General features: G+C 59.6%; 48 protein-coding genes. 27 read left to right on the forward strand and 21 right to left on the reverse strand.

Annotation, left to right across the window (positions count from 1 at the left end; genetic code table 11):
* From AC6FTP_RS06765 to AC6FTP_RS06785, 5 genes are all read left to right on the forward strand, one after another.
* Nucleotides 1-316 (forward strand): alpha/beta hydrolase (locus tag AC6FTP_RS06765; RefSeq protein ID WP_497206146.1); only part of this gene is annotated, 316 nt, incomplete at its 5' end.
* Between the two features lie 70 nt (nucleotides 317-386).
* Nucleotides 387-5,477 carry a DUF1800 family protein gene (locus AC6FTP_RS06770; RefSeq protein ID WP_497206147.1) on the forward strand — a complete coding sequence of 1,697 codons (5,091 nt, stop codon included), beginning with the start codon at nucleotides 387-389 and terminating at the stop codon, nucleotides 5,475-5,477.
* An 11-nt stretch (nucleotides 5,478-5,488) separates the two neighbouring features.
* Nucleotides 5,489-6,952 carry a DUF1501 domain-containing protein gene (locus AC6FTP_RS06775; RefSeq protein WP_497206148.1) on the forward strand — a complete coding sequence of 488 codons (1,464 nt, stop codon included), beginning with the start codon at nucleotides 5,489-5,491 and terminating at the stop codon, nucleotides 6,950-6,952.
* Between the two features lie 6 nt (nucleotides 6,953-6,958).
* Nucleotides 6,959-7,669: a zinc metallopeptidase gene (locus AC6FTP_RS06780; RefSeq protein ID WP_497206149.1), complete on the forward strand. Its 711-nt coding sequence runs from the start codon at nucleotides 6,959-6,961 to the stop codon at nucleotides 7,667-7,669.
* 99 nt (nucleotides 7,670-7,768) lie between these two features.
* On the forward strand, nucleotides 7,769-8,779 hold the full coding sequence (locus AC6FTP_RS06785) for a dihydroxyacetone kinase subunit DhaK (RefSeq protein WP_497206150.1): 1,011 nt from the start codon (nucleotides 7,769-7,771) through the stop codon (nucleotides 8,777-8,779).
* Nucleotides 8,780-10,293: 1,514 nt separating this feature from the next.
* Here AC6FTP_RS06785 and AC6FTP_RS06790 read toward each other — a convergent pair.
* Nucleotides 10,294-10,641 carry a VOC family protein gene (locus AC6FTP_RS06790; RefSeq protein ID WP_497206151.1) on the reverse strand — a complete coding sequence of 116 codons (348 nt, stop codon included), beginning with the start codon at nucleotides 10,639-10,641 and terminating at the stop codon, nucleotides 10,294-10,296.
* Nucleotides 10,642-10,650: 9 nt separating this feature from the next.
* A complete protein-coding gene (locus AC6FTP_RS06795; protein WP_497206152.1) occupies nucleotides 10,651-11,160 on the reverse strand; it encodes a hypothetical protein in 510 nt (169 codons plus the stop codon).
* Between the two features lie 100 nt (nucleotides 11,161-11,260).
* Here AC6FTP_RS06795 and AC6FTP_RS06800 point away from each other — a divergent pair, with 100 nt between their 5' ends.
* Together AC6FTP_RS06800 and AC6FTP_RS06805 are read left to right on the forward strand one after the other, a co-directional pair.
* Nucleotides 11,261-12,070, forward strand: a complete 810-nt coding sequence (locus AC6FTP_RS06800; protein ID WP_497206153.1) for an MBL fold metallo-hydrolase — start codon at nucleotides 11,261-11,263, stop codon at nucleotides 12,068-12,070.
* A gap of 104 nt (nucleotides 12,071-12,174) precedes the next feature.
* Nucleotides 12,175-13,092: a class I SAM-dependent methyltransferase gene (locus tag AC6FTP_RS06805; protein WP_497206154.1), complete on the forward strand. Its 918-nt coding sequence runs from the start codon at nucleotides 12,175-12,177 to the stop codon at nucleotides 13,090-13,092.
* An 18-nt stretch (nucleotides 13,093-13,110) separates the two neighbouring features.
* On the opposite strand, the gene AC6FTP_RS06810 is transcribed toward AC6FTP_RS06805, so the two are convergent.
* Nucleotides 13,111-14,865 carry a DUF6600 domain-containing protein gene (locus AC6FTP_RS06810; RefSeq protein ID WP_497206155.1) on the reverse strand — a complete coding sequence of 585 codons (1,755 nt, stop codon included), beginning with the start codon at nucleotides 14,863-14,865 and terminating at the stop codon, nucleotides 13,111-13,113.
* Nucleotides 14,866-15,013: 148 nt separating this feature from the next.
* Between AC6FTP_RS06810 and AC6FTP_RS06815 the strand changes: the two genes are divergently transcribed.
* Nucleotides 15,014-15,808, forward strand: a complete 795-nt coding sequence (locus AC6FTP_RS06815; protein ID WP_497206156.1) for a phthiotriol/phenolphthiotriol dimycocerosates methyltransferase — start codon at nucleotides 15,014-15,016, stop codon at nucleotides 15,806-15,808.
* A gap of 41 nt (nucleotides 15,809-15,849) precedes the next feature.
* The gene (locus tag AC6FTP_RS06820) at nucleotides 15,850-16,080 is read left to right on the forward strand and encodes a hypothetical protein (protein ID WP_497206157.1); all 231 of its coding nucleotides are present in this window, start codon (nucleotides 15,850-15,852) and stop codon (nucleotides 16,078-16,080) included.
* A 9-nt stretch (nucleotides 16,081-16,089) separates the two neighbouring features.
* Here AC6FTP_RS06820 and AC6FTP_RS06825 read toward each other — a convergent pair whose 3' ends face one another.
* Both AC6FTP_RS06825 and AC6FTP_RS06830 read right to left on the reverse strand, forming a co-directional pair.
* Nucleotides 16,090-17,088: an SAM-dependent methyltransferase gene (locus AC6FTP_RS06825; RefSeq protein ID WP_497206158.1), complete on the reverse strand. Its 999-nt coding sequence runs from the start codon at nucleotides 17,086-17,088 to the stop codon at nucleotides 16,090-16,092.
* A gap of 88 nt (nucleotides 17,089-17,176) precedes the next feature.
* A complete protein-coding gene (locus tag AC6FTP_RS06830) occupies nucleotides 17,177-17,494 on the reverse strand; it encodes a YMGG-like glycine zipper-containing protein (protein ID WP_497206159.1) in 318 nt (105 codons plus the stop codon).
* A gap of 135 nt (nucleotides 17,495-17,629) precedes the next feature.
* On the opposite strand from AC6FTP_RS06830, the gene AC6FTP_RS06835 reads away from it, so the two are divergent.
* Together AC6FTP_RS06835 and AC6FTP_RS06840 are read left to right on the forward strand one after the other, a co-directional pair.
* On the forward strand, nucleotides 17,630-18,355 hold the full coding sequence (locus tag AC6FTP_RS06835) for a LamG domain-containing protein (RefSeq protein WP_497206160.1): 726 nt from the start codon (nucleotides 17,630-17,632) through the stop codon (nucleotides 18,353-18,355).
* 659 nt (nucleotides 18,356-19,014) lie between these two features.
* The gene (locus AC6FTP_RS06840) at nucleotides 19,015-19,437 is read left to right on the forward strand and encodes a hypothetical protein (RefSeq protein WP_497206161.1); all 423 of its coding nucleotides are present in this window, start codon (nucleotides 19,015-19,017) and stop codon (nucleotides 19,435-19,437) included.
* On the opposite strand, the gene AC6FTP_RS06845 is transcribed toward AC6FTP_RS06840, so the two are convergent.
* The gene (locus AC6FTP_RS06845; protein WP_497206162.1) at nucleotides 19,431-19,655 is read right to left on the reverse strand and encodes a hypothetical protein; all 225 of its coding nucleotides are present in this window, start codon (nucleotides 19,653-19,655) and stop codon (nucleotides 19,431-19,433) included. The genes AC6FTP_RS06840 and AC6FTP_RS06845 overlap by 7 nt on opposite strands.
* Before the next feature lie 32 nt (nucleotides 19,656-19,687).
* Here AC6FTP_RS06845 and AC6FTP_RS06850 point away from each other — a divergent pair, with 32 nt between their 5' ends.
* Nucleotides 19,688-20,572: a carbohydrate kinase family protein gene (locus tag AC6FTP_RS06850; RefSeq protein ID WP_497206193.1), complete on the forward strand. Its 885-nt coding sequence runs from the start codon at nucleotides 19,688-19,690 to the stop codon at nucleotides 20,570-20,572.
* Here the strand turns inward: AC6FTP_RS06850 and AC6FTP_RS06855 are convergent.
* The 4 genes from AC6FTP_RS06855 to AC6FTP_RS06870 all read right to left on the reverse strand — a co-directional run bounded on the left by AC6FTP_RS06855 (nucleotide 20,558) and on the right by AC6FTP_RS06870 (nucleotide 23,538).
* Complete coding sequence (locus tag AC6FTP_RS06855) at nucleotides 20,558-21,391, reverse strand: SPFH domain-containing protein (protein WP_497206163.1); 834 nt, start codon at nucleotides 21,389-21,391, stop codon at nucleotides 20,558-20,560. The two genes, AC6FTP_RS06850 and AC6FTP_RS06855, sit on opposite strands and share 15 nt — an antisense overlap.
* 19 nt (nucleotides 21,392-21,410) lie before the next feature.
* Nucleotides 21,411-22,271 (reverse strand): hypothetical protein, encoded by an 861-nt coding sequence (locus AC6FTP_RS06860; protein ID WP_497206164.1) that lies wholly within the window; start codon nucleotides 22,269-22,271, stop codon nucleotides 21,411-21,413.
* A 23-nt stretch (nucleotides 22,272-22,294) separates the two neighbouring features.
* Nucleotides 22,295-22,645 carry a hypothetical protein gene (locus tag AC6FTP_RS06865; RefSeq protein ID WP_497206165.1) on the reverse strand — a complete coding sequence of 117 codons (351 nt, stop codon included), beginning with the start codon at nucleotides 22,643-22,645 and terminating at the stop codon, nucleotides 22,295-22,297.
* A gap of 116 nt (nucleotides 22,646-22,761) precedes the next feature.
* The gene (locus AC6FTP_RS06870) at nucleotides 22,762-23,538 is read right to left on the reverse strand and encodes an NIPSNAP family protein (RefSeq protein WP_497206166.1); all 777 of its coding nucleotides are present in this window, start codon (nucleotides 23,536-23,538) and stop codon (nucleotides 22,762-22,764) included.
* 138 nt (nucleotides 23,539-23,676) lie between these two features.
* On the opposite strand from AC6FTP_RS06870, the gene AC6FTP_RS06875 reads away from it, so the two are divergent.
* Nucleotides 23,677-25,065 (forward strand): O-antigen ligase family protein, encoded by a 1,389-nt coding sequence (locus AC6FTP_RS06875; protein ID WP_497206167.1) that lies wholly within the window; start codon nucleotides 23,677-23,679, stop codon nucleotides 25,063-25,065.
* Nucleotides 25,066-25,074: 9 nt separating this feature from the next.
* Entirely contained in the window at nucleotides 25,075-26,937 is a 1,863-nt protein-coding gene (locus tag AC6FTP_RS06880) for a SulP family inorganic anion transporter (RefSeq protein WP_497206168.1), read from the forward strand.
* Between the two features lies 1 nt (nucleotide 26,938).
* On the opposite strand, the gene AC6FTP_RS06885 is transcribed toward AC6FTP_RS06880, so the two are convergent.
* Nucleotides 26,939-27,640, reverse strand: a complete 702-nt coding sequence (locus AC6FTP_RS06885; RefSeq protein ID WP_497206169.1) for a metallophosphoesterase — start codon at nucleotides 27,638-27,640, stop codon at nucleotides 26,939-26,941.
* Nucleotides 27,641-28,061: 421 nt separating this feature from the next.
* Here AC6FTP_RS06885 and AC6FTP_RS06890 point away from each other — a divergent pair, with 421 nt between their 5' ends.
* The 3 genes from AC6FTP_RS06890 (at nucleotide 28,062) to AC6FTP_RS06900 (ending at nucleotide 31,355) form a co-directional block, all read left to right on the forward strand.
* Entirely contained in the window at nucleotides 28,062-28,265 is a 204-nt protein-coding gene (locus AC6FTP_RS06890; RefSeq protein WP_497206170.1) for a hypothetical protein, read from the forward strand.
* A gap of 60 nt (nucleotides 28,266-28,325) precedes the next feature.
* A complete protein-coding gene (gene murA, locus AC6FTP_RS06895; protein ID WP_497206171.1) occupies nucleotides 28,326-29,591 on the forward strand; it encodes a UDP-N-acetylglucosamine 1-carboxyvinyltransferase in 1,266 nt (421 codons plus the stop codon).
* A gap of 471 nt (nucleotides 29,592-30,062) precedes the next feature.
* The gene (locus AC6FTP_RS06900; RefSeq protein WP_497206172.1) at nucleotides 30,063-31,355 is read left to right on the forward strand and encodes a DUF1501 domain-containing protein; all 1,293 of its coding nucleotides are present in this window, start codon (nucleotides 30,063-30,065) and stop codon (nucleotides 31,353-31,355) included.
* 159 nt (nucleotides 31,356-31,514) lie between these two features.
* On the opposite strand, the gene AC6FTP_RS06905 is transcribed toward AC6FTP_RS06900, so the two are convergent.
* Nucleotides 31,515-32,957, reverse strand: coding sequence for a DUF1501 domain-containing protein (locus AC6FTP_RS06905; RefSeq protein ID WP_497206173.1), 1,443 nt, complete (start codon nucleotides 32,955-32,957; stop codon nucleotides 31,515-31,517).
* 157 nt (nucleotides 32,958-33,114) lie between these two features.
* Here AC6FTP_RS06905 and AC6FTP_RS06910 point away from each other — a divergent pair, with 157 nt between their 5' ends.
* The 3 genes from AC6FTP_RS06910 (at nucleotide 33,115) to AC6FTP_RS06920 (ending at nucleotide 37,959) form a co-directional block, all read left to right on the forward strand.
* Nucleotides 33,115-33,933 carry an outer membrane lipoprotein-sorting protein gene (locus AC6FTP_RS06910; protein WP_497206174.1) on the forward strand — a complete coding sequence of 273 codons (819 nt, stop codon included), beginning with the start codon at nucleotides 33,115-33,117 and terminating at the stop codon, nucleotides 33,931-33,933.
* A 34-nt stretch (nucleotides 33,934-33,967) separates the two neighbouring features.
* On the forward strand, nucleotides 33,968-36,706 hold the full coding sequence (locus AC6FTP_RS06915; protein WP_497206175.1) for an MMPL family transporter: 2,739 nt from the start codon (nucleotides 33,968-33,970) through the stop codon (nucleotides 36,704-36,706).
* Nucleotides 36,707-36,783: 77 nt separating this feature from the next.
* Nucleotides 36,784-37,959, forward strand: a complete 1,176-nt coding sequence (locus AC6FTP_RS06920) for a serine hydrolase domain-containing protein (protein WP_497206176.1) — start codon at nucleotides 36,784-36,786, stop codon at nucleotides 37,957-37,959.
* A gap of 54 nt (nucleotides 37,960-38,013) precedes the next feature.
* Here AC6FTP_RS06920 and AC6FTP_RS06925 read toward each other — a convergent pair whose 3' ends face one another.
* The 3 genes from AC6FTP_RS06925 to AC6FTP_RS06935 all read right to left on the reverse strand — a co-directional run bounded on the left by AC6FTP_RS06925 (nucleotide 38,014) and on the right by AC6FTP_RS06935 (nucleotide 40,186).
* The gene (locus AC6FTP_RS06925) at nucleotides 38,014-38,316 is read right to left on the reverse strand and encodes a hypothetical protein (protein ID WP_497206177.1); all 303 of its coding nucleotides are present in this window, start codon (nucleotides 38,314-38,316) and stop codon (nucleotides 38,014-38,016) included.
* Between the two features lie 100 nt (nucleotides 38,317-38,416).
* Nucleotides 38,417-39,133: a peptidylprolyl isomerase gene (locus AC6FTP_RS06930; protein WP_497206178.1), complete on the reverse strand. Its 717-nt coding sequence runs from the start codon at nucleotides 39,131-39,133 to the stop codon at nucleotides 38,417-38,419.
* Between the two features lie 3 nt (nucleotides 39,134-39,136).
* The gene (locus AC6FTP_RS06935; protein ID WP_497206179.1) at nucleotides 39,137-40,186 is read right to left on the reverse strand and encodes an aminopeptidase; all 1,050 of its coding nucleotides are present in this window, start codon (nucleotides 40,184-40,186) and stop codon (nucleotides 39,137-39,139) included.
* 85 nt (nucleotides 40,187-40,271) lie between these two features.
* Here AC6FTP_RS06935 and uxaC point away from each other — a divergent pair, with 85 nt between their 5' ends.
* A complete protein-coding gene (gene uxaC / locus AC6FTP_RS06940; protein WP_497206180.1) occupies nucleotides 40,272-41,684 on the forward strand; it encodes a glucuronate isomerase in 1,413 nt (470 codons plus the stop codon).
* A gap of 18 nt (nucleotides 41,685-41,702) precedes the next feature.
* A complete protein-coding gene (locus AC6FTP_RS06945) occupies nucleotides 41,703-43,208 on the forward strand; it encodes a sugar ABC transporter ATP-binding protein (protein ID WP_497206181.1) in 1,506 nt (501 codons plus the stop codon).
* Nucleotides 43,209-43,268: 60 nt separating this feature from the next.
* Here the strand turns inward: AC6FTP_RS06945 and mscL are convergent, their stop codons facing one another.
* From mscL to AC6FTP_RS06960, 3 genes are read right to left on the reverse strand one after another with little or no spacing between them, the layout of a single operon-like run.
* Nucleotides 43,269-43,715, reverse strand: coding sequence for a large conductance mechanosensitive channel protein MscL (mscL, locus tag AC6FTP_RS06950; RefSeq protein ID WP_497206182.1), 447 nt, complete (start codon nucleotides 43,713-43,715; stop codon nucleotides 43,269-43,271).
* 12 nt (nucleotides 43,716-43,727) lie between these two features.
* The gene (locus AC6FTP_RS06955) at nucleotides 43,728-44,618 is read right to left on the reverse strand and encodes a nitrilase-related carbon-nitrogen hydrolase (RefSeq protein ID WP_497206183.1); all 891 of its coding nucleotides are present in this window, start codon (nucleotides 44,616-44,618) and stop codon (nucleotides 43,728-43,730) included.
* Between the two features lie 7 nt (nucleotides 44,619-44,625).
* Complete coding sequence (locus tag AC6FTP_RS06960) at nucleotides 44,626-45,225, reverse strand: GNAT family N-acetyltransferase (RefSeq protein ID WP_497206184.1); 600 nt, start codon at nucleotides 45,223-45,225, stop codon at nucleotides 44,626-44,628.
* Nucleotides 45,226-45,523: 298 nt separating this feature from the next.
* Here AC6FTP_RS06960 and AC6FTP_RS06965 point away from each other — a divergent pair, with 298 nt between their 5' ends.
* Both AC6FTP_RS06965 and AC6FTP_RS06970 read left to right on the forward strand, forming a co-directional pair.
* Complete coding sequence (locus AC6FTP_RS06965) at nucleotides 45,524-46,165, forward strand: response regulator (RefSeq protein WP_497206185.1); 642 nt, start codon at nucleotides 45,524-45,526, stop codon at nucleotides 46,163-46,165.
* Nucleotides 46,166-46,606: 441 nt separating this feature from the next.
* Nucleotides 46,607-47,458, forward strand: a complete 852-nt coding sequence (locus tag AC6FTP_RS06970; RefSeq protein WP_497206186.1) for a hypothetical protein — start codon at nucleotides 46,607-46,609, stop codon at nucleotides 47,456-47,458.
* Between the two features lie 12 nt (nucleotides 47,459-47,470).
* Here AC6FTP_RS06970 and AC6FTP_RS06975 read toward each other — a convergent pair whose 3' ends face one another.
* The 3 genes from AC6FTP_RS06975 to AC6FTP_RS06985 form a co-directional block, all read right to left on the reverse strand.
* Entirely contained in the window at nucleotides 47,471-49,645 is a 2,175-nt protein-coding gene (locus AC6FTP_RS06975; RefSeq protein WP_497206187.1) for an alpha/beta hydrolase family protein, read from the reverse strand.
* Between the two features lie 159 nt (nucleotides 49,646-49,804).
* Nucleotides 49,805-50,515, reverse strand: a complete 711-nt coding sequence (locus AC6FTP_RS06980) for a carboxylesterase family protein (protein WP_497206188.1) — start codon at nucleotides 50,513-50,515, stop codon at nucleotides 49,805-49,807.
* A 42-nt stretch (nucleotides 50,516-50,557) separates the two neighbouring features.
* Nucleotides 50,558-52,927 (reverse strand): hypothetical protein, encoded by a 2,370-nt coding sequence (locus AC6FTP_RS06985; RefSeq protein WP_497206189.1) that lies wholly within the window; start codon nucleotides 52,925-52,927, stop codon nucleotides 50,558-50,560.
* 186 nt (nucleotides 52,928-53,113) lie between these two features.
* Between AC6FTP_RS06985 and der the strand changes: the two genes are divergently transcribed.
* The 3 genes from der to AC6FTP_RS07000 all read left to right on the forward strand — a co-directional run.
* The gene (gene der, locus AC6FTP_RS06990) at nucleotides 53,114-54,532 is read left to right on the forward strand and encodes a ribosome biogenesis GTPase Der (RefSeq protein ID WP_497206190.1); all 1,419 of its coding nucleotides are present in this window, start codon (nucleotides 53,114-53,116) and stop codon (nucleotides 54,530-54,532) included.
* 84 nt (nucleotides 54,533-54,616) lie between these two features.
* Entirely contained in the window at nucleotides 54,617-55,954 is a 1,338-nt protein-coding gene (locus AC6FTP_RS06995) for an NRAMP family divalent metal transporter (protein WP_497206191.1), read from the forward strand.
* 75 nt (nucleotides 55,955-56,029) lie between these two features.
* Nucleotides 56,030-56,586 (forward strand): zinc ribbon domain-containing protein (locus AC6FTP_RS07000; RefSeq protein ID WP_497206192.1); only part of this gene is annotated, 557 nt, incomplete at its 3' end.

Raw genomic sequence — 56,586 nt, forward strand, 5'->3', positions numbered from 1 at the left:
TTTTCCTGATCCAGGCATGGCCAAGGAGGCCAACCTCATCCGTGCCATCGACAAGGGGCTGCCGCCCATGCTCATCATGCACGGAACGGGAGACCGCGTGGTGCCCTTTGCTGGCAGCTACGAGTTTGCCCGCAAGAGTGCCAAGAAGAAGAACATGTGCCGCTTCATCGAGTTCGAAGGCCAGGGGCATGGTTTCTTCAATTTCAATCTCTCCTTCGAAATGTACGAGGCAACCCTCATGGCCATGGACGAGTTCTTCGTCGAGCTTGGCTTCATTGAGGCTGATCCAGATGCCGGGCTTGGGAAGTTTGATTGAGTTTGAAGGTTTGTGTGGCGCTCATTGCGCAAGATACATTCGACCGTTAAATTGAGATATAGCCCTTTCTATGCGCCTCACTCCTGATCGCTTCCTTTTGCTCCTGTTCGGGTGCGTTTTCCTGACAGCTACCGCTTGGGCGGACTTCACCACCGTCTGGTCGCTTGGAACTTGGAACGGTGATCCTCAGGAATTTGGTGACGATAACGGACCGACATCGGCTCCGGGCAGTGCGACGGCGAGGGATAATGACTACTACTTCGCAGGGACGTATCCTTCACCCATTGGCGTGGTGGCGGCGGCGGAGCCTTGGGCGAACTTCGAGAACGGACTGGACACTTGGACCACGACGAAGCGCATCCATTTCAATCTGACCGCCGGGCAGGTAACGAGCACCGCGCGGATGCGGCTGAATCTGCATCACTGCTGGGGTGGATGGTGGCATCCGACGACGGGCGCATACATGGAAGGCTACGGCACACACACCTTTGAGGTGCGCTGGCGCACTGGTCTTAACCTGACTACCACGACTCTACTGGCTACGCGGACAGTCACCAAACAAGGCACGGCGGTGATCGAGGTGAACGCTGGTAGTTTCACGCCCGTGGCAGGTGAAAACGTGCTGGAGATCAGTCGCTCGATCCCGCTTTCATCCCCGAACGGCGCGGTGAGTTTTGATGCGCTGACGCTGGAACTGGACCCAACGGCGCTTGTGGATGCGGATGCTGACGGCCTTCCGCGCTGGTGGGAGCAGGATCATGGACTCAATGATACGCTCCTGGCAGATGCAGCTCAGGACACGGATTTGGATGGCCTGACAAACGCGCAGGAATATACCCGCCAAACCAAGCCGCGCGATGCGGACAGCGATGATGACGGTCTCAAAGATGGCCTGGAGACGGGCACGAACCCACTACTCACGGATACGGATGGTGACACCATCAATGATGGCGATGAAGCGGCTCTCTTGTCGAATCCGAATCTGGCTGACACTGATGGCGATGGCGCAGGAGATGCCTGGGAACTGCGCACGGCCTATCTTCCCGCTTCGTCTGCGAGCACGCCTCCAAGTTTCGCGACAGCCATTGGCATCAAATTTGTTTCCGATGCAAATCCTCTCAACACCCTCTTGCCCCAGGCCGTGACGGGCTTGTTTCCCCAGCGGAATTGGAACTGCACCTGGCCGCTGACTGGCTGGCGGAACGGCGCGGGAAGCACGACGGACATCGATGTCCCTCTGGTGGATGGCATCGTGAACAGTGCGGGAGTCACTGTGCCGGTCACGCTGGCATGGACTTCTGATGGTGGTGCCTGGGCCAGTGGTAATGGTGAAACATCCACGGGCCGTCTGCTGGATGGCTACCTGAGTGCGACGTCCGCGATTCCAGCGAGTGTGACGCTCTCCAGGATCCCTTATGCGACCTACGATGTGGTGGTCTATGCTGGCTCGTCCTATGACGGAGCCCATGCGCGGATTCGACTGAATGACAACTCCGGCGCGGATCGGCATTTCGTCAGCGCCAGCACTCGTCCGCAGCAAGATCTGATCGACCCGACGATCTCAGATTCCGCCAAGCCCTGGCGTGGCAATGCCATCCACTTCCGTGCCGTCACCGGCAGTACGCTCAATGTCAAAATGCTGACTGACGGCTGGCATTCCGGCGGCATACATGCCATCCAGATCGTGGACATGAGTGTCGATGGGGATGGCGATGGAATGCCAACCGCCTGGGAGTTTGCCCACCAGCTCAGAGCTGAATTGAATGATGCCTCGCTGGATGCGGACGGCGATGGATTGAACAACGGTGCTGAATACACGAAGCGCACCCATCCACGTCTCGCCGATACAGATGGGGACGGTTTGAATGACAATGTGGAGACTGGCACGAGCACTTATTTGAGCGCGACTGATACAGGCACGAATGCGCTCGTCGCTGACACGGATGGCGATGGACTCAGCGACGGCGCGGAGATGGCGGTGAAGCCGCTGTTCACTTTCCCAACCATCGCCGACAGTGATGGCGACGGGCGCTCGGATGCAGAGGAGGTGGCTCGTGGCACAAACCCGAGAGGCTCGAATGTGGAAAATGCACGGATGCCAGTGATTCAGGCCGTGGGCTCGCACAGCTTCGACTGGAACATCAGCGACATTCAAGTCATCTGGGACCACGAACGAGGTCAGCTCGAAGAGGGAGCTTGGAGGTCAAATGATCTCTTCACCATCTCGCTGCAAAACTCGGCGGACACCTCCGGCTCGGATGCCATGTATCTCGCACTGACGCAGCGCGGCGGACGATTGACGTGGTATTTCCATACGAACCCGAACGGTGCTTTCAGCAGTCCTGATGACGACAACGCTAGCTACTGGGACAGTGATTGGGACTATCCGCCTTCGGTCGATCTGGCACCGCTGCTCGGCTTCAGTGGGCATGGCACCGTGGACATCTCGGATCGCTTCCGGCTGCGTGTGCAAGGGGCTTGTCTCACGGGAGCTCAGACGGAGTGGAATGTGACCTTCAGCATCACGAATCAGGACACGAGTCAGACCGTCTTCACCCGCACTTACACGGACTGCAAGGCGCATGACTTGATCCAGGATGGCAATGCGCTCTGGCATGATCGCAGCAGCCCGCCGGTGGAGGATCGCTTCCATCTCTGGCAGCATGATGGCGTTCAGGTTTTCTTCCAGTCCACAGTCATCGAAACCACGGCGGCTTACATCGCCTGGCGTGATCATGATGAAGACGGAATGCCGAGCGCTTGGGAGACGACCCATGGCCTGAACATCAACTCCGCTGCCGACGCTGCTCTGGACAACGACAGCGATGGCCTCTCCAACCTTCGCGAGTATCTCACAGGTACGAATCCCAATGATGCGGACAGTGATGATGATCTGGCCAAAGACGGCGTGGAAGTGCAGGCGGGCAGCGATCCACTGCTCGCCAGCAGCAAGCCGCCTCTGCATCACGGCACGCCTGCCGGAGTCGTTGGGGAGGATTTAAATGGCAATGGCATGGCTGATGCCTGGGAGCAGTGGGCGGGCAGTTTTAATCTCAGCTCTCTGCTGGATGTGGATGGTGATGGTATGAGCAATAGCGATGAATCCGAAGCGGGCACCGATCCCTTTGATCCAACTTCGCGTCTCTGGGTGGACACGCAGCGTGCGGGCAATGACCTCACCGTCCGCTGGCCGTTGCTGCGTTATAAACAACACCGCATCTGGCAGAGCACGAATCTCAGTTCGTGGTCCACGGTGTCTGGGAATCCTGTTGCCGTGGGCGAGGAGTATCAGCAGACACTCGCGGGTGTGTTCGGAGGAGCGCCGATCTTTTATCAGGCCAGCGTCTTGAATCAGGACACGGACAATGACGGTGTGAGTGACTGGACCGAAGCGAACGTACTCGGCTCCAGCACGACCAGTGGCAGCAGCATGCGCAGTGATGTGCCGGTGGATGCGAATCATGATAGCAACACTGAAGGCACGATGAGCGGAGATTACGCCACGCTCGTGGAGCAGTTCCAGGGTGCTTCGGGCACAAGCGGCTTCCCCGGCGGTGGAGCTGGCACAAACGTGTCCCGCGTGCAGGCCTCACGCTTCCTCATGCAGGCAGCATTCGGCCCGATGCTGGAGGACATCCAGCGCGTGCAGCAGCTTGGTTACGATGCCTGGATCACGGAGCAGATCGCCAAACCGAGCACGCTGCACTCGACCTACATCAAGGGTATTTATGAGGACATCTTCAGCCAGCGCCAGAAGCGGGATTACAGCTTTGGCGGGACGGACGAGGACCCTTTCCTCTTTGGCAACAACATGATGACCGCGTTTGCCCGTGCGGCCATCCAGGGGGAGGACCAGCTCCGTCAGCGCGTCGCTTTTGCGCTCAGCCAGATCCTCGTCACCTCACGCCGAGACTCGAACATCGAGAACCGTGTCCTCGGCATGGCGGACTACTATGACATCTTCGTGCGCCGGGCCTTTGGCAATTATCACGACATCCTGACGGAGGTCACCATGCATCCCGTCATGGGCCGCTACCTCAGCCATGTGGGTAACCAAAAGGCCGATCCGAGCATCAACCGCTACCCGGATGAAAACTACGCGCGTGAGATCATGCAGCTCTTCACCATCGGGCTTTGGAAGCTGAACCCCGATGGCACGCGCCAGCTCGATGGCCTCGGCCAGCCGATCCCGACCTACACGAATCCAGACATCACCCAGCTCGCGCGAGTCATGACCGGGTTCTGGTTCGGTGGTCAAACTTGGGGCAGTGGCGGCTGGACGGAGCAGGACTACACCACGCCCATGTTCGTTCATGCAGATCGGCATGACTTCGGTTCCAAAACTCTGCCCGGTGGATATGTCATCCCAGCTCGCCCGGCCACGGCGGAGAATGCTCGGCGCGACATCGAGGATGTCGTGACCTTCCTTTTCAATCACCCGAACACGGGCGTCTTCATCAGCAAGCAGTTGATCCAGTTCCTCGTCACCGACAACCCAAGCCCAGCCTACATCCAGCGTATCGGTGGCGTCTTTGCAGACAATGGCAGTGGTGTCCGTGGTGATCTCGGTGCTGTCGTGAGAGCGATCCTGCTCGATGAAGAAGCCCGTGATCCGCGCTTCACCGAAGCCACGGCGCATGGTCGTCTGAAAGAGCCCGTCATTCGTGCGATGGCCCTTGGTCGTGCCTTTGGCATGAAGCAGGTGCCGAACTTATTATGGTGGGATTGGAATGACTTCTTCAACGCCAGTCGCCAGGAGCCGACCTATGCGCCGAGCGTCTTCAATTACTACCGCCCCGACTACAAAGCCCCCGGCTTGCTGACGCAAAACAACCTCGCCGCGCCCGTCTTTCAGATCACGGACAGCTACAGCGCCATCTCCTATCCGAACCGACTCTGGGACATGATCGAGAACGGATTCCACCTCTGGGACACCTATCGCTATCCCATCGATCTCGCCCGCGAGAAAGATCTCGCCTCGACTCCCGAACGTCTTGTCGATCATCTCAACCTGCTTTTCTGCGCGGGCAAAATGCGCCCCAGCACGCGCACGCTGATTTTGGACACACTCGCCCAGATTCCTGCGGATCAAACCGCCGCCCGTGCCCGTGTCGCCGCCTACCTCGCCCTCGTCGCACCGGAGGGTGCAGTGATGAAATAAACGAAACTGATATGAACTCCTCCACTCGTCGTCGTTTCCTCGGCCAGAGCGCCTGCTCGGCTGTGAGTAGCATCTCGGTGATGAACATGCTGCTGAATCTGCAAATGGCCGGCAAGGCCGCTGCGCAAGGCGTGCCGACGGATCGTAAATCCCTCGTCTGTCTCTTCCTGCATGGCGGCATGGATTCCTTCAACTGGCTTGTGCCGCGCGACTCCACCCGCCATGCCACTTATTCGGCCACGCGCGGGAATCTCGCGCTGCCCATCCTTCATCCGACGGAACCAGAGTTAAACCTGCGCGAACTCGTCCAGAGTGGTGGCGACGGGCAGCTCTACGGCATTCATCCGAGCTGCTCTGGCCTTCAGGAGATGTTCAACGGCCTCGGTGGCGATACCGCGAAACGGCGCGCGGCCATTTTATCCAATGTCGGCACGCTCATCCAGCCGGTGACGAAGGCGCAGTATCTCGCCGAGACAGTCCCGCTGCCGAAGTCGCTCTACTCCCACAGCGATCAGGTGGACCAGTGGCAGACTTCCGTGCCGCAGGGCATGACGCAGCTCAGTGGCTGGGGAGGTCGTGCAGCGGATGTACTGCACACCACAGTGAATGATGTCACGAGCATCGCGATGAACATCTCCCTCTCGGGAAACAACCTCCTGCAAGTGGGGAACAGCACCACGCAGTTCGTCGTGACGGACAGCGGCGCGCTGCGGCTCACGGGTGAAGACCAATCCAGCGCTTTGCATCCGCTGCGACTGAAGAATGCCGCCCACAAAAGCATCATCGAGCAGAGCTACGCGAACCTGATGCAGCAGTCCTACTCGCAGCTCACGAAAAGCAGCATCGAGCTTCAGGAGTTCTTCCTCCAGCAGTTCAACAACTACGACGCCAGCGCCATCAGCGGCTTCTTCCCCTCCGACAACTGGGTGGCCAGTAACTTCCTCGCTGCGGCAAAGATGATCGCTCTGCGCGGACAGCTCGGGCTGCGCCGCCAGACCATTTTCATCAGCCACGGGGGCTGGGATCATCATGGCGAGTTGCTCGACTCGCAGGCGGAGATGCTCGACCTCCTCGACCCCGCCCTCCTCGCCTTCCAGCGTGCTTTGGAGCAGCTCGGTTTGCAGGACAGCGTCATCACCTTCAGCGCCTCCGACTTTGGCCGCACGCTGCGCAGCAATGGCAACGGCACTGACCACGCCTGGGGTGGCAACGCGCTCATCATGGGCGGCCCCGTGCAGGGCGGACGCATCTACGGCAGCTTCCCGGATCTCGCTTTGGAGAGCAACAATGACACCGGCTATGGTGGTCGCCTCATTCCGACCACGAGTGTCGATCAGTTCCTCGCGGAAATGCTGCGCTGGTTTGGTGTTCCTGCGGCAAACATGAGCTACGTCCTCCCGAACATTGCCAACTTCTACAACGTTAACTCCTCCAGCCTGCCCATCGGTTTCCTCAAACCCGGCACCTGGACCTGATTCATCATGCTTGTCATCCCCATCGTTCTCTTCCTGATCTGTCTCGGCATCTGTCGTTGGGCCACAGGGAGGTTTGATGAAATGTGGGCGCAGGGCGTGAAGGAGCGCGTGCCCACTGCCCACACCGGCGCGGAGATGGCGCAGCTGTTCTTTAATTTCGAAGGCGTCAGCGATGTCGAGATCATCGAGCACAACGCCATGGTCACGAACTACTACGACCCCGCCCGCCGCCGCCTCTTCCTCAGCCGCGAAGTGGGGCAGGGGACCACCATGGCCGCCTGGACCGTCGCCCTGCATGAGGCCGGCCACGCCGTGCAGGAGGGAGATGCCCTCAAGGACTTCCAATGGCGGCAGTCCGTGATCAAACTCAACCGCTACGCCCCCACGCTCGCCGCCGTGTTGGCTGCCGGTGGCATGATCCTGCTGAAGTTCCCCGCGCGTTTCGCGCTCATCGGTCTGCTCGCCATCTGCCTCGGCATCCTGCTGCTGAATCTCGGCACCCTGTCCGTCGAGTTCCGCGCCAATGCCAGCCTCCGCCGCTTCCTGGAAAAGCACCTCGCCAAATGGCCCACCGCGCTGGAGCGCATCCAGGGCTACCTCCAGCGTGCCGCCACTCGTGAGGTCGGCGATATGCTCCGATCCCCCCGCTACTTCCTTTTCAGCGCCATGCCCGGCTCGGGCACCGCGCGGCCGGTGAAAAAAGTGGAGGACGAGTGAGCAGGAAATGGGCGGTGGATGACATGCATCCAGCTTTGACAGATTCAGGGCCGCCCGCTACACCTTGCGCCCGCCAAACCAACCCGTTCTGTATTTCCCATGAGCAACAACTCCGCTAAAAAGATCATCAATGACCCGCTGAAGTGCGCCGACGAACTCTTCGAAGGCCTCGTTCTCGCCTATGACGGCAAGGCCCGCCGCGTGGGCAAGCGCTCCATCGTCATGAACGACCTGCGCCCCGACGCGCCCGCTTTGCTCGTGGGTGGCGGTGCCGGTCATGAGCCGATCTATCACGGCCTCGTCGGCAAAGGCATGGCTGATGGTGCTGCCGTGGGCGATATCTTCGCCGCACCTCCGCCTGACATCGTTTTGGAGGCCACCCAGGCCGTCAGCCGTGGTAAAGGCGTCCTCTATCTCTACGGCAACTACGCTGGCGACGTCATGAACTTCGACATCGGCGGCGAACTCGCCACGGACGAAGGCATCACCATCAAGACCGTCATCATCAATGACGACGTCTGCTCCGCTCCGCCGGACAAAAAGCAAAACCGCCGTGGTGTCGCCGGACTCGTGCCGATCACCAAGCTCGCCGGAGCCGCCGCCAGCGTCGTTGATTCCCTCGACGAACTCGCCCGCATCGCTCAAAAGGCCGTCGATATGACCCGCACCGTCGGCGTCTCCACGAAGCCCGGCTCCATCCCAGCCACCGGCGCACCCACCTTTGACCTCGCGGACGACGTCATCGGACTCGGCATGGGCATCCACGGTGAAAAAGGCGTCGGCCTCATCCCCATGTGTACCGCCGATGAGCTGGCCCCGAAGATCCTCGACCTCCTCTTCGCCGATGACCTGCCGCTGAATGCCGGAGACGAGATCGTCTTCTTCGTGAACAGCCTCGGCTCCACCCACATGATGGAACTGCTCATCCTTCTCCGCGCCGCGAAGCCCATCCTCGAAGCCCGTGGCTTAAAAGTCCACCAGACCATCGTCGATAACATCGTCACCTGCCAGGAGATGGCCGGCGTCAGCTTCAGCATCACGAAACTCGATGCCGAGCTGAAGAAGCTCTGGGACATGCCCTGCGAAAGCGTCGGCTACACGAAGCTGTAATCTTCATCCATCAGATCGTTGCCCTGGCGGCGGACGAAAGTTTTCGTCCCACCAAACTCAGGGTTCAGCCCTTCCAACCCAGGTTGCACGTCACCAACTCTGGAGTTGGCGGCGTGAGATTTCGGCTTTTTGGGGCTCTGGGTCGCCACGGAGAATCAAAACGTGCAGGGCTGCGTGAAAATGACTGGCGTAGCGAGCCCATCGTAGGCCGGATGTGTTCGGCGCGCCGGGGTTCGAAAAACACGCTGGAGCTCTCCACCAAACTATCCGGCTTCAATGAACCCCGCAGACTCCCACGCTCCCGAACCCGCCGGATAGTTCGGCGATAAAGCTGCTGACAAACCTCACGATCTGTAAATGATGCTTCACGTTAGCCGAAAATAGAAAATGGAATTCCACCCACTTCCAGATACCTCCGTCCATGAGATTAATCGCGCAGCATTGGCAGCTCTGAACGCGATTGGCCTTTTGCCGACATACCTTGAGGATCACACTCCCAAAGAGGTGATAGCGGCAATTGACGCAGAGATAGAATTGTTTCGATCCTCTGGAGAATGCGAAATCAAGAAGGTCTACTTGGCATGCCTGTCGGCACTTTATGGATCTTGTTTCGTAAGGCAGTTAGATGGAGTCTGGATGACCGGCCCTGAGGATGAAGGTTCGCTTCTATACGTTGTAGCACAGGGCGGTGAAGGAGGCTGGGTGAATCCCTCCGATTCCATTGCGGAGGCACTGTCTGGGAGGTATCGAGGAAGCCTGTCTTCGAACTTCGATCAATGGATCAAGCGTTGCCTTGAAGAATCAGCAGGCGGCTAACAAGTCGCGGATGGCCCCCCCCACTAGCCCCTCTGTTTTCGATGCTTCACCTTCATTTAACCTCAACCTCGCGATCAACGCTGGCCGCCGCTAGTGGGGTTGCCATCGCTTGAATCGTTCGGCGTTGCTACGCACACCATGAGAACGACGCTCCCAATTTTGGCTCTTTCGATACTCACTCTGAGTGCGTGTGCCTCTAAGCAGCATGTTCTTGTCATTGACGCCAGTTCGAGGCGGCCCATTTCGATGGCATCCGTTACTCCTGTTTTCCCCTCATACAACTGCCCCTCCGTTCCTACATCTGGCGAGGGCATCGCTCTTGTCCCTGTGTCCACGCGCCAACTCGGCCTCATTGTCACCGCGCCTGGATACCGCCAAGGTTGGGTTTCGCTTCCAGCCACGCAGCCAATCGTTGTTTCACTCCGACCAGCACACCAATGATAACATCCGCAACGCCGAACATGAAAGGGGGCATGGCTGCGAGGAACGAACCAGCCAATGCCCCTCTGGTTGAACAAGCCCGGCTTTCGCTCTGAGGGCTGCTTTATGTGCGTTTTGTGTTGCGCGATGGATGGCCGATTCGCATCAGCATCCTGATTTTGGTGCGGTATTTTTGAAGCAGGGCGGATGCTTGCTGTCGTGCCTGTTGGCTCTGATCGGCCTCTACCTCGCTGCAAGCTCACCGCCTCCGTCAGTCCTCACCCGACATACTGTGTGATGAAACCCTCGTTGCCTTCGGGGTCGCGGTAGCGGCCGAGGAGGATGGGCTCGCCTTCGCGCTGGGCGGGGAGTTCGAGGAGGTTGCCTCCGGCTTTTTCGATGCGCTCGACGGTGTCGAAGACGTCTTCGAACTGGAAGCTGAGGCCGGTGGTGTTGATGCTGCCGTCGTGTCCGCCGTGGAAGGCGACGATGGCATTGCCGAAGCTAAGCTCGCTCCAGAACTCGCTGACGAAGATCTCATCGAGACCGAAGACCTCTTTGTAGAAGCGCACGGCCCGCTTCATGTCGGCGGCGAGGAGCATGAACTTGACCTTCTCCGGGCGCATGGCGGGATCTCAGGCGGCGGCGCTGCTGGTGCCGGACTTGGCGGCGGTGGCGGCGTTTTCTGGCAGGGCCACGTTGGACCCGTTCGAGCCGGAGCCGATGAGCTTGCGGAAGATCTTCTGGGGGAAGGAGGTGCCTTTTTCCTCGGCTTCGAGCTGGGTGAGGGCGGTGGACTTGGCCATCTCCCAGGCGGGGGCGAAGCCGGGGGCGTTGATCATCATGTGCTTCTCGGCGCGGGCCATGATTTCCAGCTCGCGGGTGAGTTTGTTGTCCGGCTTTTCATTCAGGCGGGAGACCTGCATGCGGAGGCTTTCGTTTTCGGAGGCCAGGCGGGCTTTCTCTTTGTTGGTCTCGGACATCTGGCGGGCTTCGAGCTCCAGCTTGTCGCTCAGGTGGGTCTTGTAGCGGCGGAATTCGCCTTTGGTCTTCCAGTGGCTGAAGATGGCCAGGACGAGGAAAACAGCTCCGAGGGTGAGACCCATGCAAAAGGTGTAGAAGGGATTGGCGAAGATTTCGAACATGAGCGGAGCTTAAAGCCAGAATCGGGAAACGGAAATCTGAAATTGTGCCTCGAACTTGCCGCTTGCCGTGCGGCATGGGCTGTCCTTGGATGGCCGTCTCATGAGCATTCCTCTCGAAGATCTTTTTAATGATGTGGTGGGCAAGTCACAGCGCGGCCTCGGCTTTACCGTGGAGGCACTGGCGGAGAAAGCGGGTGTCACCGTGGCCCAGGTGGAGGCGGTGAAAGACGGTGCTCCCGACCACGCCACGCTTCTGAAGCTGGCCCCGACGCTGGGCCTCCACGGTCCGTCGCTGGTGACCATGGCCGATGGCGGTTGGTCCCCGGCGGAGGTGGCGTTGGATGGTCTGGCCCAGTTTAACACGACCTACCACGACATGACGGTGAATGCCTACCTGGTCTGGGATGCCGAGACCCGCGAGGCTGCTGCCTTTGACACGGGTGCCACGGCGGCTCCGATGGTGGCGAAGCTCGGCGAACTGGGCCTGACGCTGAAGTATCTCTTCCTCACCCACACGCACCCGGATCATGTGGCTGACATCCCGACACTGGCTGCACCCGCTGTGCTCGTGAGCGAGCGCGAGCCGCATCCTGCGGCGCAAACCTTTGCGCCAGGGACGACCTGGCAGCTCGGCAGCCTGACGATCGAGTCCCGCTCCACCTGGGGGCACTCGAAGGGCGGCACCACCTTTGTCGTGCGCGGCTTGGCACAGCCCGTCGCGATTGTCGGTGATGCTCTCTTTGCCTCCTCCATGGGCGGCGGCGCGGTGTCGTTCCCCGATGCTCTCTCCACGAACCGGAAGGAAATCTTCACCTTGCCCGACGACACGGTGATCGCCCCCGGCCACGGCCCGCTGACGACGGTGGGCGAGGAGAAGGCGCACAATCCTTTTTACCCGGAGTTCAAGTAGGCGAGGACTCGCTGTCGCCATAGAGGCCGACGGAGTAAGGAAAAGGTGGGAGTACACCCCATCGACGGTCTGTTGCGGCTGCTGGACGATGCCCGGAGATGGACATGACCCTCACCCCTGAGCCGCCGATACTCACCTCACGAATCACAACGGCCTCGAAGGAAGTGGCTTCGAGTCAGTCATCCGGTCCAGAGATCACCTCTTCCTGCGCTATGGATCTGGTGAACAATCGCCACCGAATGCCGCTGGTGAGCAAGTTTCGGCTGCTGGGCATGACGCTGAAGGAGAACGGGTGGGTGTACAGCTTGCTGCTGGGGGCCTACTACGCGGGCAGCGGCCTGGGAACCCGGGCTTTCGAGGCGATGCAGACTCGGCGAAAAGCGCATGGGCTGCCGGGGCTCAACAGCCGTGGCCTGAATGCAGAAATCTGGGATCACTGGGACTGGACGGCGGGGGGCGAGGAATGGACGCTGACGGATGCCTGGAAGAAGTCTCTGGTCAGGCAGGTATTAAAGCCAAGCGTGCCCAAGGACAGCGTGGTCCTGGAAATAGGACCGGGAGCCGGACGCTGGACGCAGTATTTGATCCCGCTGGCTGCGGACTACACCGGCATCGACCTTTCCAAGACCTGCGTGGATCTCTGCACGCAGAAGTTTGCCTCGCCGAGCGCCCGCTTTCGAGTCAATGGCAACAATCTGCCGGGCGTGGCTGAAGCGAGCATTGGGTTGATCTGGTCCTTCGATGTTTTCGTCCACATCAACCTCGTGGATATCGCCAGCTATTTGGAGGAGTTTTTCCGGGTGTTGAAACCCGGTGGGCGGGCGGTCATCCATCATGGCACTTCTGCCGGGCATGGAGGTGGCTGGCGCAGCGATGCCACGGCGGGGGAGCTCAACCGATTGATTGAATCCAACGGGCTGCGTGTGGTGGAGCAGTTCCACCATTGGATGGAGGACGGACAGCGCCACGAAGTGGGGCTTTACCAAGACCAGATTACGATCATGGAAAAGCCCGCAGGCTGAGGCAGAATGGAAGGCGGCTCAGCGCTCCCGCCGTTTGTCTCCAGGTTTGGGAATCGAAGGTGAGGTGCGTTTCTGAGGAACTGCGCTGGGGCGTGCCTGTGGGGCAGCCGGTCTGGCCTGGGGCTGTGGGCGTGGCGCGGACGGTCTGGCCTGAGGCTGCGGGCGTGACTGGGGGATCTGGGGCCGCACTTGAGGGGCGATGCGTTGATATTTGGTGGGGGGGCGAATCTGGGGTGCGGCTGGTTTGACCTGGGGTGTGGGACGCGGAGGTGTCATTTGAGGCCGCACCTGAGGTGCGGTGCGCTGAGGCTGGGATGGCAGGGCGCGTGGCTGAGGAATGCTTGGCCGGACCTCGCGCACTCTCTCTGGAATTGAGCGTGACTGGGGCAGGGTTGGCATCGCGCGGGACTCTGGCATGGGTCGTGTTTGGGGTGGAGTGAATGGCGATGTAGGGGGCTCTGTGCGGCGGACCTCTGGGAGACGTCCTGGAAGACTTGGCCGACTGCCAGGAATCACCGCCGTGGCTTTCGGTGGCAGGTTCATCGCTGGCGTGGTGGGCCGCTTCGTTTCTGGGCTGGAGCTTGGCAGAGTTGGTGGTCCGACCCGGCGGCGATCTTCGTCATTGCTCGATCTGCCGACATCAGGGCGGGGCATTTCATTGGGGGGCCTGATGGTGGGCACGGCTTTGCGGACTTCTTCACTGCTGCGGCGTGGATCTGTGACCCGGCTGAAAACTTTGCGCTCCTCGGGACGCAACAGACGACCAACGGCTGGAGGTGACACCTTGCTGGTGACGACTTCGGGCGTTCTATCCGGCAGACTGCCACGGCTGACTCTGGCCAGCTCGTCGCGATGATGCTCACGCAGGCTTTCGGCGGCTTTGCTGTCGCCGACACCACGCCAGCCACGGTCGATGTCCGGGCGTTCCAGGCTTTCGCGAACGCGGGAAGGGATGCTGGGGGATGAATCGCGCCTCACGGAGGGTGCGGCGACGACGAGCTGGCCGCGCTCGATGCGGGAAAGGCTTCTCAATTCAGGCGGACTGCCGCCACGAGGGTCGAGCCAGTTGTTGCGGAAGGTTTCATCATCACGGCGCAGGCCGAGGCGGCGGATGCCGTCGTCACCTCTGCCGAAGCGGTCAGGGTCAGGGCCGCCGACGAAGATGTTGTTCACCACGTTCTGCTGATAGGTGATGTTGGTGATGTTCACCGACTGGTTGATGTAACCGAGGTTGCGATGGCGATCGACGATGCAGTGTCTCAGCGATGTGCGCCGGGCGAAGAGATTGAAGGGAACGAAGTTGTAGTAGGAGGGGCCGATGTCGTAGTAGCTGTCTGACCACTGATTGAAACCGATGCTGGCGGACCAGCGCGCCTCTGGAGGCAGGGGTGCCCAGCCGACGTGATCATTTGTCTGCCGCCAGGAGACCCAGGCGGGAGCCCACTCATAACCGGGCACCCAGACCCAGCTTCCCTGCATGCGAATCCAGCGGCCATAGTGGTAGGTGGCCCAGCCAAAGTCTTCGTTGGAGATCCAGGTCCAGCCGGCATCTGTGTAGGCCCAGTAGCCGTCCGAATAGGGAGCCCAGTCAGTCTGTTGGGCGACGGTGGGCTGCCAGACATACCCGTAGTCATCACCGTAGATCCAGTCGCCATAGGGGCTGAGTGTGTCGAAGAAAAAGTCGATGGAGACATCGACCTCCGCGTGAGCCGAAGGAACCGGCACGGCCACGGCGAAAAGCGCGGCACATAACCAAAGTTTGAGGAGTTTCATGATGGGTTGATGGGTGTGTTACGTGTGCTTGGATGCAGCGTGGGTGCATTCATTCAGTTTATCTGTGATTCATGGTGGGCTGGTGGCGCAGGATGTTGTTTGGGCACTCGCCTCTCCGAGCTACTGCTGTGCTACCCCGCCTTACTCCATGTCACTCCTCGAACGCCTCTTTTCCATCGGCCCGGTCCGCAAAGCCATCTGGCAACTGTGGTATCCCTTTCTGACCCGCCGTTTGCGCGGTGAGGAGGTGCTGTTTCTCAACTACGCCTTCGAAACCGACCCGCCTGTCGGCTTGAAACTGGAGCCAGATGACGAGCCGAACCGCGCCTGCATCCAGCTTTATCATCATGTGGCATCCCAGGTGGATCTGCGGGGGAAGACGGTTTTGGAAGTGAGCTGCGGTCACGGCGGCGGCGCGTCATGGCTGACGCGCACGATGCAGCCAGCGAGCTACACGGGGCTGGATCTGAATCCCACAGGCATCGCCTTCTGCGCGCAGCGCCATCGCGTGCATGGGCTCCGCTTCAAGCAGGGTGATGCGCAGCAGTTGCCTTTTGAAGACAGCTCGCTGGATGCGGCGATCAATGTCGAAGCCTCCCATTGCTACCCGGACTTCGCAGGCTTCCTCGCCGAGGTCGCCCGCGTCTTGAAGCCCGGTGGACACTTCCTTTATGCCGACTTCCGCTTCAGCGATGGCTTCGCTGAATGGGAAAACGCCATCGCTCAAGCGCCGTTGCACGTTGTGCAAACGCGCGATATCCGCGCCGAAGTCCTGCGCGGCATGGAGGCCAATGCCGCGCGCAGTGAGGCGCTGATCTGCCAGCGGTTGCCGCGCTTTATGCACTCGCTCGGGCGCGACTTTGCGGGCATCCCCGGCTCGCGTGTGCATGAGGCGCTGAGGAGCGGTGAACTGTCCTATCGCTCGTGGTGCTTCCGAAAATGAAACTCATGGCAATGCCCTCCATCGGGAGCTAGGGAAGCATCATGAAGCTCGAACAAGGCCAGATCTGGAAGAAGGGCGATGAATACATCCGCATCGTCGAATGGGCGCGCATGTCCATCGAGTACAAGCTCATGAAAAACCCAATCTCCAAGGTCGGCACGGTGCATCGAGCCAAGAAGAAGGATTTCTGCCGTCTGCTGAAAGGCGCGGTGCTGGTCATGCCGGAGAGAGCTGACGCACCCGAGCCTGAAGTCATGCCACCTGCGCTATGAACGAGTTTGTCACCGGCTGATGACGGTGATTTCCCGGCGGTTGGCGGGGAGCTGACGGGCGTGGAGTTCGCCAGGGGCGAAACGCCGGGCCTGCTGGAGGAGGGCGGGTAGCTGAGACTCGACCTGACCATCGTTGATCTTCAGGGTGAGGGCCAGCCAGCGCGGATAGAGCATGTGGGTGAGACGCTCGACGTATTTGAGGGCGAGTCCGGGGTGGAGGTTCATGTCGGAGGCGAGGAGGTCGATCTGCGGAGGGAGATCGCGCGGGGAGACTTCGCCAGCAGGGATGGGGAGGTGGGTGTAGTTCGGGTGGGCGAGCACGCGTGGGTCCATGGCACCCGTGTCCACTCCGATGACTTTCATGCCGCGCTGGAGGAGTGCCCAGGAGGCTCCGCCGGGAGCGCTGCCGAGTTCCAGGGCGATTTTCCCACTGAGGGCTCCGAGGGCGGTGAGGTCTAGCCAAGTGAGGGATTGCTCCATTTTCAGCCAGGCTCGGGAGGGAGCTTCAGGCGGGAGGGGGAGGCGGCTGAGGGCTCCGGGGCTGGGATGAGCGGCGGGGCTGCGACGGTGAATGCCGATGAACCAGGGCTCGGTCTCGGCACTGATGATGACATCAAGGATGTGCTGGCCGCGCGGGGCGAGTGGGATGAGCGGGGCGAGATCGGCTTGGATACGGTCGATCTGAGGCCAGACATTCTCGGGCACGCCGTCCTCGCTGTAGCAGCTGGGGAAGACGTGAATGGCAGCGAGGTCGAGGGCCAGGGATTGGACGAGGGTAGCGACCTCTGCTGCGCTGCGAGCCATGCCTGCGGACCAGCCACTGACAGCGGAGAAGGAGGCCTCGAGCTCGAAATCAGGGCGAGGCTCTGTGCGTGCCTTCCAAGTGATGAGCTGGGGGCGCATGAATGCGGGGGTGAGCCAGCCGCCATGACGTGCGGCGACCTCACGCTTCAGGGAGGGCTCAGAACCGGCGCTGCAGGTGGCAAAGACAAACTCGGGTGTTTTCATCGGCTCATCTCTGGCACGGTTCGCAGGCACAAAAAAGCGCGACCTGCATGAGGTCGCGCTTCGTGGGGGAGGCCGGTGAGGCGGAAGATCAACGGTAGTAAGGCTGACCGTTCGGGTAGTAACCGGCAGGCTGCCGCTGGTTGTAGTAACCCTGCTGCTGATTGTAATACTGGGCGTTGCGCTGGTCCTGGGAGTTGCCGATGGCATTGCCGCCGAGGGCACCGAGGCCGGCACCGATGGCTGCACCTTCAAGTCCGCGACCGCTTTGATTGCCGATGATGCCGCCGACCGCAGCGCCGCCGAGGGCACCGACGACAGTACCCGTTTGGGCATTCGGCCCAGTGGCACAGGAGGAAATGGAGATGATGGTGAGGAGTGAGAGTGCGATGTTTTTCATGTTTTTCATGGGGATGACTGGACGGAGGTTAGTCGAAACAAGAAGTATTTTGTTCATCTAACATACGCATTTTATCGCGGTGCTGGATTCCAAGGAAGGAAATTCGCCGCAATAACCCGGGGGAGAGGCCGTTTTGGTGCGCCCATGAAAACCTCATTGCTGCTTGGTTCCCTCTTCCTCCTGACTCTTGGTGCTTCGGCTGCCGATGCGCCTCTGCTCGCCGTGCCCGGCGCGGTGATTTATGAAAACAAGCTCGATGCCGCCCCTGCTGCGCCTTGGAAGGCCGCGAAGGGAAAGTGGGAACTGGTGGAGGGTGTGTGGCGTGGCTCGGAGCTGGTGGAGGACAAGCATGGTGCGGTGACGCGGCTGCCGAATCAATTGAAGGATTTTATCATCGAGTATGAGTTCAAGTTTGAAGGTGCTCGCAGCACGAGTCTTTCCATCAATGCCGTGAAGGACCACATGGCGCGCATCATGATCACGCCGAAGTCCGTGACGATTCAGCGGGATGACAATGACCACGAGGGGCCGGACAAGGCAGTGATCTTTGCCCGCTTCGAGGCGGATCTGGCTCCGGGCACCTGGCACAAGGTCCGCCTGGAGATGGTGGGAGATGTGATGGTGGGCAGGGTGGATGACCTGGTGGCCTGGGGCAGCAGCGAAATTTTCAAGACGCCGAAGGCATCGCCTGGTTTCACCGTCGGTGGTCAGTCTGTGGATCTGCGGAACCTGAGCATCCGTGAGGCCTCGCTGAATCCAGGCTGGGAGTCGGCGAAGGCGGCTCTGCCAAAACCCGGTGAGAAAGTGGCGGCCGCCCCAGCCGCCGCGAAGGGCAAAGGCAAAGGGAAAGGCAAAAAGAAGGCGGAGTGAGGCTTGGAAGTGTTTTTAGAATCTCTCCGAACTCCTCTTTCCGAAGCCGGGAAGGGGAGTTTTCATTGGTGTGCGGACCGGGATCATTTTTTCTTGTGAGGAAAAAGGGGATTGACGCCTGACCACCGTTCCCGCTAAAGAACTATTTCCACTAATTTCCGTCCTCCCCGATCTTCCCCATGAGCGAATCCGAAAACCTGCCAACGCCACCTCCCCCGAGCTCGCCAAAAACTTCCGCTGTTCCCCTGAAAAAGGAGACGGTCCGTATCACCCTGCGTTCCCGTCCAGGAGAGGGAGCAGTGCAGCCTCGTGAGTCCACCTCTCCGGTGAGTCCCGTGACTTCCAGTGTGGCTCCGAAGAAGGCCACGGCTCCGATTCAGCTTCCGTCCGCTCCGCTGCCACCACCGGCTCCGAAGGCATCCACCTCTCCAGTGCGTCTTCCCCCTCCGGTGATGCCTGCTCCCAGTGCTCCGCCACCGCCTGCTGCTACCGTGCCGATGGCTCCACCTCCACCTCCTGGAGCTGCCCCACGCCCGCCAGTGGCTCCCTCGGCCCCCATTGCGCCGCGCCCGCCTTCTGCACCGTCTGCGCCCTCAGCTCCTAGGATGGAGAGCGGTGCTGCAACGGCTCCTCTGGCAAAGACCGTCCCTCTCAAGCCTGTGTCTGCTGCGCCGCGCACTCCTGGCACGGGCACTGGTCCGATGGTGGCTGCTCCTGGTGGTGCCCCCACAGCGGGTCTGCCAAAGGCTACGGTGAAGCTGCAACAAACTCAGCCGATGTCCCGTCCGAGCATCTCTGCTCCTCCTAGCGCTCCGGTGAAGCGCACGGCCTCGGCAGATTCAGAGCAGTTCTACAACGACGAAAAAGATCCCGAGGAAGGTTTGGTGCCGCTTTCCGTGGTCTGCTTGCTGCTTTCAGCAGTGCTCCTGGCCATCCAGATGTTTGGCAGTGACCGTGTTTCCTCAAGCAATGATTCGCCCATCATGGTTCCCACGGCCAATCCGGTGAAGTGGGAGCGCATGAATGAGGACCACACTTGGAGCAACGACTTCAGCCGCAGTCTGCCCCAGATTCCTCAGTGATCCTTGCTGTTCGCTTGTGCTGATTTGACCTCTTCATTCTGTTTTAACTTCTTCCGCTGACTTTCATGCCTCTTGCCCTCCTGGTTTTCGTCCTCGCTGTCGCCGCTCTGGCTCTGAACTTCCTCGCCAAAAGCGGCGGGGTGGGATTCTGAGGCCCTTTTCAGTTTAAAAGTATCTTCTTCTGAGCAGCCCAGATTCCTCTCAGCTAATTTCGTCATTGGCCGAAACTGGAGTCTGGGGTGTTGAGGTGATGGGAATAGGTGCGGCCACGCTGGATGATCTCTGGGTGGTGACTGATTTTTCTGATCATGAATGCGTGAAGCAGGCGCATGATCATCTTTTCATGGGCGGAGGCCCCGTGGCAACGGCTCTGTGCGTGCTTGCCTGCCTGGGGCACGCAGTGGCTCTCGTGGATGTTTGTGGGGATGATGCAACGGGGGATTCCATCGTCGCTGACCTGGAGAAGCATGGAGTCTCGACCACGATGATACGGCGGGAGGCGGGCGCTCGCTCCGCTCGGGCTGTAGTGCTGGTCCGGCGTGGCGACGGGGCGCGGCAAATTGTGTTTCAGCCTTCGTCTGCCGGGGAACCTGTGATCGATGGTGCGATGAAGCGGAAGATTCGTTGGGCGCGCCTTTTACACCTCAATGGCCGTCATGAATCAACTGCCCGCGAGGCGGTGAAAGTGGCGCAGGAGGCTGGAGTGATGATTTCTTTTGATGGAGGTGCCGGGCGTTATCGAGATTCCATCCGTGATCTGGTGGAGGCGAGCCAGGTGGTTATCGTCTCGCGCGACTTCGCTCAGCAAATGACGGGGAAAGTCGAGATGAAGGAATTGATGGAATGCCTGTTCCAGCCGCCAGCGCAGGTGGTTGTGATCACGGACGGCATGCATGGCAGTCATGCGATGTGCGCGGATGGGAGGTTACATCATCAACCGGCTTTTGAAGCCATACCTCTCTTGGATACCACGGGATGTGGGGATGTGTATCATGGGGCATTTCTCCATGGCTGGCTGAGCGGCTGGAATCTGCCGGAGTGTGCCAGGTTTGCTGCGAGGCTGGCCGCAAAGAATGCGGAGGGGTTCGGTGGCAGGTATGTGTGCCTGAGTGGCGGAGCGTCAGTTGCGCGCTGAGCCTGGGATCGGTCCATCGCGGCCGACTCTGAGCCAGCCTTGACCGGGGATGTAGGCGCGACCGATGGAGGAGCGTTCGACGTTCTTCCAGAGGGCGGGGTCACCATGAATTTTGATACGATTCGGGTCTCGTGGTGCCGGGCGGGCTTTCTTTTTCTTGTCAGCGATTGAGTCGATAGCGTCATTCATGCCAAGCCGGGCGACTGAGTCGCTGGTGGCAGTGGAGATTCTGGCTGTGGGTGGAGGGCGGGAGGAAGAGCCAAAAGAGGAAATTTCCAAGTTCTCCTCCATCGCCAATGCGTCAGATGAGACGCCGCCTGGGCTGTAACCGAATTTGAAGCGGTCTAGCAAAGAATCTGGGAGGGTGGTGCTGGGAACTTTGGAAACCCCCTGCGAGTGCTGGAAGATGGTGATGTCAGAACTGATGGACTGGATCTTGGCCTGTTTAAGCGTGGTGCCGGTGGTGAGGATGATTTCGGGAATCACCACTCCCAGGGACTCTTCACGGGCTCTCTGGATCGAGTTGAGGAAGGCATTGGCCAGATTGGAGCGGTCTTGTTTGATGAGCTCGATCTCGGTTCTCAGCTTTTGATTTTCCTGTTCGATGATCTGTCCGGCGGCGATCAGTGCCGCTGCTTCTTTACGGGCGGCCATCCAGGCTTTGGTTTGCTTGATGCTTTCCTCGGCGACGACAAGTTGCTGCCTTGCAAGGACGACATCCTTCTGAGCATCATCCATTTCCATGGTGTAAGCCCAAAAACTCGATCCGGCGATGAGGGCAGCCAGACAGAAGCCATAAACGATGATTTTACCGTCCATATTGAGGGCCCAATGGGGGTTATTGACCCGTTTGATGTTTCATTTCAGCCCTGTTTTTGACCTTGGACACGGCTTCTGGATTGTTTTTTCTGAAAGGGGACGATGTGCCGAGTGCAGGTGGCGCTGCGGTTCCGCTCGCGCCGACTCTTTCCCAGCCTTTGCCGGGGGTATAGACTCTTCCCAAAGATTGGATCTGGCCTGCCACTGGGGCCGACCCGGAAGGCGCTGCCGAACTGGTGGCGGGAGGAGTTCCCGCTTCGTCGTCACCCTGGGTTGATGCCGCCGGTGCATTGCTCATGCCTAGACGCGCGACACGATCACTCGCCGAGGTGATGGAACTGGTCTCCTTGCGGTCTTTGGAAATCGTTCCGATTCCACCGGGATTGAAGCCGTATCGGAGCCGGTCTTGAATCTCAGCGGGAAGCTCTGCCGTGGGAATTTTGGACACCCCTTCGGAGTGCTGAAAAACGGTAATTTCTTCATCCAGCGATTGAATTTTAGCGTTCTTCAGACGCTGGCCCGAAGATAAAGCAACCTCACTTAATGTGGTGCCGACAAGTTCATTGCGTGCGCGCTCAATGGAGCTTTTGAAGTTTTTGGCGACATTGGTGCGCTCAAGCCGAGTCGCGGCGATTTCATTTCGAAGAGTTGTGTTGTCTTTCTCGATGATGGCGGCAGCAGAAATGAGGGCGGCGGCCTCCTTGCGGGCGGTGAGCCAGGCCTTGGCCTGCTTGATGCTTTCCTCGACCACGGCAGACTGCTGGCGGGCTGAGATGACATCTTTCTGGGCTTCATCAATGTCCATGGTATAGGACCAAAAGCTGGCTCCAGCGATGATGGCCACGAGGCAGAGGCCGTAAATGATGACTTTTGCATCCATAGGTAGTGTGGGTGGAGATGAGTTTACCGGAGGTGGCGGGCGCGATACTCATCGAGTTCTTTTTGGAGGGCCTCGACATCCTTTTGGGCCGAGGCTTTTTCCTCTGTCAGGCTGATGGTTTCCTCACGCAGAGTTTTGATCCTGGCACGCAGTTGATCCATGTGTGACTGCTGGGGGTAGTTATAGTTGCCCAAATTGCCTACTGCCGCAGATTCGGCCTGGAGTGATTTGAGGATGGCATTCTGTTCGGTGGTGCTGGCCTGAATTTGGACTGCCTCCACTTCGAGTTGCGCCTTCTTGCCACAGCCTGTGAGGAGCAGGGGAATCAGGAAAAGAACTCCGAGAGGGATGGCTGGATGGTGCGTAAACAGCATGGTCGAATAGGATGGGTATTAGTGGGAACTGCTCAAAATCACAAGCAGCAATCTAGCCATAACTAAACTGACCTAAGATGTGACACGTTAAGCGAAAAAAATCAATTTACTTGGTTTTAGCGGATCGGGGAGAAGTCCACAGCTCGCATGTAGATGCTCTTGACCCCGTCGGGATTTACGGTGAGCGGCCCGTCTTTTTCGGACTCACCTTTGGCTTGAATCCATTCAGGATCGGCACGGAAGGCGGTGAAAGAGGCCAGTCCTGCTGCTTTGCTGGCATGGGCTAGGATGTAGATGAGCTTCGTGTCAGCGCCTTTGTCAGCATCCGTGGGAGTCCAGTAGGCGATGTGCGACATGCCATGCTTGGTAAAAAGGCTCATTGTGTGGTTTTGGAAGCGGGCATGGAGGTTCGGAAGCTTGCCTGGAGGTGTGGTGTAGAGACGAAGTTCGAAGACTCGTTCCTGGCTGCCTGCACCGGTTTTCACCGGTGTGGAGTAGGGCGTGGTGGTGAGAAAGACCGAGTCGGGGGCTTTGGCGAGGATTTTGCCATCGGCCTCACTGGCTTTGCGCGCTGCCTGCCACTCCGGGTCTGAACCGAAGGCTTTCCAGCTTGCTTTGGCCGCATCCCGGCTGGCGTGGGCGACGATGTAGATCATGGTGTTGTCTGCTCCATCGGTCTTTTCCAATGGCACCCAGTAGCCGATGTTTTCGATGCCGTGCTTCTCAAAGAGGCGACAGGTGTGGTCTCGGAAACGCTTGAGCAGGGCATCGAGCTTGCCGTCGTTTGTCACATAAGTGCGCATTTCATAGACTTTGCCTTCGGCGGCAGTCAACGGGCTGACGGGCAGGAGTGTGGCGAGGGCGAAAAGGAGAAAGCTGGTGCGGCGGTTCATGGGTAGGGAAGGGGGAAGTTGTTTGGTCTCCCACGATCACGCTACACAGCCTGCGCGTATTGCAGGTAATCTTATGGAATCAAAGCTGCTCATGACAAACCGATGGCGATGAGTATGATCGTCCTTCCTTTTTGAAACATGTCTGAACGCCCCCCCTCTCCGGCAGTAAGCCTGACGTGGCAATTGAGTGAAGCCGTGCCTTTGAGCGTCACCGCGGATGCCATCTTGCGTCAGCGGCTTGCGGCTTTGAGCGCGATCGGGTTTCTGCTTGGCTATTATGCCATGCATAATCAGTGGGTTCAGGTGGTCTGGGTGGGACTGTGGACTGCCGCCTGGTTTTGGGAGGGCGGATTCCAGGAGTTTCTCGAAAGTTTGCGCCAGGACCGCTGGTTCGCGGCGGTGGCAGGCATGATGCTGCTGATGCTCGCCCGTTCGTCACTGCTGGAGTCGCCCGGCCTGACGATGCAGATGCTGTGGCGAGGCTGGCTGGGGGTCGGTTTGCTTTCGGTGGTGCTGATGACGCTCTGGAGTGTCGGGCGTCAGCCGCGCGCCCTGGTCTGGCTGGGGGTGCCCATGGTTGGAGTCGCGGCCCTCGCGGCTCTCGGCAGCATCCTGGTTTTTTATATGCTGGAAACGGAGGCCGTCTTCGGGGTGAGGCTGCGCAACTGGTTCATTTATGGCGGTTGGAATTCTGTCTGCACGGGGATGACCTTTGGATTTGCGGCGGTTTGGGCGTCCTATGCCTGGAATAAATCACAGGTTCGGGAGGAAAAGCTCATCTGGCTCGCTGCGGCGGTGACACTGATCATGGCGACGTTGCTGACGATGAGCCGCGGGGCAATTTTCGCTCTGGTGATGGCACACGCGGTGTGGATTCTGACACTTGGCTGGCGGGCGGCGCTGAAACCCTTGATGCTGCTGATCGGCTGCATCACCTTCTTCCAAGTGAGCGCGCCTGTTATCTCCAGTCTGGCCGCGCAGGATGTGTCAGAGAAATTAGGAATCGCAGCGTCAGATGTGACAGATGAAATGCTGGCAGATGGAGTTGTGGCCGCGAATCCAGCGGCGCGTGCTTTTGAGCGTTCGGACAATGGCCGATTCGCCATTTACGCAGCGGCTTTTAGCAGCATGACCACTTGGCAGGACTGGTTGTTTGGCAAAGGGCTGTGGTCGGAGAATGACTTTTGGTCCTGCTCTTTAGACTGGTATCCCGAGCATCTGCACAGCATTTTCATGGATGCTTTCGTGCGTGGTGGATTGCTTGGTCTGGCCGGGTTGTTGCTGATCATCGGCTGGGCTCTGCGGCGTGCTTTCCTGCTGGCTCGTGCAGGAGAGGAACTCTGGCTCGTGCTTGCCTCCTTTGGTATCACCGGTCTTGTGTTTGATGGAGACAGTGCCTTCTCCCTGCTGACGCTGCCTCGTTTTGAGACGCTGCTGCTTTGGGTGCCGCTGGTGATCGCCTCCGCGCGATACCAGATTGTTGAGAGACTGCGCAACGACTTTGCCAAGTCTGCGATCACGGCCTAGCTTCACTCTGTGTCTGGTCATCAGTCCCCTTCCTCCTGGCATCTGCTCCGCCACTTGTTGCGGCAGGGACGGACATGGCTGCGTGACATGCTCGCGAGCAACGCACTGGACCCTTTCCCCTTCCGCCGCTGGCTGAAAGGTTACGGGCCACGGCGGCTGAAGGCGGACGTGAAGGCCGCCTTTTCCGTGGCCCTGCTCGATCTGCCACAAGGCATGGCTTATGCGGCCATCGCCGGACTGCCTTTGCAGTTCGGCACGATGTGCGCCGCCGTTTCAGGCATGGTGGGCTCGCTGTTCGGCAGTTCACGCTACACGGTGCTCGGACCGACGAATGCGACCGCGTTCATGATCTTCTCCTACTTCGCCGCCGATCCGCAAATGGATCGTATCAGCATGATGCCGCTGCTCGTCTTCATGGTCGGCACACTCCTGCTGTTCGGCGCCTTTTTGCGCGTGGCTGAGCTGTCGCAATACATCAGTCGAACCGTCATCGTGGCCTATGTGACCGGGGCTTCGCTGCTTATCATTTCGAACCAGTTGGCGAACATCTTCGGCATCACCATGACGGTGACGATGGAGGATGGTAGTTCATTTCAGCGACGCACATTGCCGGGCATCCTCATCCATCTCGTCACCCATGCCACCGAGGCGCACTGGGAAAGCCTGGCTGTCGCGGCAGGAACGGCGCTGATCTACATTCTGGTTCGCCATTTGCGACCCGCCTGGCCTGCGCTAGCACTCAGTCTGGTTCTGGCATCGTTCATCGCTGTCGGCATGAACGGATTTGGCGTTGCGGTCGATACCTACTCGGATGCACGCTTCGGAATCTTTGATCTCCTGCCACCCTTTCCCGACTTTGTCTCTCCCCGTTTCTTTTCGGACTTTAGCCACCTCTTCGGCCTCGCTGTAGCGATTGCCTTCCTTGCCACGTTGGAGAGTTCATCCATGGCGAAGACACTCGCGAGCGTGAGCGGCCAGAAAGTGGATGCAAATCAGGACATGTTCAGTCTCGGCATGGCCAATCTGAGCTGTGCTTATCTTAGCGGGATGCCGTGTTCCGGTTCACTCACGCGCAGCGCGCTAAATTTCCAGAGTGGCGCTCGCACGCCGCTTTCGGCATTTTTCAATGGCCTGCTTTGCCTCATTGGCGCGCTTACCCTCGGACATCTCGTGGGCTACATCCCCCGCGCCTCGCTGGCCGTGCTGATCATTTGCGTCGCTATCTCACTGATCAATCGCAGGAATATTCGCATCTGTCTGAGCGCCACGGGGTCTGATGCGCTGGTCTTTCTAGTCACCCTGTCGGCCACGCTTCTGGTGCCGTTGCATGTGGCCATCTTCACAGGTGTAGGCATGTCCGTGGTGCTCTATTTGCGCAAAGTCAGCCAGCCCACGCTGATCGAGTATGAGTTCAACCAGGAGGGAAATCTCGCTGAAGCTGCCCGGCCGGGTGTGCGGGCCAATCCCGCCGTTTCCATCGTCCACGTCGAAGGGGAACTCTTCTTCGGTGCGGCGGATCTCTTCCGCACGCAGATCCAGCGCACATGCAGTGACCCGAACCTGCGCATCATCATCCTGCGGCTGAAGAGCGCCCGCCATCTGGATGCCACCTGCGTCATCGCCATCGAGGAACTTGTGAGCCTGCTCCGGCGTGACGGGCGCGATCTGCTCATCAGCGGCGTGATGAAGGATGTCTATCGAGTGCTGCGCGACTCCGGCCTCATCGACACCATCGGCAAAGACAACATCTTCCCCGCCAGCCCGAGCAACCCAAACCTCGCCACGCGCAACGCTCTGAAGCGTGCCCAGCAGATTCTTGGCACCACCGAGGCGGACGTGAAGATCTTTTTTGATCCCACCAAGAAAACCTAGTTCACAGGGCGCTCCATACACGACCTGGAGCGCAAACCCAGGTGCCGACACGCTCGTGTACGGATTCATATTTCCCGCCAGCGGCCCAGGGTGAAAAGGCGGGCAGGATCCAGCGCTGTGTTTTCGGCGACGTCTGCTCCTGGATCAGCGCAGGCAGGCGCAGTTGCAGGCCGGCACCATCTCTAAAACGCACTGAGGGATGCTCATGCCCGGTAATCACGACGCCAGCGTGCTCGGAAAGCGGCAGATGCCCATGCTCAAAGAGAAATGCCCCTTCGCGGTGCGACTTTACAAAAGTCCGACCTCTGCGTAAGCCGACGCGGTCATGATTACCCTCGACACAGATCAGCGGCACCTCCTCACGCAGGCGATCCAGAAGTGACAGTGTCTCCTCTGCCGAGGCTCCGCCATCCATGATGTCACCCACCAGGATGAGTCGCTCCGGACGGTGATCTCTCAGCAGACTCATCAGTACCGTCTCACACTGGCTCATGCCCCAGTCTGGCATCAGCACGCCGCCGCGGGCGCGCCGCACCTCATAGCCGAAGTGGATGTCCGCCACCGCCATCCAACCCTGCGTCACATGCACCAGAGCCCGTCGCGCATCCAAGATCACTCCAGGGGAGATCTCCTTCCGAGCCGCAGGCGTGCAGGTGGGGAGTGAAGGAGCGGGGGGGCGGACACGGGGAGATTTGACGAACATGTAGGGAGTGGATGGCTGGAGCTGTTCCAGCGGGGACGCTGCATGTAGTTCAGATCGGTCCTGCGAGCGATGGCTTTCGATACCCATGGATGGGTTTTGTTTAGGCCCGGTCTTTTTCATGTCTCTGTATGTAATGCCGAGTTTTCGCCCGACTTCAAAAGAGAAGGCGACTCATCGCCTCGTCATGCAGTCAGCAGCAATTCGATGCCAGATGGCCGGGGCTGTTCGGTCACTTTTTGAAGAAAAATCAAAAAAAGTGCATTTTCTGCGTAACGCACACAGAGCTTTCCGGTATTCCATATGTGTCCACAGGTCACTACATGCCAAAAATCGACTTTCACGGTGTCTGATCAAAGCAGGTGTGGCCTGTGGGCGGTTTATCCCCCACAATTGCATGTCGTTACATCCCACGTCACATGCTATGACTTGGACTGCGACATCTAGCCTTCCCAGCCTAGCCTTCGCATCTCAAGAACTCGTTGACGCATCGCGCCAAAGCGAGATCGAGCGTCTCCGAAATGGCGGCGAACACGCCGATCATACAGAGGATTTTACCTTCTATGTCATTCTGCCCCTGCTGCTTTTGCTCGGCCTCACGGTGCTCGGACGCCGCATCATCTCCTGACGGGAGCCCCACTTCCTGCTTGCCTCACGCCTCTGGCAGGGCAAAGACGGGCCGACTCTCATGGAAAAACTCATCGTCCACGGCGGCGCGCCTCTGAAGGGCCGCGTCAACATCAGCGGCTCGAAGAACTCGTCCCTGCCCATCCTCGCAGCCACGCTCCTCACCAAGGACACCTGCACCATCCGCCGTGTGCCGGATTTGAGCGATACGAACTACATGGTCCGCATCCTCGGTGAACTCGGTGCCGAAGTGGAGCGCGCCAGCGGCGTCGTTGTCGTGAAGGCGGAGAAAATCAAATCCGTGGCCCCCTACGACCTCGTCCGCAAAATGCGCGCCTCCATCTGCGTGCTCGGACCGCTTACGGGCCGCCTGCGAAAATGCACCGTCTCTCTCCCTGGCGGCTGCGTCATTGGAGATCGCCCCGTGGATCTCCATCTCAAGGGCCTCGAAGCCCTTGGAGCTGAAATCCAGGTCGAAGGCGGCGACATCCGCGTCAATGCGCCGAAGAAAACCTTCAAAGGCAGCACCATGAACCTCATGGGCAAACACGGTTCCACCGTGCTCGGCACCGACAACATCATGATGGCCGCCGTTCTCGCCAAAGGCATCACCGTCATCGAAGGCGCCGCCGCCGAACCCGAAGTGGAAGACCTCGCCAACTTCCTGATCAAGATGGGGGCCAAAATCGAAGGTGCAGGCACCAATCGCATCACCATCGAAGGCGTCAAAGAACTTCACGGAGCCGAGCACACCGTCATTCCCGACCGCATCGAAGCCGGAACCTTCCTCTGTGCCGGAGCCATGATCGGCGAGGGCATCACGATCAAGCGAGTCATGCCCGAGCATCTCAAAACCGTCACCGACGTGCTAAAGAAGTGCGGCTTCCCCATCGAGATCGGCAAAGACAGCATCTCCATCGCCCCGAATCCAGCGGCGAAGGGCTTCAATCTCACCACGCTCTGCTACCCCGGCTTCCCCACGGACATGCAGGCGCAGTTCTGCGCGCTTGCATGCGTTATCAATGACGTCTCCACCATCACCGAGACCATCTTCCCACAGCGCTTCATGCATGTGGCTGAGATGAAACGCATGGGGGCTGATATTGATCTTCAAGGCGCGACCGCCCGCATTCGTGGCGGAGCCAGCATGAAAGGTGCCCCCGTCATGGCCAGCGATCTCCGCGCCTCCGCCGCCCTCGTCCTCGCAGGTCTCGTCACCGAAGGACGCACCGACGTGAACCGCCTTTATCACATCGACCGTGGCTACGAGCATCTCGATGACAAGCTCGCTGGTCTCGGCGCACAGCTCGAGCGCGTGAAGGAGTAGGTCGGCTCCGTGATCCTCGGCATCTCTAAATTCGGCCGTTTGCATCTTTTTCAGGATCGTCGGGACGCCCATATCGCATCCACGACATCGAACCACCGAAACGTTTTTTCTTTGGGCTTTTGATCGGCATTAGCCGTTTCGAACTCATCTTGGATCCCCTTTCAGGGCCACAGCATGGGCATTTGGCTAGCCTATTGATGCGCGTCCATCAGCGCCAGCACCGCGCCGCCTTTCATGCCCGGCAGCCGCGCCCCTGGCCGCTTTCGGCAGGATTTGGGCTGCGTGATGGCCTTTTTACCTGTGCCCGCACCGCCTGGTTTTTTCGCTGGGTAGGATCAGGTTTCATCGAACGTTGAACTTGGAACTAACCGCCGAGCACACCCGGCCTGAGCTGCTCTGCGAGGGTGGGTTTTTTTTCTGCAAGGTGGACGGGGCGGGGGCGTTTATGGGCGCCGATCTCCATTCCCCCCCATGGCTCATTCTTCTGATCTCTCCCGCCGCGTCTTTGTCACAAAGGCTGCGCAGTCCTTCCTCGGTGTCACCGCGCTCAGCCAGCTCGGCGGCAAGGCCTTTGCCGTTCCTGGTGAAAACACCAGCGCGCTGAAGCAGGTGCCGACCGCCCGCAACGTGATTTATCTCTACATGAAGGGGGGGATGAGCCATCTGGACACCTGGGATCCGAAGCCTGAGAATGCCGGTGTGATGGGCCTGACCAAGACGATCAACACGAATGTGGATGGCATCCGCCTCAGCGAGAATCTGCCGCTGATGGCGCGTCAGGCGGACAAGGTGGCGATCATCCGCAGCATGACCTCCAACCAGGGGGCGCATGAGCAGGGAGAGTACTTCCAACGCACGAGCTACACGCTGCGCAGCAGCATCAAGCACCCAGCGATGGGGGCGTGGCTGGAGAAATTCCAGGGCCGTGGCAACCCCACGCTGCCCGGCAGTGTGATGATCGGCAATGACAGCCGCCATCCCGGCGCGGGTTTCTTTGAGGCGAAGTTTGCCCCGCTCATGATCAATGATCCTGAAAGCGGCATCGCCAATGTGCGCCCGAACAACTGGTTCACCGAAGAGCGCATGATGAACCGTCTCCAGGTGGCGAAGGGTCTCGATGCGAAGTTTGCCGAGACCTACAATGTGAAGAATGTGCGCGCCTACAGCGACATGTATGACGACGCGATCAAGATGATGAAGAGCGAGGAACTGAAGGCCTTCGACCTCGATTCCGAAGACGCGAAGCTGCGCGACAAGTATGGCCGCGACCGCTTCGGCCAGGGCTGCCTTCTGGCCCGTCGCCTCGTCGAGCATGGCGTGCGCCACATCGAAGTGACCTTTGGAAGCTGGGACACGCACAATGCTAACTTCACCCGTGTGCCTGAGCTGGCGGATGAACTCGACGCCGCTCTGAGCACCCTGCTGCAGGATCTGGAGTCACGCGGGATGCTGAAGGAAACGCTGGTCGTGCTCGCCACGGAGTTTGGCCGCACGCCTGAGATCAATCAGAACGACGGCCGCGATCACCATCCGGCGGGCTTCAGTTGTGTGCTCGCCGGCGGCGGCATCCGTGGCGGTCAGGTCCATGGTGCCACGGATGAGCAGGGCGACAAGGTGGCGGAGAATGCCGTCAATGTCCCCGATCTCAACGCCACCATCGGCTACGCCCTCGGCCTGCCGCTGGATCAGGTGCTTTACTCGCCCTCGAAGCGTCCTTTCACCGTGGCAGACAAGGGCAAACCTCTCGCGACGCTCTTTGGCTGAGACACGCTTGCTAAGCCCCCTAACGGTCGTGCTCAAATGGCAGCAGGTAGGCAGGAAACAGATGCCTGCCTTCCTCATCATGATTTCTGTTTGGAGGCTGCGTTGGAGGTTTTTGCCAGGGGCTCATCCCACGGGGCATTTCTCTCTTTCCCAGCAGGCTCAAGCCAGCAACTCCGTGACCACTCGCGCCTGCGGATTCTCGACGAGAACCTGCTCGGTGCCGTTGCGTTTGTAGCTGAGCTTTTTGGCATCGAGACCGAAGAGGTGGAGCAGGGTGGCGTGGTAGTCGTAGTGGTTGACCACATCTTTGACGGCGTGGTGGCCGAACTCGTCGGTAGCACCGTGGGCGTGACCGGCTTTGAAGCCGCCACCGGCGACCCACATGCTGAAGCCGTAGGTGTTGTGGTCACGACCGACACTGGCGCGGCCTTTGGCTCCGGCACGGTTTTGGATGACGGGGAGTCGGCCCATCTCGCCGCCCCAGTGAACGATGGTGGTGTCGAGCAAGCCGCGCTGCTTGAGATCCATGACGAGGGCGGCGGCGGGTTGATCGACCTGAAGGCAGGCTGTTGGCAGACCGGTGAGGATGCTGCTGTGATGATCCCAGGTCTGGTTGCCGGTGAAGATGGAGACGAAGCGGACGCCGCGCTCGACGAGCCGACGGGCGATGAGGCAGCGCTTGCCGAACTCTTCGGTGGCGGGTTTGTCGATGCCGTAGAGTTTTCTCGTGGCCTCGCTCTCCTGCATGATGTCGAGCGCTTCTTTGGCGGCGGTTTGCATGCGAGCGGCGAGCTCGAAGCTCTGGATGCGGGCCTCGAGATCGGTCTCACCGGGGCGTGAGTCGGCGTGCTCGCGGTTGAGGCGATTCACGAAGCTGAGGTAGCGGGCCTGCGCTTCGCCTTTGAGCGACATGGGCGGGTCGAGATTGAGGATGCGGGGCTCTTTGGACCTGACGACGGTGCCCTGGAACATGGAAGGGAGCCAGCCGTTGGAAAAGTTGTCCACGCCGAGCACGGGCAGTCCGCGTGGGTCGGTGAGGGCGACGTAGGCGGGCAGATCTTGGTTTTCGCTGCCGAGTCCATAGGTGAGCCAGGAGCCGAGGGTGGGGCGTCCGCCGACAATCTGGCCGTTGAGCAGGGCGTAGATGGACTGGCCGTGGTTGTTCACACCGGTGTGCATGGAGCGGATGAGCGTCATCTCATCGGCGATGCTGCCCATGTACGGGATGAGGTCGCTCATCTCGGTGCCGCATTGGCCGCGGGGCTTGAACTTCCACTGCGGCCCCATGACCTCGCGGCTGGCACCCGCGGCGTCGTCATACTTCACCTCGCCGGGGAAGTCTTTGCCATCCAGCTTCATGAGCTCGGGCTTCGGCTCGAACATATCGATGTGGCTCGGTCCGCCCTGCATGAACATGGAGATCATCGCCTTCGCCTGACCGAAGCCGTGGGCGGGCTTGGGCGTGAGGTCGAAATGCTGCTGGCCGCCAGCGAGTGCGGGATTGGCGAGGAGGCCCTCCTTTTGCAAAAGGGTGGCGAGCGCGATGGTGCCCATGCCATAGGCACCGGAGAGAAACTGACGACGGTCGATGGGGAACGACATGCGGTATCTACGCGCGCCGGAGGTGGAGTTTAGCGTTGAGGTGAAGGCGTGTGACGAGAACGTCACAAACGCACTGAAGCATGGAATGACGGGACCAGATAAAACCATGAGCATGATGTCTCCATTCTCCTCTCTGGCTGTGCTGAATTCCTGTTTGATGGCTTTGATCCTCACGGTCACTGTGTCCGCGCAGGATGACGCAGCCATGACGGCTGAGGCGATCGTGAAGCGCTACTCGGAGGGTAACCAGTCCAAGTCGGAGATGGCCTATGTGAAGATGGAGACGCAGCTTCCTGACGCTCCTGCCACCGAGCGTCGCATCCTGCTGGCTTATCAAAAGCAGGGCGAAGGTGAGTCGATGTTCATGCGTCTGCTCTTCCCAAAGGAAGTGGAAGGTGTGACGCTGCTGGCGACGACCTCGGAGAAGCAGGAGCTGGCGTATCACTTCTTCCTCCCGGCTCTGGGCAAGATGAAGCAACTGACGCCTGAAGCCCGCCAGGGTTCCTTCCTCGGCTCGGACTACACCTTTGAAGATCTGCTGCGCGAGGTGCCTGAATGGCATGAATACAAGCGCCTCGCCGATGGCGAAGTCGAGGGCTCAGCCTGCTATGTAGTGCGTGCCAGCGAAAGCCGCAAAGACGTGGAAAGTGCGTATGCCTTCCGTGATCTGTTCATCGAGAAAGGCAGCTTCCACCTGCGCAAGATCGCCTATTACGACAGCAAGGAGAGTCTGGTGAAGCTGCTGACCGCTTCGGGCTATGATTCCAAGGAAGTGAAGGGCAAAACCACACGCCCGCGAGTGGCGGTGATGCAATCGGTGGAGTCAAAGAGCAAGACCACCTTCACCGTGATCGAAGGACGTGTGGATGAGGACATCGACGCGGAATACTTCACGCCGAAGAAGCTGGAGAACTGGCCGCTGCTGGATGTGGAGGAGTTCATCTTCGATCTGGGCATCTCCGTGGATGTGAACTGAGCCAGCCGCTTCTGAACCGCGATACCCAATCTCTGTGATCCGCCTGGCTCTCCTCTCCTGGGAACGCAAATATCTCTGCACGCTACTCGTCATGGGTTTGACGTTGGCAGCGTTCCCGCTGGCTCAACGTGTGAAGCTGGATCTCGGTGTCGAGAGTCTGTATCCCACGGCAGGGCTGTCGGTGACGGAGTATGAAAAAGCACGCACAGCCTTTGGCACCGATGAGGTGGCGGCGATCTATGCAGAGGATGCGCGACTCTTCACGCCGGAGCGATTGGCCGAGCTAAATGAGATCCACAAGCAGCTCACGAAGCTGCCCTTTGTGGCAAAGGTGGAGAGTCTTTTCACCCTGCCGGATCTGCGGGATCAGGGCGGCATGATCAGCACGGCACCAGTGCTGGCACGTCTGCCAAAGACGGCTGAGCAGGCCGCGAAGGCGAAAGAGCGGGCAGTGACGAATCCACTGCTGCGCGGCCAACTCGTGGCGGAGGATGGCACGGCGCTCATGATGATCCTGCGCCTCTCGCCGAAGTATCGCGAGATGAAGATGGAGGACGCGGTGAAGGCGCTGGATGCCATCCTGGCACCGCATCAAGCCTCCTTTGCACGGCTCTTCCAGATCGGCGATCCCTTCACGCAATCCTGGATGCGCGAGCGGCTTGCAGCGGATCAGCGACTCATCCTGCCACTGGCTTTGGTGATCGTGCTCGTGCTGCTGACGATCACGCAGCGGAACTTCTGGGCAGGCATTCTGCCGATCATCAATGCCGCCGTCGCGATCCTCTGGACGGCGGCGCTGATGCAGACCTTTGGCATCCCGGTGAACTTCCTGAACTCAATCCTGCCCGCCCTGATCGTCATCATCGGAGCCACGAGTGATGTCCACTTCGTCCATGAGTTCCGTGATCATCTGAGGCAAGGAATGAATGGCGCAGAGGCGATGCAGGCCACGGTGAAAAGCCTGTCTCTGCCGATGATGCTCACGTCCTGCACCACCGTGCTCGGCTTTGCCACCACAGCGCTGAATGAGCTGCCCATCCTGCGTGACTTCGGCATGGCGGCCACGCTGGGCATGAGCGGACGCTTTTTGATCTCGATGTTCTTCCTGCCCGCGCTGCTGCGCATGCTTCTGCCCTTCATGATGCCGCGTGCTGGCAGTGCATCTGCCAATGATGAAGGCTGGGCTGCACGCATTGCTTCAGCGCTGGTGAGCTTCCTGCTGGCACACACGCGAGCGATCATGGTCGTGCTGGCAATCATCTGCGCGACGGCGCTGTGGCAGGCACGCAGCATCTGTGCGGGAAATGATTTGCAGTCCTTCATCCGTCCTGACTCACCCGTGCGGGTGCGTGATGCGGCAGTGACTGACAAGCTCGCGGGCCTGACCATGCTCAATCTCACACTTCAGGTAGATCCTGGCGAGTTCCTGGAGCCGCGTGCTTTGAAGCAGCTCGAAGCCGTGGCTGCCCGTCTGCGTAAAGTCGATGGCATCTCCGCCGTGACTTCCTTTGCTGATCTGCTGGCGCGCATGAACTCGCAGCTCCGTGGTGGTGATGCCCGCTTTGAGCGTGTGCATGATGAAGCCGCTGCCGTGCAACAGATGATGCTCTTTCTGCATGCCAAAGATTACCAGGCCTACCTGACGCCGGATCACTCCCTGGCCTGCGTGCAATTGCGCTGCGACTTCACCGACTCAGGTCGTCTTCTAGCCTTGGAGCGTGAGATCCGCGCGATCATGGATGATCGCAGCTTCAATACGAACAGCTACACGCTCACCGGCAGCGCCCTTCTGGTGGCGACAGCCACGGAGTCGATCACCAGCGGGCAAATCTCATCGCTCGGTAGCATGATGGTCATGGTCTTCCTCATTGTGTGGGGACTTTTCCTTTCCGCTCGCTGCGGGGTCATCACACTCATCGTGAATGTGTTCCCCGTGGCGATGATCTTTGGGATCATGGGCATCGCAGGCATCCCGCTGAATGTCGGCACCTGCATGGTCGCAGCGATCACGCTCGGCATTGCGGTGGATGACACCTTGCACCTGCTTGTGCGCTTCAATCGCGAGGCCCGCGAGCTGAAGGATGAACGCCGTGGCATCGAGGTCGCGATCCGTGAAGAACTCGCCCCGATCTCCACGACCACCATCGCACTCGCGTCCGGCTTCGCCGTGCTCGGTCTCTCCAGCTTCCAGCCCGTGCGAGAGTTCGGCCTGCTGAGTTCCGGCGTCATGGTGCTCGGTCTGATCACAGACATGATCGTCACGCCCGTGATGTTTGGGCGTACACGCATCGTGACTTTGTGGGACGTGCTCGGCTTGAATGTGCGACGCTCCTTGATCGAGACCTCACCCTTCTTTGCCGGGCTGAGTGGCTGGCAGGCAAGGCGACTGATCCTGGCCTCGAATGTGGTGGAGCATCGCGCGGGTGAAGTGCCCGTGAAGGCGGGTGATGTCGGCAAATCTCTTTACGTCGTGCTTTCAGGCGAGCTGGAAGCCAGTGTCGATAGTCCCGAAGGTCGTGTCCTGCTCACCGAGATGCATCCCGGCGATGTCTTTGGAGAGATGGCCTTCGTCACCCAGCAACGTCGCACGGCGGATGTCACCGCTCGCACGGATGCCAAGCTGCTGAAGATCAACTTCGACGAACTCGCCCGCCTGCGTCGCTTCTCGCCCTATCTGGCCTCAAGGCTCCTCTTCAATATCTCACGCATCGTTTGTGAACGTGCTGCGCGTCCTGGTGTGTCGTCAGGCAAGACCGTGGCGCTGACGTCGTAGCCTTCGTGAAAAAATGGGCATGACGCATGTCTGCCCATCACCTGAAACACCGGGAGATTGCATCACGTTGATCGAGGATGCTCCTTCGTTCACTTACCGCCTTTGTTCTCCTCGCCACGTCTGCCTTTGCTCTCGATGCGGCCAAACTCGCCCACATCCAACCTGCCATGGAGCAGGCGGTGGCGGCCAAACAGGCGGCGGGTGTGGTGACGCTGGTGATGGAGAAAGGGAAGGTGGTTCACCACGAGGCGGCGGGCATGGCGGACATCGCTGTGGGGAAAGAGATGCCCAAGGACGCGCTCTTTTGGATCGCCTCGATGACGAAGTCGGTGAATGCGACGACGATCATGATTCTCGTGGATGAAGGGAAGCTCTCACTGGATGAACCCGCCTCGAAGTGGCTGCCGGAACTCGGACAGATGAAGCTGGCGGACGGTTCGGTGCCGGAGAAAGCGATCACACTGCGGATGCTGCTGAGTCATACGGCAGGCATCGCCTTTCCTCCGCGCAAGCCGACGGATGGGGCGATCTCGTTGAAGTCCTATGTGGCGACTCTGGTGCGCGCGCCTTTGGCCTTCCAGCCAGGCAGCAGCTATGAGTATGGCTTCGGGCCGACGGTGGCAGGACGCATCCTGGAGATCGTTTCAGGCATGAAGTATGAAGACTTCATGCGCGAGCGTCTGCTGAAGCCGTTGGGGATGAAGGACACGATGTTCAATCCTGATGAGGCGCACCGGACACGAATCGCCCGAACCTATAAGATGGACGAGGACACGCATGAACTCGCGCCGGGCTACAATCCCTTCGTCACCAGTGATGCGAGCGTGACGCACATGGTGGAGCCCTCGGGCGGGCTCTTTTCCACAGCGGCGGACATGGGGCGATTCTACGCGATGATCGCCAATGGCGGCGAACTGGAGGGGGTGCGCATCCTCTCGGCGAAGTCGGTGAAGGACATGACGACTCCCGTGATGGCAGGCGGCAAGAAGCAGAGCTACGCCGTCGGCTGGCAGTGCAATACGGAGACTCAGCGCCCGTGCTCAGCGATGCCGGTGGGCAGCTTCGGGCATGGTGGGGCCTTTGCCACGAATGGCTGGATCGATCTTAAGCATCAGATCGTGACGGTCTTCATGGTGCAAAATGTCCTCGTGCCTGACAGTGGCAAGCCGAAGGACGCCTTTCAAAAGCTCGTCATGGAGGCTGCGGGTGTCACGGTGACTCCTCTGCCTGTGGCAAAGAAGGGGAAGAAGTGAGCGGCGGTCCGCACAGTTGCCTGTGCGGATGCCAAGCTCCGAACGGCTTCGAGACTACTTCTTTTCAGCGTCCACGCGGGCTTTCTCAGCAGCGGCGGCGGCATCGTTCTTAACCTTCTCGGCATCGAGCTGGGCCTGGGCGCTGACCTTGTTGGCTTCGATGTTGGCTTTGTCGATGGCGGCGTTGGCATCGGTCTGGGCGGTGGCTTCTTTGGCGGCGGCGGTCACGGCTTCTTGCTCGTGATCAATGGCCGTCTGCTTCGTGTCTGTGCGGGCGTCGATGGCGGCCTTCTGTTTGTTGCAACTGACGACGAGGAGCGTGGAGAGGGCGAGTGTGGTGAGCAGGATGGATTTCATGATGGGATGGACTTTGGGTTGATGGCATCTCCGCCGGATGGTGGAGGTGCGCGTGTCCAAGCTTGCCCGGCACCTGTCCATGCGACCATGGGGTGTAGTGCTACTTTTGCAGCGGCAACTGTTCGCGTGCGGCGAGATCGAGCAGCGCCTCGATCTCGGTGCGTGCTTCCTCAAAGGTTGCTGGGCGCGATTCCCGGCGCTCGGTGACGAGGAGAATGTGCCAGCCCAGCTTCGTCTCCAATGGAGCGCTGGTTTCACCGACGCGGAGCTTGGCGACATGACCCATGAAGTCGGCGGGCATCCGCGCGGCGCTGAGCCAGCCGAGATCGCCGCCGAGCGGTTTGCTGCGGGCATCTTCGGAATGCTGGGACACGAGCTTGGCGAAGTCGGTGCCGCTTTTCAGCTTTTCATGAATAGCGCGCATCTCGGCGCTGCGGTCCGGCTTCTTCGGATTGTGTCGAGTCAGAAAAAGGTGCGAGACGCGATGCAGAACGGGGATGCGGATTTCTTCGGCATGAGCGGCATACCAGGCACGGGCCTCGGCTTCGGTGATGGGCGGGATTTGCCTCTCGATCTGAGCTTCTTGGAGCTGGGCCTCGCGAATGCGCTGGCGCATGTCCCGCTCGGTGAGGTGCTGGAGGGCGAGCCGCTCGGCGCGGTCGATGTCGCCGAGATGGAACTGCTTTTGCCAGAGGTCGCTCTCTTCAGCGGCGGCTTCACTGACTTCGGCGGGCAGGGGGGCTGGACGCGAGTTCAGGATGATCCCTGCTACGATGAGCAGGACGAGAATCCCAAGGCTGATGACGAGACGTTTCATCGGCTAATGAATCGCCTGCATGATGTGCTCGCGGCGGTCATCGTGCTTGAGTTGGCGCATGGCTCCGATGTCTGCCATGAAGCGCTCAAGGTCACCGTCGCGTTGTTTGAGCAGGGCTTCAAAGCCGGGCAGCATCTCGTAATAGGAGGACACCGTGGCGAGGCGGGCGTTGTTCACGGGCTTCTTAAACCAGCGCTCAATCTTCATGCTGCCGCCGTGGCGGGCATCAAGGGCGAGGGCTCGTTGGCGGAGGCGGGTGAAGGCGTTGTTCTTTTGTATCAACTCGGTTTCCCGGCTGCGGTAGGTGCGAGCATAGGTGGCTTTCAGTTCCTCCCTCGTCTCCAGCACCAGCTTGATGAACTCCCGCTCCACCCGCATCTCTTTTTCGTACTGCACCAGCTCCTTCATCCGACCACGGGCGCGCAACCAGCGGCGGGCACCTTCCTGGCCGACGGCCGTGGCGAAGGCTTCGTTGAAGTCGGTATCGCCGCTGAGGTAGAGGCGCTGATGGGTGAGCTCATGGAAGATGAGTTCGGCGAGGTCGGCATCGCTGCGGCCGATGAAGGTGTTCAGCAGCGGATCACGGAAGAAGCCGAGCGTGGAATAGGCATCGACTCCGGCGACATAAACGTCGTAGCCCTCGGCGCGGAGTTTATCGGCTTCGGCATTGGCGAGGGACTCCTGGAAGAAGCCGCGATAGGCAAGCTTGCCGAGCAGGGGATAGCTCCAGGTCTTCGGCTCCACGCTGAACTCAGGCGCGGCAAAGACGACCCACACGGCGTGGCGTCGGCCCAGATTCGCATAGCGCCGATACTGTCCCTCCGCGGGCAGATGCAGTTCCTTCTCGGCGAAGTCGAGGATGTCATCCACCGTGGAGAGCTTCTCTTTCAGCAGCGGCTTCGACTTCGGATCAGCCATCACTTCGGCCACGGGCCTGGCCTTGCGCAGCATTTCCATCTGGCCTCCCGCTGCCTGCGAGTAGAAGCGCAGCGTGGAGCAGGAGCACAGCCCGGTCAGCATGGCTGCGGCGGCGATGGCGTGGAGCGGGTTCATTTTGATGAGTGGCGGGCGAGAAATCTTGCCCATCCTCGAAATCCTGCCCATCCTGTCAAAACCAATCCCAAGCGTTTCCAAAACCATGTCCTTCATTCACGACGATTTCCTCCTCTCCACCGCCGCCGCCCGCCGCCTGTATCATGAGTTCGCGAAGGATGAACCGATGATCGACTACCACAATCATCTGCCGCCGAAGGACATCGCCGATGACCGGCAGTTTAAAAACATCTTCGAGATCTGGCTGGCGGGTGATCATTACAAATGGCGCGCGATGCGCTGCAATGGCGTGCCCGAGCGTCTGATCACGGGCGATGCCACTCCACGTGAAAAGTTCCTGACCTGGGCAGCCACCGTGCCGCACACGCTGCGCAATCCGCTCTACCACTGGACGCATTTGGAACTGAAGCGCTTCTTTGGCATCGACGAGCTGCTCAATGAAAAGACCGCGCCCGCGATCTGGGAGCAGACGGAGGCCCTGCTGGCGAAGCCGGAGATGAGCGCGAGAAACATCCTGCGCACGCAAAAGGTCCGCGCGCTCTGCACCACGGATGATCCGGCGGATGATCTGTCCCATCATGAAAAGTGTGCGGCAGATGGTTTCGAGATCGGTGTGTATCCCACCTTCCGGCCAGACAAAGCCTACTCGATCGGCGACTCCGCCGCCTGGAATGTCTGGTGTGATAAACTCGGCAAGCAGGCGGGCGTGGACGTGAACAGCTTCGATAACCTGCTGCTCGCGCTCGATAAGCGTCACGAAGCCTTCCATGCCGTCGGTGGGCGGCTGAGCGATCACGGGCTGAACTCCTGCTTTGCCAACTTTACGGGTGAAGAGGCAGCAAGGCGAATCTTTGACAAGCATCGCGGTTCACCGACAGCGCAGGCACAGACGGGCGATCTGGAGATCCTCGGCACTCAGGTCATGATGCATGTGGGCCGGATGAATGCGAAGCGCGGCTGGACGATGCAGCTCCACCTCGGCCCCATCCGCAATAACAACGCCCGCCTCGCCCGCGAGATCGGCGCGGATGTCGGCTGCGACAGCATCGGCGACTACTCGCAGGCAGAGACGCTCTCCGCCTTCCTGAATGCGCTCGACTCGGAGAACGCGCTGCCGAAAACGGTGCTCTACAATGTGAACCCGGCGGACAACTATGTCTTCGGAACCATGGCGGGGAATTTCGCCGATGGCACTACGCCGGGCAAAGTGCAGTTTGGCTCCGGCTGGTGGTTCGTGGATCAAAAGGAAGGCATGGAATGGCAGATCAATGCGCTGAGCAATCTGGGCCTGCTCAGCCGCTTCATCGGCATGCTCACGGACAGTCGCAGCTTCATGTCCTTCCCGCGTCACGAATACTTCCGCCGCACGCTTTGCAATCTGCTCGGCAACGATCTCGAAGGTGGGCTGCTTCCAGCGGACTATGACCTCGTGGGTGGCATGGTGAAGAACATCTGCTACGCGAATGCCAAGGCCTATCTCGGTCTCGCGAAGTCTTGAGTAAGTCTGCATTGAGCCATGATTCTGCGCGCACAAAATCTGACGAAGAAGTTTCCCGGCGTGACGGCGCTGAGCGAGGTCTCGTTTGACCTCGCCGAGGGAGAGATCCATGCGCTTTGTGGTGAAAATGGAGCCGGGAAGAGCACGCTGATCAAGCTGCTCTCCGGGATCCATCCGCACGGCTCGTATGAGGGGCGCTTTGAGGTGCAGGGTGACGAAGCGCAGTTTGCCGGCATTGCAGATTCAGCCAAGGCGGGTGTCTCCGTGATCTATCAAGAGCTGGCGCTGGTGGATGAGATGTCGGTGGCGGAAAACATTTATCTGGGCTGTGAGCCCCGTCGCTGGGGTGGGTTGGTGGACTGGCCGCGCATGTTCCGAGAGGCGAAGGCGCTGCTGGACCGCTTTAAAGTGGAGTTGGATCCTGCCACGCTGGTGAAGGATCTCGGTGTGGGGCAAAAGCAGCTCGTGGAGATCGTGAAAGCGCTCGGAAAAAACTCGAAGATCCTCATTCTCGATGAACCGACGGCGGCGCTGGCAGAGCATGAGGTGCAGGTGCTGCTGGACATCCTGCGTGATCTGCGGAGGCGCGGCATCGCGTGCATCTACATCTCACACAAGCTGGAGGAGGTCTTTGCCATCGCGGACCGGATCACCGTGCTGCGAGATGGGCGGTCGATCACGACGCTGCGTGCTGCGGAGACGAATCGTGCGGAAGTGATCTCAAAAATGGTTGGCCGTGAACTTGGGGATCTTTTTCCCCGACGCGCCAGCAAAGCTGGAGAGGTGCTGATGTCTGTGGAGAGACTGTGTGTCCAGGATGAGTCCGGCCATGAACGACTGCACGGGGTGAGCTTTGAGCTGCGTGCGGGTGAGGTGCTCGGCATCGGTGGGCTGATGGGCGCTGGGCGCACGGAGCTGCTGATGCATCTGTATGGGGCGTGGGGAAAGAGATCGACAGGTGTGGTAAAGCTGGCTGGCCGAGAACTGAAGGGCGGTGATCCAGTTCGGGCCCTGCGCGATGGTCTGGCTCTAGTGAGCGAGGATCGACGCCGCTATGGACTTATTTTGGAGGAGGAGATCAGCTTCAACCTCAGTCTCTCCAGCCTGGATACGATCACGCGCGGAGGTCTGGTGAATCGAAGTCTGGAGGCGAAGCGGAACCGGGGCATGTTTGATCAGCTTCAGGTGAAAGCCACGGGGCTTGAAGCGGTGGTGGGTCGCTTGTCTGGTGGCAATCAGCAGAAGGTGGTGATCGGCAAAGCGCTGCTCACGGAACCTCGGGTGGTGATGCTCGATGAACCCACGCGTGGCATCGACGTGGGGGCGAAGATCGAGATCTATGAGCTGATCAACCGACTGACCGGGGAAGGGAAAGCCGTGCTGCTGGTTTCCAGTGAATTGCCCGAGTTGATCGGTATGGGTGATCGCATCCTGATGCTGAACGAGGGACGGATCGGTGGCGAGTTCAGCCGTGCCGAGGCCACCCAGGAGAAGCTGATGCAGGCGGCGATGGCGCAGGCATGAAGGCATGAAAAAGCGCCCGCAGCGCAGAGACCACGGGCGCTTTGGGGGAAGCTGCGTGAGTTACTTTTTCAGCAGGTCGCGGATTTCAGTAAGCAATAAGATGTCTGCGGCTGGAGCAGGCGGCGGTGCCGCAGCTTCTTCTTTTTTCATCATGGAGATCAGTTTGTTCGCGGGCTTGACGATGACGAAGAAGATTACAGCAGCCGTGATCAAAAAGCCGATGAGCGCTCCGATGATGGCACCGATGTCGAGTTGCAGGAAAGGCACGATTTCATTCACCTTGGATTCGGTGCCATCGGCGGCTTTCTTGATCACCTCGATGGTTTTCTCGCCCATTTTAAGTTTGAGGTCAGGATTCGGGCCACCGCCAAACATGCCGAGGATCGGTTCGACGATGCCTTTGGTGAAGGCCGTGACGATATTGCCGAATGCGGCACCGATGATGACGCCGGTGGAGAGATCGACGACGTTACCTTTGAGGATGAATGATTTGAATTCTTTGATCATGGCAGGGATGGCTTAATGGCTCGTCGGGGATTTGATGTGAATCAGGCGTTCAATGTCAGCTATTTTTTGGCCAAGCATGGATGGATTCGTCTCGAATTTCATCCGGCGCATGACGTCCAGGGGATGGCGCTCCAGAATGACTCGCATTGTCTGGGAGCCGCAGGAGAGAATCTCTGTTTCCACACTTCGTGGTTCGCGGCGAAAGGCGGCTTGGGAAGGTCTGTAGAGCGCGGTGCGTCCCACGTTTTCATCAATGAGTTCGTAGGTGGAGTGTCCGGTGAGATGGCTGACACCGACGTAGCAGCCGAGTTCCACGGAGCGTGCGGAGGCACAACGATTCACCCGCTCGACGCCGAGGATCGTTTCAGTGGCACTCGGACAGAGAATGAGATCCACCTCGCTGTCACGCAGGCGTGCCGAGAGTTCCGGGATCTCGATGTCCAGACAGATGATCACGGCGATGAGGAATGAGCCGAATTGCCAAAGGTGCAGTTCTTCACCCGGCGTAAAGGCGTTTTCCCAAGGAGTTAGGTGCAGCTTGTCTTGGTGAAACATCCGTCCGTCTGCGAAGATCACTGCTCGATTGCGAATCTGGCTGTCTGGCAATATGAAAGGCACGGTGCCCAACACGACTGCCTTTCCGGGGGCCGATAAGCGTTCTTGCAGAATGGGGAGCAGCTCCTTCCAGAAGTATTCCGCCACAATTCGGAGTGGTTCTGCTAGGTCCACGGCAAGGTGAGGGGACAAGCCCAGCCACATGAACTCTGGCAGTAGCACGAGGTCGGCTCCGCTTTCCCATGACCTTTCCACCGTGGAGATAACCCTTTCAGCGAACTCCATGGCGCTGGTGACGTCCCCCCCGGGATCGAAGGTGATTAAATCAAGTGTTAGAGAATTCGACATGCCGGGATTAAAGAAGGGACTTGAGCCAGAAGGTGAGTGTTTTTTGGGATTCGGTGACTTCACCTACTTCTTTCCAGACAAAATGGGCCTGTAGCTCAGGATGTTTTTGAAAGCCGAGTGATTCCCAAAACCCATCCAGTGGCCGATAGTCGGCTGGTCGCAAAGGATGATTTATCGGGCGGTCCACAGAGCAAAATGCTGCGGTTGTGGACCTCAGTTGCCGAGCATGTTCCAGACGCTTTTGGAAGAAGACTTTGCCAATGCCATGTCCGCGATATTGGGGAAGCAGGACCGACTCTCCAAAGTAGCAAATGTTCTCGGTCGGGAGAGATACCTTTTCAAAGCATGATCGAAAGGATGCATCCCCCTCATTCATGCTGACACAAGTCGTGGCTCCGACAATCTCCTCTCCAGTGATAGCTATGACAATGAGGCTGCTGGGAGCCTTCACATAGGTGCTGAGATATTCGCGCTCATCTTCGATGGTTCCTTCGTAAAGATAGGGGTACTCGTGAAAGACTCGCAGACGCAAATTGCCAAGAGAATCCAAGTACGGCAAAAGTTCAGTATTAGTAAGGCTTACAAAATGAAGATGTTTGCTGTCCACAAGAGTCGAAATTGATAATATTTAGCCACAAAATGGCTTTTATGCCAAAAGGACAAAAGGCACAAAATTCTGTTTGGAATAAATGGGGTAACCCAACAATTTTGACCTTATCTGCTCTTATGCTCTATGTTGCTCTCGTTATCCTGTGAATTCCTTAATTGGATAAATGAACACCTTGACCCAAGGCTGGTCCATACTCGTTAATATCATGAGGATTTTCTCCTGATCCACACATTCTCTAACTTAGCCGCTTTCCACCCCAACCGCAAAAACACACACACAGCACCCAATACCTACCGTGAAACATAAAATCTACATCCTCGATGAGCACCCCGTTGTGATCGAGGGTTTGAAAAAAATCCTACATGGTCTAGAAGATATCGAAGTCGTTGGCACATCAAGTGACGAAGATGTTGCAATCTCTGAGATTACCAAACACAAGCCAACGATCCTCATCTTTGATTTTAATATCAAGGACAGAAATGGAATCGACAGCATCAAAAAGATCAAGCAAGCATGCCCAGGAGTGCTGCTGCTTGTATTCTCCATGCACGATGAAAACGCCTATGCCGAGCGCTGCCTTCGTGCAGGTGCGATGGGCTACATGATGAAGAACGAGCCTGGCAATCGCATTACACTTGCCATTCGGCAGGTGCTCAGTGGTGGCTTCTTCTTCAGTGCGAATCTGCTTTCCAGCATCGTCACTGGTGGCAGCCTGCGTGGTAGTTCGGCTCGTGGCGAGCCAGGGCGCCTCCTTAGCGATCGACAGCTCGAGATCTTCGAGATGGTGGGTCGTGGCATGGATTCCCACGGTATCGCTGAAAAGCTGACGCTTAGTTCCAAAACCGTGGATGCCCATAAGGCAAACATCCGTCAAAAACTCGGCCTCGACTCTGCTCGTGAACTTCTCATGGAAGCTGTCCGCTGGGTAGAAAAATAGCATCTCAACCCCATCAGGTAACTCAATTCAAAACCGTTCGGTCAGGGGTGGCCGAATGGTTTTTTTATGCACCAGATCACACGCCGCTGGCAAAGCCCGTCTTGGTCAGAGCGTTAGAATCGGATGCAACCCAATCAACGCTTGGTCTCCCTAGATGCTTTTCGTGGCTTCGTCATGCTGCTCATGGCCTCTTCTGGCTTCGGTTTGGCTCAAATGGCAGCGGCCAATCCTGACTCATGGTGGTGGGGGCAGATCAAGTATCAGGTTTCACATGTTCCCTGGCAGGGATGTGCTCTTTGGGATCTGATTCAGCCCAGTTTTATGTTCATGGTTGGTGTTGCCGTTCCGCTTTCAGTGGTGCGCCGCCGCAATGAAGGGCAGGGCTTTTTTAGGCTTGGCTGGCATGCTCTGATCCGTTCCATCATCCTGGTTCTACTGGCCGTGCTCCTGAGCACCCATGGGAAGGATGTGATGACGAATTGGGTTTTCACCAATGTGCTTGCCCAGATCGGGCTGGGATACGTTTTCCTTGTTCTGATCTCCGGGATGGGCTGGGAGTACTGCTTGGCAGCCATCCTGCTCATCCTGGCGGGGGACTGGTTCTGGTTTTATCAGCATCCACTGCCCACTCCCGACCAGCTTGCCGCATTTCAGAGTGCGAAGCCGCCTGCTGAGGGCTTTCTCGACGGATTCTTTGCCCACTGGAACATTCATACCAATGCCGCAGCCGAGATGGATCGCTGGTTGTTAAATCTTCTTCCTCGTTCCGAACCTTTCACTTCCAACGCGGGCGGCTACCAGACGCTGAATTTCGTTCCCGCACTGGCCACGATGCTTGGGGGGGGCATCACGGGGCACTTTCTTCTGAATGGCAGGCATTCGCATGGGCATAAATTTGGGCGACTGCTCGCTGCTGGCATCGTTTGTCTGCTCATCGGAACTGTCCTCGGTTATGTGGCCTGCCCTGTGGTGAAGCGTATCTGGACGCCTTCCTGGGCCATCCTCAGCGGTGGCTGGGTGCTGCTCATACTGGCCTTCTTTTACTGGCTCGTCGAGATCGCCGGGCAGCGGCGCATTGTGTTTCCGCTCGTCGTCGTCGGTATGAACAGCATCTTCATTTACGTCATGCACAGCCTCAGTGCAGGCTGGATCAGCCAGCAACTCGCCAAGCACGGCATGGCCAGCTTGTTCGCTTCAGCTTGGGGGCCAGTCATTGAAAAATGCAGCGTGCTTGCCGTCCTGTGGTTGCTCTGCTTCTGGCTTTACCGGCAGCGGGCATTCCTGCGGCTTTGAAGCCCAATGCTGTCATCTTTTTAGCTTCTCCTTCAGGAACTGATACGTCCCCACGCCGTGGATCATGTGCCCGGCGTCGAAGTGCTCGATCGTTGTGCGGTCGCCGATGCCGAGTTTGTTATAAAGTCGGCGAACCTTGGCGAACTCGTAGTTCACCCATTCATCGTTGCCTACGCCGTCGTTGTGTCCGCGCTCCACCATGAAGGGCCTCGGGGCGATCAGCGCCGCCATCTCGGCATAATTAAAGGTGCGGCCCATGTTCCACTCCCAGATCTCGTATTCGTGCGTGTGTGTGTAGTTCATCGGCATGTCCGTGCTCACGCACTTGCGCACCCATTCGTTGAAGTCACCGCTGCAGATGCTCAGGCAGTAGTCCTTCAGCACGGCGGGGGTGCGCATCGCGCTCTTGCCGCCGTAGCTCAGGCCGTAAAAGGCGATCTTTTCCGGCTGGGTCCATGACTGCGCCTTCAGCCACTCGAGGAGGCGCTGATGCTGCCCGTTGATCACACTGTAAAGAGTCAGCCCCAGTGGGTTGAGCTTCCGCTGCAAAGTGCGGAAGGAGTGCATCCCGCGATACGGATTATGCGGCGCAAAAGTCACATAGCCCTGCTCCGCCAGCCGCAGCGTGAAGGCCTGATAGGGGCCGAAGCCCTTCGCTTGTGGATCATCGTTGATCGTGTCTTCCGGGATGCCCTCCAGCCCGTGCTGACAAACCACGACAGGCCGTTTTTCTCCCTGCTTCAGATCTTTCGGCAGGCACAGCCAGCCCCAGGCAAACACATCCTCCCAAACATCCATCGTCACCTCATAGATGCGCACTTTCTCCGTTTCCCGCACGAGTCGGCTCTTCGCATTCACTGGCAGGTTCGGGTCCGGCAGGCGGCCGATGACCTCGTTCCAGAAACGCTCACGTTCGGGGGCCGTGTGCGCTTCATACTCGGGCAGGGATTTGAGCGGCAGCTTGTTCCAGAACTGCTCTTTGCGTTCCATCTCCGTGGTCACTAGGAGTCGTTGGGTAAAGGCCTCCAGCTCGCGTACCAGCCGCTTCTGGCGTGTCGCATCTGGCTTCAGGCTGATGACGGCTCCCGTGATCTTCAGCGATTTCAGTGCCGCATCGGCGGCTGTCTGGGGCAGCAGATGGCGAATGATCTGCTCATTGTTCGTCTCCTGCGTGGCCGCGAGGAGGCGGCTTGTCGGCGCGAGACTCTTTGCCCGGGCGATCTCAGCATTGAAGGCCGCCAGATTAGGCGCAGCGAGCTTTCCCGGCGCGGCGATGGCGCGAACGCCCTGGGACGCCTCCATCTTGACGACGTAGTTTGGATAGAACAAGTGCTGCAGCACCAGAGGACGCGGCGCGATGAGGCTCGCCACCTCCGCATCGCCAAAGTCGCGTAGCAGGCCGAAGACATTCCTCTCGATCGGTTCCTGCCACAGGCTCTCTCGCGGCGCGAAGTAGCCCATCGAGTACACACAGTCGATCCGTTCGTCGATGGCCGCCGCGTGCAGTGCCTGCATCGCTCCCTCTCCCACGCCGGCGATCAGCACCGGCACCTGCTCCGGCTGTGCCTTATACCAGCCCACCACCGCCAGCGCCTTCTGCACCTCGTAGCCGATGAGGTGGCGGCCCAGCTCATAGCTCTGGCGGTAAACCCACTCCCGGTGCGGCACGTTCGTCTTTACGGCAAAAGCCTCATTTGTGCTAAACTCCGTCCCACGGCTCACGAGCGCCGGGATGATGACCTCACAGCCCGTCGTCAGCAGCCACTCGTCCACCAGCTTCTCAGGCGTGCCGTCCGCATCTGGCAGATAGATCACCCGCGCGTTCGGCCTGCCCTTTGGCTGAACATAGATCCCCTCCCCATGCACCCCGGCAAAGACCGGCCAGCGCACGCGGAACACACGGCACAGCTCATTCTCCAGCAGCAGAGCAGGGGTGGCCGTGTCCCCCACCAGCTCCAGCGCCGTCACCGGCACACGTTCATCCACCATGCCCAGCGCCGCCTTCAGCTTCTCCCGCGTCGGCTTGCGGCCCGACTTGGATTGCTCGGTCAGCCGCAGCGCCATCTTATCGATCCCGGCCACCATCGTGGCGGAGAAGTCCGGGTTGGGCTCCAGCGGCAGGGTGCCGGGGAGCTGGGCATGAAGGGCGGCGGTGAAGGCGAGGAGCGGCAGGAGGAGTCGTTTCATGGCAGCCCGGTCAGGTGGGCAGGCTTAAACGTGCGCCACCGCAGGAGCCTTGCGCTCCGCCTGAGCGAGGTGCCGTCTCCGGGGTTCTGTTGGAAGACAGGAACTGCAACTCTCACCTGCTGACGACTTTTAAAAATCGTGCTACCGAAAGAGGCAATCTCAGGAGGCCTTCTTCTGCGCGAAGAGCCAATTCCAGAACTCGGGGTTGTCGTAGGTCTGGGTCCAGGAGTCGTGGCCGACACCGGGGTAGATGGTGAGCTTCACGGGCGCGCCGATCTTCTGGAGGGCGTCGTGGATCTTGTGACTGTTCTCGACGGGGACGGCGCCGTCTTTGTCGCCATGGAAGATCCAGGCGGGGAGGTGCTTGAGGCGTGATGCTGTGACCCAGCGGACACCTGCACCGCCGCAGATGGGGGCGATGGCGGCGTAGGTTTCAGGATACTCGAAGGCGGTCTCCCAGGTGCCAAAGCCACCCATGCTAAGGCCGGTGAGATAGACGCGGGAGGTGTCGATGCGCTCGGTCTTGATGAGGTGATCAGTGAGGGCTTTGACACCGTGCGGGTTCCAGAGTTGGTTCGGCTCACACTGGAGACTGGCAATGACGGCGGGGAACTTCTGCCCGGCGGCGATGAGCTTGGGCGGGCCATGCTTTTTCAGCACTTCGAGGTCGGTGCCGCGCTCGCCACTGCCGTGGAGGAAGAGGATCAGTGGCCACTTCTTCGCTGGATCGGCCTCGTAGCCTTCGGGCTTGCTGAGCAGGTAGCGGTAGCTGGCCTTGATGACGAAATCACCCGTGTAGGAGGCAGGCTCCTGGGTATCGGCAAAGAGAGGCGCGGTGAGGAGGACGAGGGCGAATGCGAGGCGGGACATGCCAGCATAACGCCCCAGTGATAGGGTGCCTTGCGGCACGCCTTACTTCTTCCCAGGCCACTCGGAGATCGGCTTGACGGGATGGGCTGGCGGAGGCTCATTCAGGGCGAAGGCGATGCTGATGGTTTGCGGGCCTTTGGTTTCAGCGAGGGCGACTTTGAGCACGCGAATGTTGGTGAGTTTTTTCATTTGCTCACTCGGTGGCTCCGGGGCGGCTTCGGTGATGAAAGTGGCTCCGGGAGGGGAGAGGATGACGGCATGGAGCTTCTGGCCTGCATCTGTCAGTGTGGCGCTCGTGCCATCCACGGCGACTTCGGCGCGGGTGTGCATCTTCCAGGTGACGTTGGTGGAGTTCTTGATGATGAGATCATCCTGGATGACGACATAGCTCTTGGCACCGCGCACCACCATGGCTCCGCGTGTGGCTTCTTTGGCGGACTTGGAGTAGGCGTCCTGGAGGTCGAGGGCAGCCATGCCGACTTCGGGGCTGCTCTTGACCAAGAGGAGGGATGATTTGCCATCCAGACTCTGGTTGGTGCTGATGATGGGCTTTGGCGGTGGTGCGCCTTTCTTGGCGGCTGGAGCTTCCTCTTCCTGGCCGATTTCGAGGGTGTTCTGGCCGGGGGTGCCTTCGAGGTAGAGCTGGTAGCGCTTGGTGCGGTCGGCGGCTTTGGGTTCGAAGCCGGCGGCACGATCACTTTCTGCGCCGAGTTCGACTCCCCAGCGTTTGCCGGCGACTTCGAGGATGAAAGTGCCGAGGTCGAGCTGAGAGGTGGGGATGCTGTTGTCGCCGCCTTTGAGGGCGACATAGTAAGCGGCTCTGTCCCAGGCGGACCTCAGGGCGGCGATCTGACCTCCGGCGAAGCCGTAGTCGAGGGATTCCGTAGCACCATCGCCAGCGGCATGTGGGTTATAATAGAGGATGTGACCGGTGAGGCTCAGGTTGGAGGAGGTTGCAGCGGGGGCGGCTCCTGCGGTGAGGGCTTTGCTGCCGAAGTTCCCGTGCTGGCTGGCGAGCCAGGTGGTCACCCAGGAGCGGGGCAGGCTGGTGCTGTCGCTGTCTCCGTAATTGAAGAGGCTGCCGAAGGGGCCGACGAGATGCACGCGGGCCAGACCAGCCTGGGGCAGGCCCTCGATCATGCTAAAGCCAAAGTCGCCGCCCGTGTTGGCCTTCAAGGTCTGGAGGAGCATGGCGGCGTAGTCGAGGACGGTATCGCCCGCCTCTAAGCCCTCGGGCCAAATGCCAGCGGGAGCGAAACGGGTCATGCCTTTGCCAAAGACCTTCGCGGCACCATCCACGGCTTGACGGGCGGCACCTGCATCGTCGTCGGAGAAGCAGATGGCGGCCATGAGGAGGGCGGAGGCCATGGTCATGTGTTCGGAGTCGGGATCTTCATCTTCGGCCTTCTTGGGGGCGGCTTTGGCGGGAGCCTTGGCTTTGGGGGCATCTTCGATGCCGGCGGCTTTACCTCGTGCGCTGACTGGGACGGGCTCGCCTTTGATGTGCGCGGCCAGGGCACCGATGCCCTTTTCGAGGATGTAGGTCTTCACGTCGATGAGCTGCTTCTCTGTAAAACCATCCTTGAAGTAATCATATCCAAGGCAGGCGGCGATGAGGAAGTCGGAGGTGACGGCGGGTTCATCGACATACCAGTTTTGGAAAGTGGCGGGGTCGGTGATGGCGATCATCTCGCGCACGCCGCGCTCTTTCCAGCGCGGGTCACCATCGAGGAAGTGCAGGGTGCCAAGGGTGGCCATGCGGAAGAGAGCCTGGGAGCCGGGTGTGTTGGTGCCCTGCACTTCACCGAAGACGCGGGTGAGTTCGGGGGCTTCGAGCAATTTCTCGCCACCCGCTTTGAGGTTCGCCACCATCTTGGCAAACAAGGGATCGGTGGCGATGAGGCCCTTCAGGTAGGTCCAGCCGGGCTGGGCGTGGATGAGGCGGGGGCGGACCTTGAGCACCTTGCTGATGTAGTCAGCACTGTTGGGAGCTTTGAAACTCTTGGCGGGGATGATGGTGAGAGCCGGGCGCGGAGGGGCAGGCTTGGCGCTGACAGCAGGAGCTGCGGCGGGCTTGGCGGCAGGGGCCGCAGGTGCGCCGGGGGCGGGTGGTGTGGTGGGAGCGGGTGCAGGGGCAGCCGGAGGCGTGGCGGCGGGCATGGACTGCATCTTCTTCCACTCGGCGGCGGCGTAGGCTTTGTCGGCATCTCCCAGAGCATCAATGGGGATCGTGATGGCCGAGCCATCGGCTTTCTTTAAAGTGACGGTGCGTGCGGTGATGTCCACGCCGGTCATTTCGGCTTCGAGGGAGGTTCCGGCTTTGCTCGTCCACTTGCGCATCTCTGCGGTGGCAAACAGGGGCAGGCTGAGCAGCAGGGCGACGACGATACGATGAGGATGGGGCACTTTCATAACCACGGTGGTTGGAGGGAAATCCAGTCTGCGTACAAGCCGGGCTGCGGACAAGAGTAATTTCACCCGTGATGCATTTTCCTCCGTCGGGAGGGGCGGATCGCCCCGCGCCTGCGGCTCCAGCGGTTGACTTTCGCCCGCAGCCATCGAAGTGCAGGCCAACCAAACTCGTTCCGAAGTCCGAAAATGAAAACCGTCGCCATCGTAGGCCGCCCGAATGTGGGCAAGTCCGCTCTCTTTAATCGCCTCGCAGGCATGAACATCTCCATCGTCCACGATCTGGCCGGGGTGACTCGTGACCGCATCACCGCCGAGTGCCGACGCGGCGTGCAGGTCTTCCAGATCATGGACACGGGCGGCATCGGTGCCAACACCGAGGACGTGCTCACCGCGCAGGTGCAGGTGGAGGCCAGCATCGCGCTCGATGTCGCGGACCTGCTGCTCTTCGTCGTGGATGTGGTGGAGGGCATCACTCCTATCGACCTGACTTTGGCAAACATGCTCCGCCGCACAAAGAAGCACGTCGTCCTCGTCTGCAACAAAGCGGACTCCGAGAAGCGCCGCCTCAGCTCCAGCGAGTTTTCCAAACTCGGCTTCAATGAAATGGCCGAAGTCAGCGCCGTGCACGGCTATGGTATCGACAACCTCGTGGACATCATCTCCGAGCGTCTGGAACTCAAAGAGCAGGTGGAACTCACCGACGAAGAGAGCGATGCGAAGCACGCCGCCCGTCCGCTGAAGATCGCCATCGTCGGGCGGCCCAACGCGGGCAAGTCCTCCCTCGTCAATGCCGTGCTCGGCCAGGAGCGCGCCATCGTCAGCGAGGTGCCCGGCACTACTCGCGACAGCCTGGACATCCTCTGCACTTACAACGGCAAGCGCTACCAGCTCATCGACACCGCCGGCATCCGCCGTCAGTCCAAGGTGGAAGACCATGTCGAGATCTTCTCCATCCAGCGCAGCTACCAGGCCATCAAGCGCGCCGACATCTGTCTCCTCGTCATTGATTGTGCCGAAGGCGCGAAGATGCAGGACCGCAAGATCGCCCAGATGATTCTTGAGGAGCGCAAGCCCTGCATCCTCGTGATGAACAAGTTCGACCTCTATCATCCCACCGCACAGCAGAAGGACCGCCTGGAAGAGTTGAAGGACACCATGAGCCACGAGTTCTTCTTCCTCCATTACGCCCCGCTCGTCGCCACCTCGGCGAAGGACAAAGACAACATCGGCAAGCTCTTCGTGCAGATCGAAGCCGTCCGTAAAGGCGCGCAGACCCGCATCGGCACCGGCGTGCTGAACCGCCTCATGCACAAGGCCATCGAAGACACCCCCGGCCCGCTCGGACGCAGCCCGCACACTTTCAAACTGCTCTACGTCACCCAACTCGCCGACACGCATGAGGGAGATCAGGTGCCCGTGCCGCACTTCATCCTCTTTGCCAATCGCGCCGCAAAGATGACGGAAGGCTACATGCGCTTCCTCGAAACCGTCATCCGCACGGAATGGCCCGCCCCCGGCGTGCCCTTCCGCATGAGCGTCCGTGGCAAAGATCCGAAATCCAAGATGAGCACCAGCGGCAAGGCCAAGGGCAAGTCGCGGAGGTAACTGCAGTATCTCTGAAGCCGATGACTTTCACGATGAAGCGGCATCAAACAGCACTCACCTCCAGCTTCTTGAGGACCCATCCTCATGCATAGAGCTGCGCACAAAGCCGCCTCAAAGCGACGCCGGAAAAAAGGTGCTCCGCCTCATGCCGTGGCGCACCATCAGCGCGGCATCGGCCTGCGTTTTGCCCAGATGCTGAAATCGGGCCGTAATGCCTGGGTGGCGTTTCTGGCCGTGCTCGGACCGGGGCTGCTCGCGGGTCTCTCCGACGATGACCCAGCGGGCATCACGACCTATTCGGTCCTGGGTGCTGACTTTGGTTATCGTCTGCTGTGGATCATCCCGGCTTCGACGGTGCTGCTCGTGCAGTTTCATTTGATGGCCGTGCGTCTGGGCGCTGCTACGGGGAAGGGCTTCGTCGGCCTGATCCGCGAGAAGTGGGGCAAGGGCGCGGGTTACTTTGCCGTCGGTGCTCTGCTGTTCGCCAACTTCGGAACCATCTGCGCCGAGTATGCCGGCATCTCGGCGGCGGGCGGTCTCGTGGGCATCCCCTCCTGGGTCAGCGCCCCAGTGGCGGGTCTGCTCATTTCTCTAGTGGTCGTGCTGGGTTCATTTCATCGCGTGGAGCGTGTGCTCCTGGTCATCTCGGCCACGCTCGCACTGTACATTGTGGATGGCTTTCTGGCCGCGCCGGACTGGAGCGCCGTGTGGCAGCACTCGCTGATCCCGCATTTGCCGACGAGCGCCGCAGGTTGGGTCGCCATCGCTGCGGCACTCGGCACCACGCTCGCTCCGTGGGGGCTGGCTTTCATCCAGTCCTATGCAGTGGATAAAAAAATCTCCCTCCAAACCCTGCGCTGGGCGCGGGTGGATGTGGTCATCGGTTCCGTGCTGACGGGAGTGATCGGCCTGGCCATCGCTGTGGCCTGTGCCGCCACGCTGAACAAAGCAGGCGTCCACATCGCCGATGCTGGGGATGCCGCCAAGGCGTTGCAGCCTCTGGCGGGCCGGTTTGCGACCGTGATCTTCGGGGCCGGACTCCTGGGGGCCTCGCTGCTCGCGGCAGCCATCGTGCCGATTGCCACCGCCTACTCCATTGCCGAAGGCGTCGGTGAGCCGGCCTCGCTCGACCTCGACTCCCATCACTTCCAGTGGTTCTACGCCGCCTTCATCGGCCTGACCATCGCCTGCGTCAGCGTGGTCTCACTGCCTGATCTGCCGCTCATCCCCCTGATCTACACCAGCCAGGTGGTGAATGCCATGATCCTGCCTTTGCACGTCATCGCATTGCAACTGCTCGCCAGCAATTCCGCGATCATGGGTGCTGCCCGGCAGGGCCCATGGGCACGCATCGCTGGTTGGACCAGCATCGCATTGATCCTCGCCTGCGTAGCGGCGCTGGCCTGGAGTTGGGCGCGGTAGGGCGTCCTCCACTCGCGCAGCAATCCAGAAAGAGAAATTGCCTTTTCACCCCGCCCTGCGCCATCATGCACGCACATGCACCCCGAGATCCCGAAACTCCTCCAGCTCCAAGAACGTGACCAGCGCATCAGCGCCCTGAAAAAAGACCTCAAGGACGTGCCCAAGCATGAGGCCGCCGCCAAAGCCCAGCTCGCCGGTGACACCGCTGCCGTCGAGGCCGCATCGTTGAAGGCAAAAGAGGTCGAGGTGAAGATCAAAGGTGTGGAGCTGGACATCCAGACGCGGCAAAACACCATCAAGCGCCTCAACGACCAGCAGTTCGAGACCCGCAAGAACGACGAGTTCCAAGCCCTCGGCGTCGAGATCAAACGTTACGAGACCGACGTCCATAACCTGGAGGACAAGGAGATCGGCTTCATGGAGGAACTCGAAGCCGCCAAAGCCGTGCTCAAAGAAGCTCAGGGCAAACTCGGCATCACCCAGGGCCGCGTGAATGAAGAACTCAAGCAGCTCGTCGAGCGTGCCGAAGGCGTGAAGAACCGCCTCGCTGAAGTCGAAGCCGAGCGCGCCGAGATCGTCGCCCCGCTGGATCCCGCCACCGTGTCCCTCTACCAGCGCATCTTTACCAAAAA

The organism is Prosthecobacter sp. (assembly GCF_044378005.1).
GTDB lineage: Bacteria > Verrucomicrobiota > Verrucomicrobiia > Verrucomicrobiales > Verrucomicrobiaceae > Prosthecobacter.

Bases quoted from the DNA above. Each gene is read 5' to 3' on its own strand.
- AC6FTP_RS06770 (WP_497206147.1), top strand. From the start codon at position 387: ATGCGCCTCACTCCTGATCGCTTCCTTTTGCTCCTGTTCGGGTGCGTT.
- AC6FTP_RS06775 (WP_497206148.1), top strand. From the start codon at position 5,489: ATGAACTCCTCCACTCGTCGTCGTTTCCTCGGCCAGAGCGCCTGCTCG.
- AC6FTP_RS06780 (WP_497206149.1), top strand. From the start codon at position 6,959: ATGCTTGTCATCCCCATCGTTCTCTTCCTGATCTGTCTCGGCATCTGT.
- AC6FTP_RS06785 (WP_497206150.1), top strand. From the start codon at position 7,769: ATGAGCAACAACTCCGCTAAAAAGATCATCAATGACCCGCTGAAGTGC.
- AC6FTP_RS06790 (WP_497206151.1), bottom strand. From the start codon at position 10,641: ATGCGCCCGGAGAAGGTCAAGTTCATGCTCCTCGCCGCCGACATGAAG.
- AC6FTP_RS06795 (WP_497206152.1), bottom strand. From the start codon at position 11,160: ATGTTCGAAATCTTCGCCAATCCCTTCTACACCTTTTGCATGGGTCTC.
- AC6FTP_RS06800 (WP_497206153.1), top strand. From the start codon at position 11,261: ATGAGCATTCCTCTCGAAGATCTTTTTAATGATGTGGTGGGCAAGTCA.
- AC6FTP_RS06805 (WP_497206154.1), top strand. From the start codon at position 12,175: ATGACCCTCACCCCTGAGCCGCCGATACTCACCTCACGAATCACAACG.
- AC6FTP_RS06810 (WP_497206155.1), bottom strand. From the start codon at position 14,865: ATGAAACTCCTCAAACTTTGGTTATGTGCCGCGCTTTTCGCCGTGGCC.
- AC6FTP_RS06815 (WP_497206156.1), top strand. From the start codon at position 15,014: ATGTCACTCCTCGAACGCCTCTTTTCCATCGGCCCGGTCCGCAAAGCC.
- AC6FTP_RS06820 (WP_497206157.1), top strand. From the start codon at position 15,850: ATGAAGCTCGAACAAGGCCAGATCTGGAAGAAGGGCGATGAATACATC.
- AC6FTP_RS06825 (WP_497206158.1), bottom strand. From the start codon at position 17,088: ATGAAAACACCCGAGTTTGTCTTTGCCACCTGCAGCGCCGGTTCTGAG.
- AC6FTP_RS06830 (WP_497206159.1), bottom strand. From the start codon at position 17,494: ATGAAAAACATGAAAAACATCGCACTCTCACTCCTCACCATCATCTCC.
- AC6FTP_RS06835 (WP_497206160.1), top strand. From the start codon at position 17,630: ATGAAAACCTCATTGCTGCTTGGTTCCCTCTTCCTCCTGACTCTTGGT.
- AC6FTP_RS06845 (WP_497206162.1), bottom strand. From the start codon at position 19,655: ATGACGAAATTAGCTGAGAGGAATCTGGGCTGCTCAGAAGAAGATACT.
- AC6FTP_RS06850 (WP_497206193.1), top strand. From the start codon at position 19,688: ATGGGAATAGGTGCGGCCACGCTGGATGATCTCTGGGTGGTGACTGAT.
- AC6FTP_RS06855 (WP_497206163.1), bottom strand. From the start codon at position 21,391: ATGGACGGTAAAATCATCGTTTATGGCTTCTGTCTGGCTGCCCTCATC.
- AC6FTP_RS06860 (WP_497206164.1), bottom strand. From the start codon at position 22,271: ATGGATGCAAAAGTCATCATTTACGGCCTCTGCCTCGTGGCCATCATC.
- AC6FTP_RS06865 (WP_497206165.1), bottom strand. From the start codon at position 22,645: ATGCTGTTTACGCACCATCCAGCCATCCCTCTCGGAGTTCTTTTCCTG.
- AC6FTP_RS06870 (WP_497206166.1), bottom strand. From the start codon at position 23,538: ATGAACCGCCGCACCAGCTTTCTCCTTTTCGCCCTCGCCACACTCCTG.
- AC6FTP_RS06875 (WP_497206167.1), top strand. From the start codon at position 23,677: ATGTCTGAACGCCCCCCCTCTCCGGCAGTAAGCCTGACGTGGCAATTG.
- AC6FTP_RS06885 (WP_497206169.1), bottom strand. From the start codon at position 27,640: ATGTTCGTCAAATCTCCCCGTGTCCGCCCCCCCGCTCCTTCACTCCCC.
- AC6FTP_RS06890 (WP_497206170.1), top strand. From the start codon at position 28,062: ATGACTTGGACTGCGACATCTAGCCTTCCCAGCCTAGCCTTCGCATCT.
- murA (WP_497206171.1), top strand. From the start codon at position 28,326: ATGGAAAAACTCATCGTCCACGGCGGCGCGCCTCTGAAGGGCCGCGTC.
- AC6FTP_RS06900 (WP_497206172.1), top strand. From the start codon at position 30,063: ATGGCTCATTCTTCTGATCTCTCCCGCCGCGTCTTTGTCACAAAGGCT.
- AC6FTP_RS06905 (WP_497206173.1), bottom strand. From the start codon at position 32,957: ATGTCGTTCCCCATCGACCGTCGTCAGTTTCTCTCCGGTGCCTATGGC.
- AC6FTP_RS06910 (WP_497206174.1), top strand. From the start codon at position 33,115: ATGGCTTTGATCCTCACGGTCACTGTGTCCGCGCAGGATGACGCAGCC.
- AC6FTP_RS06920 (WP_497206176.1), top strand. From the start codon at position 36,784: ATGCTCCTTCGTTCACTTACCGCCTTTGTTCTCCTCGCCACGTCTGCC.
- AC6FTP_RS06925 (WP_497206177.1), bottom strand. From the start codon at position 38,316: ATGAAATCCATCCTGCTCACCACACTCGCCCTCTCCACGCTCCTCGTC.
- AC6FTP_RS06930 (WP_497206178.1), bottom strand. From the start codon at position 39,133: ATGAAACGTCTCGTCATCAGCCTTGGGATTCTCGTCCTGCTCATCGTA.
- AC6FTP_RS06935 (WP_497206179.1), bottom strand. From the start codon at position 40,186: ATGAACCCGCTCCACGCCATCGCCGCCGCAGCCATGCTGACCGGGCTG.
- uxaC (WP_497206180.1), top strand. From the start codon at position 40,272: ATGTCCTTCATTCACGACGATTTCCTCCTCTCCACCGCCGCCGCCCGC.
- AC6FTP_RS06945 (WP_497206181.1), top strand. From the start codon at position 41,703: ATGATTCTGCGCGCACAAAATCTGACGAAGAAGTTTCCCGGCGTGACG.
- mscL (WP_497206182.1), bottom strand. From the start codon at position 43,715: ATGATCAAAGAATTCAAATCATTCATCCTCAAAGGTAACGTCGTCGAT.
- AC6FTP_RS06955 (WP_497206183.1), bottom strand. From the start codon at position 44,618: ATGTCGAATTCTCTAACACTTGATTTAATCACCTTCGATCCCGGGGGG.
- AC6FTP_RS06975 (WP_497206187.1), bottom strand. From the start codon at position 49,645: ATGAAACGACTCCTCCTGCCGCTCCTCGCCTTCACCGCCGCCCTTCAT.
- AC6FTP_RS06980 (WP_497206188.1), bottom strand. From the start codon at position 50,515: ATGTCCCGCCTCGCATTCGCCCTCGTCCTCCTCACCGCGCCTCTCTTT.
- AC6FTP_RS06985 (WP_497206189.1), bottom strand. From the start codon at position 52,927: ATGAAAGTGCCCCATCCTCATCGTATCGTCGTCGCCCTGCTGCTCAGC.
- der (WP_497206190.1), top strand. From the start codon at position 53,114: ATGAAAACCGTCGCCATCGTAGGCCGCCCGAATGTGGGCAAGTCCGCT.
- AC6FTP_RS06995 (WP_497206191.1), top strand. From the start codon at position 54,617: ATGCATAGAGCTGCGCACAAAGCCGCCTCAAAGCGACGCCGGAAAAAA.